We start from the raw sequence: 57,334 nt of genomic DNA on the forward strand, positions 1-57,334 counted from the left end.
AAGGCCCACGCCGGGCACAAAACCTGGATGGACGCCATGGCCGACGCGGCCCGCCAGAACACCTTTATCCAGATCATCTCGGCGGGCAACGACAGCCACGGTGCCAACCCGGACACCAACGCCAACCTGCCATTTTTCAAGCCGGATATCGAAGGCAAGTTCCTCGCGATCACCGGCTATGACGAGACCAGCGCCCAGGTCTACAACCGCTGCGGCACCTCGAAGTGGTGGTGTGTAATGGGCGTATCGGGCATCCCGTCTGCCGGGCCTGAGGGCGAAATCATCCCGAATGCCAATGGTACCTCCGCGGCGGCGCCGAGCGTTTCCGGAGCCTTGGCCTTGGTGATCCAGCGCTTTCCCTACATGACCGCCAGTCAGGCGCGGGATGTGTTGCTCACCACCTCCAGCCTGCAGGCACCGGACGGTGCGGACACGCCCGTGGGCGAGCTGACGGGAGGGCGCACCTACGACAACCTGCAACCGGTGCATGATGCCGCGCCGGGAACGCCGCAAGTGCCGGGTGTGGTCAGCGGATGGGGCCTGCCCAATCTGCAAAAAGCGATGCAGGGGCCGGGGCAGTTCCTTGGCGCCGTGGCGGTGGCCTTGCCTACCGGTACCCGCGATATCTGGGCCAACCCGATTTCCGATGAAGCCATTCGCGCCCGCCGTGTGGAAGACGCTACCGAGCAGGCCACCTGGGCGGCGACCAAGCAGCAGAAGGGCTGGCTCAATGGCCTGCCCACCAATGCCTCGGCCGATGATCAGTTCGAATACGAGATCGGCCATGCCCGGGAACAGGCGACGCTCACTCGTGGCCAGGACTTGCTCACCGGCGCCACTTACGTCGGTAGCCTGGTCAAGTCCGGTGACGGCGAGTTGGTGTTGGAAGGCCAGAACACCTATTCAGGCAGCACCTGGGTGCGCGGTGGCAAATTGTCGGTGGACGGTGCGTTGACCTCTGCCGTGACGGTGGATGGCAGTGCCGTGGGCACGCGTAATGCGGACAATGGCGTGGTGACCACCTTGGGCGGCACCCTGGCCGGCACCGGCACGGTGGGCGCCTTGACCGTCAACAATGGCGGGCGCGTGGCGCCGGGGCATTCGATTGGCACGCTGCGTACCGGCGACGTGACCTTCAACCCTGGCTCGGTGTATGCCGTTGAAGTGGGGGCCAATGGCCGCAGCGACCAGATCCAGAGCAGCGGCGTGGCGACCCTCAATGGCGGTGTGGTGAACGTGTCCCTGGAGAACAGCCCCAACCTGCTGTCCGCCACTGAGGCGCGTAGCTTGCTGGGCCAGCAGTTCAACATCCTCAGCGCCAGCCAGGGTATCAATGGCCAGTTTGCGGCGTTCGCACCCAACTACCTGTTCATCGGCACGCAACTCGCTTACCAACCGAACCAACTGACCCTGGCGATAGCGCGCAACCAGACCACCTTCGCCAGCGTCGCGCAAACCCGCAACGAACGGGCTGTGGCGACGGCGGCCGAGAAGCTGGGCGCCGGCAACCCGGTTTACGAAAGCCTGTTGGCTTCCGACTCCGCTGCCCAGGCTCGGGATGCATTCAAGCAATTGTCGGGGCAGCTGCATTCTGATGTTGCGGCGGCGCAAATGGCCGACAGTCGATACCTTCGCGAAGCGGTCAATGCTCGTCTGCAACAGGCCCAGGCACTGGATTCCAGCGCGCAGATCGATAGCCGTGACAACGGCGGCTGGGTGCAGCTGCTCGGTGGGCGCAATAACGTCAGCGGTGACAACAACGCCAGTGGCTACTCTTCGTCCACCAGTGGGGTGTTGCTGGGGCTGGATACCGAGGTCAGCGACGGCTGGCGCGTGGGGGCGGCGACCGGTTATACCCAGAGCCACCTCAATGGCCAGTCGGCTTCGGCGGACAGCGACAACTATCACCTGTCGGTGTATGGCGGTAAGCGCTTCGAGGCGATCGCCTTACGCCTGGGCGGCGCTACCACCTGGCACCGTCTGGATACTTCGCGGCGGGTTGCTTACGCCAACCAGTCGGACTATGCCAAGGCCGATTACAATGCGCGCACCGACCAAGTGTTTGCCGAGATCGGCTACACCCAATGGAACCCATTCGAACCCTTCGCCAACCTCACGTACCTGAACTACCAGAGCGACTCGTTCAAGGAAAAAGGCGGCGCCGCTGCTTTGCACGCCAGCAAGCAAAGCCAGGACGCGACGCTATCTACGGTGGGCCTGCGTGCGCATACGCAGTTGCCGCTCAGCTCCACCTCGGCAGTGACGTTGCGCGGTGAGCTGGGTTGGGAGCATCAGTTCGGTGATACCGATCGCGAAGCCTCGCTGAAGTTTGCCGGCAGCGACACTGCTTTTGCCGTTAATAGCGTGCCCGTCGCCCGGGACGGCGCGGTGATCAAGGCCAGTGCGGAAATGGCCTTGACCAAAGACACCCTGGTGTCGCTGAACTACAGCGGCTTGCTGTCCAATCGCGGTAACAACAACGGGATCAACGCCGGGTTTACCTTCCGTTTCTAACCCGGCAGCGGTGTCCTGTGGCGAGGGAGCTTGCTCCCGCGCCACAGTCATCTATGGAATAAACAGCCCTGCGCAAATTTGACCCACAGGTTTACAATCGCTGCTCCTGATCAGGAGTATTGCTGTGCTGACTCATCTCGATTCCCAAGGTCGTGCCCATATGGTCGACGTCACCGACAAAGCCGTGACGTTCCGTGAGGCCGTGGCCGAAGCGCGGGTGCGCATGTTGCCCGAAACCCTGACAATGATTGTCGACGGCGCCCACCCCAAGGGCGACGTATTTGCGGTGGCTCGCATTGCCGGGATCCAGGCGGCGAAAAAAACCAGTGACTTGATCCCCCTGTGCCACCCGCTGATGCTCACCGGGGTCAAGGTCGAACTGCGCGCCGATGGCGTGGATGCCGTGCATATCCTGGCGCGCTGCAAACTCTCAGGCCAGACCGGCGTGGAGATGGAGGCATTGACTGCCGCCAGCGTCGCGGCACTGACGATCTACGACATGTGCAAGGCCGTGGACCGTGGCATGACCATCGAAAGCATTCGCCTGCTGGAAAAGCTTGGCGGTAAAAGCGGGCATTTCAAGGCGGACCCGGTATGAGTATCAACGTGCTGTTTTTTGCCCGTTACGCCGAAGCGGTAGGCTTTGACTCTCTGGAGATGGAGGGCGATTTCGCTACCGTCGATGCTGTGCGCCTGGCGCTGGCCGCTGACCCGGAGTTTGCAGTGCTCAACGAGAGCAGCCTGATGTGCGCACGCAATGAAGAACTGTGCGGCCTTGATGAACCGGTGCAAGCGGGTGACGAAGTCGCGTTTTTCCCACCCGTAACCGGAGGCTGAGCATGACCATTCGTGTGCAGGTCGAAGCCTTTGATCCGGGCGCCGAAGTCAACGCCATGCACGCGGCCAATGTGGGCGTAGGCGCGGTGGTGAGTTTTGTCGGTTATGTGCGTGACTTCAATGACGGGCGCGAGGTGTCGGGGATGTTTCTTGAACACTACCCCGGCATGACCGAAAAAGCCCTGACCAAGATCGTCTTGGAAGCCGAGCAGCGTTGGCCGTTGCTCAAGTTGGAGGTGCTGCATCGCATCGGCACGCTGGAGCCGGGAGAGCCGATTGTGTTTGTCGCTGCGGCCAGTGCGCATCGGCAGGCGGCCTTTGATGCGTGTGCGTTTGTGATGGATTACCTGAAGACGCGGGCGCCGTTTTGGAAGAAGGAAAATACCCCGGACGGCCCGCGTTGGGTGGAAGGGCGGCACAGTGATCATGCGGCGGCGGATCGCTGGAAGCCATAGCTTATACAGGGCTGCTAACCGATAGCGATATTAAAAATGGATCTATCGAACTGTCAGATCTGACAGTTGTTTCGCCCCCCCTCTGCAGGTTCTGATGGTATCAGGGCTAACTTAATGAAGGGGTGGGACATGGTCGCGCAACCAAGCAAGTGCCGTTTGTCGAGGTTCAGCATCAGTCGTCCTGCCAATACGGAGGCGGCGAATGGGCTCTATGCCAACGGACGCCATCAGTGTGAAGTCATCATTGACGTTATTAAAGAAGTCAGTGGCGCTGGCGACGAGTGGGTCCGTGTGCGCTTAACTGATGAGGAGCGCGCCAGTGTCACCCTTGTTGAATGCTCAGAACATGGCAATCAAACGCTCGCTCCCGGGTGGAGCTGCGATGTAGAAAAAAATCAATTCACTCTTGGACTTTGGCGGGACAAATCACAGCAGCAGGAACCGATCAACGACTTGGTAGAGCGTGTTGAGCGTTCCTCAGAAGCTCCTATCAAGCGCTACTTGCGTTGCGACCCGGGCGCACCCATCGGGCCAGCAGTATTTATGGCGTGTGTGACGATTGAAAGTTGTATTTACACAACTTACAGCTTCAGAGATGAAGCTGCTCTTGAGTCTTTTGTCACCCTTAGCCCGGTCCGTCCCATGAGCTGGGATGCAGACGATATGGATCTCTATGTAGATTATCTTGCCTACTCCAGTGCACCGCCTTATCGCACGTCGGTGGATGTTTACTACTGGACACCTCCAGGCGGCTTGTGGGTGGTAAAAAACATGGGCTTTGATAGTCCGCTGAGTTTGCCTGGGGAGGGTAAGGATTTTCAGAGCGTTTTATCGTGGCATTCACCTCTTGATAACACTTCTTCGAGTAGGGTGGGAACATTTATAAATAAGGACGAGTTGGACTCGACACTTCATCTGCATGAGATTGATGCAGGGCTTCCTGCGCCATCGCCCAACCCCTTGATACCGTTTAACAAAAGACCGACTGTGCTGCGTGCGATCAGGTTGAAGTCTGCGCTGGTGCCTGCGAGTCGCGACACCAAGAGTTTTTGGCGGGTATTGGATAACTATGGCAATGAGCAAAAGTTTTTAGTGAAACAGATAGATTCAATGAACCTGCCTGGCGTTCCATTTTTTAAATTGACCGGTGAGATCGTTCGGACGCTGAGGGTCACTCATTTTAAAATCATGTTGCCCGGTGGCGGGACTTTTACCGATGAGCTCTATGCCAATAGTCGTCATCAATGCAAGGTGGTTGTTGAGGTTGCTATTGAACAGCGACAAACCGATGGGTATTGGCTGCCTGTCAGGCTTTCGGAAGCGGAGCGTAATGGCTTGACCGTTACGCTCTACTCGCCAAATGTCAATGAGCCGCTTCCAGAAGGTTGGAGCTGTGATAAGGAGAAAAACATTTACGATACGGGTCTCTGGCGTACACGTATCGATGAGGTAAGGCCGGATCAAAAACCAGAAGCCGTGACCGGGCACGCTCAGCGACAAGTCGAGATCGTAGATCGCTATTTACGTGTGGATCCGAGTGTGCCCATCGACGAGCGCAGATTCATGGCGTCTATCGAGATAAGTGGTGTGACTTACACGACTAACTACAGTGATGGTGATGTTGCATTTGACTCGTATGTGGTTGTTCGCCCGGTACGGCTTTATCAGTTGCGCGTAGAGAATCTGACTAGATACCATGATAAGGATGCCTATCATGATGAATATTACGATGTTGATGTTTACTACTGGTCTCCACCAGCAGGATTGCACTTTCTTGTGAACAAAGGCCTTGATGCGCCATTGTCAGTTATTAAGGAAGGTCTGAATTTTCAGACATCATATTTTAATAAGATGGGGGCTGGGTATTATTATAAAGGTGGGGTAGTGATCAATAAAGATATTATTGGTCCGGTGGTTGTGCTCGATGATATTGTTCTAGGTGCGCCTCATGGGAATGAAAAAGTTATTTGGTTTAATATGCGGCCTACCATAATGCGTGCTGTTGTAGCTCGCGTGACGGCGCCATCACCAGGGTCTGGTGATACGGAAAGTCAATGGCGCCTTTTGGATAATTATGGCTGTGAGCATGTTTTTAGATTACGGAAGTTTTGGGACGGGCTTGAACTTGAATTGGTGGACGGTTAGTTGAATGATATTCATGTTTGGTGATGAGGTTCTGTATGGATATTTATTCTCAGGCGTTCAATTTTGATACCCGTTTTGGCGCTGGAGTAGACCCACGCACCGGCCAATACTTTTGTCGAATTCAGTTGGCCACCTTATACCCGCAAGGCCCGCTGGAGGTCAGTAGAACGATCGCGCTGTCATTCTCCATGATGAACATCGAGTCGGGTGTTTATGGGACTGGCTGGCGGATCAGCAATACCGAGTTTGATAGCGCTCGTTCTATGCTCACGCTGCTTACCGGCGAGCAATTCAAAACCCAGAGCCTGCCCTCTGCGGGCGGAACACTGGTGATCAAGGATCGCAAGCTTGCCGACCTGGTGGTCCAGCGGCCCGATGCCACGACGCTTCATGTGATTTACAAGGACGGTACCGTCGAGATATTGAAGCGTACGGGCAGCACCACGCCCTATCGTATTGATGCTATCCAGTTTGAAAACGGTGAGCGTCTGAAATGGGAGTACGCGCCGGGTGGTTCTCTTGAACGTATTCTGGATCATGATCAGCAAGTGCTGCTGTTGTTGACCTATTCCAATGGGCGCTTGGTACGTAGTGATACGCGAGTCGACGGAGGACGTTATGCGCGTATCACCTTCACCCAATCGAACGCTCGGGTGACCGGTTTCACCGCTCCTTATGACAGTCGCGAATCTCCTCCCGGCGCAGGCTATGTATTGGAGTACGGACAAGCCTTTCGCAACGGTATGATTGCTATCCGTCGGGTGCGCTCACCGATGGGTGGTGACGAGTTGATCAACTACGCCGAAAACGGCCATCAGTATGCCAATGGTCAATACATCCCTCGCGTCACCAGTTGGGTCCATACACCCGCTGCCGGTCAGCCCGGCATGTCACGTACCTATAGTTACAGCCCAAGCAGGAATTTCACTGGCTATCCCTTTTCAGGCGGTTTTCGTGAGGGCGAAGACAACCTGTACCTGATAGGCAGTAAGTATGACTATTGGACGGAAGAGACCCGCATCGATAACACAACCCATGAGGCACCGCTGAGCGTTACGCGTACCACCTACAACAAATTCCACCTGCTGGCCGAGGAACAGGTCCTGCGCGAAGGCACCCTGACTACCAGGACCATTGAATATAACGTGAGCCCAGGGCTCTTCCCGGACCAGCCTCCCAACCTCCAGCTGCCAAAAATTCTCACCACGTGTTACGCGTTGGTGGCGGGTGGTGCGGAACGGGTGGTCAAGCTCGAGAGTGAGACTGACGACTACGGTAACGAGCTAAGCCGTACTGAGGCTTCCGGGGTTCGCATTGAATACAGCTATTACCCGATCAAAGGCGAGGCGGGTAAATGCCCGGCCGACCCTCATGATTTGTTTCAGCGTTACGTCAAGCAAGAGCGCCTTATCCCCGCGGAAGGCACGCCTGCCGCCCGACTCACCGAGTACACCCATACCCGTGTGCCACATATGGGTAGCAGCTACTTTGTCGTGCAGGAGTCGGTCACTCAGGCTGGTGTATTCAGCACACAGCAAACCTACTACGACACGCCAGCCGAGCTGGTTGGCCGGTTGAAAAGCACCACGTCTACCATTGATGGCCTGCAATTAGTCAGCAATTACGATTACACCGTCACCGGCGACACGCTGAGCGAAACTCGCCGGCTATTGGGGCGTGAGGGCCACTGGCTGGAGTCAGTGCGCACGCACTCTCTGGTCGACAGGCGCTTACTGTTGATGAGCCGGGACGGAGGGGCAACGCTGGTCACCGCGTACGATGTCGCAGGACGATTGACGGCGCAGACAGCCTCGCCAGGTGAGCCGCAGGAGGCCAGCCGTCGTTTTGTTTATCACTATGCAGCGTCAGGGAAACGCGCTCATTTGGTGATGACTGATGCGCAAGGCCGCAGTACCGTCACTTACTTCGACGGGGCAGGACGGCCAGTTGCCGAGGCATTGTTACTGGAGAATGGCGCAAAGGAGCAGCCCCTCGGGACCTGGCGCTACGATGCCCTTGGGCAAACGGTGGAACGGACTCATATTGATTATCTGCCGGATGGCGAGCGTGTATTGACCACCGGCTACGCTTATAACGCGTGGGGCAACGCCTGCCGTGTAAGCCGTGCCGATGGCAGCGTGGCGATCGATGAATATGACCCAAGGCTGCACCTGCGTGTAACGGGGGTCGAGGGCGGCGAGCTCCTGGAAGCCTATCTGAATGCTCACCATCAGCCGTTCCTGGTAAACCGGGTGGACGCCCTGGGGCAGGTCACTGAAGTGGAGTCATGCCTCTATGACGGCCTGGGGCGCTGCCTGTCACGGGTGGACGTGGACAAGCATCGCACCGTTTACACCTATGACCTGTTCGACCGCGTGTTGACCACCCTCCACACGCCCTCGGATGGCAGCCCTGCGCGGCTGCGCACGGTGGCCTATGCGCATGGAACCAGCGAGTCGCTGCCCAGTTCAATCAGTATCGATGACAAGCAGGTGGGATCGCGCACCTACGACAGCCTGGGGCGTTTGACTGCTCAGTCCAGGGGCACGGCACCCGCCACCACTTGGCACTATGAGACAAACTGGACCGAACCTGTCGCCGTGGTCTCGGGCAGTGGGCACCGTCAGCAATGGACCTACGACAAGCAGTTGAGCACACCAGGCACGGTCAAAATGGCGGGGCACACGGATAGGCAGTACCGGCATGATCCGGTCAGTGGTCAGCCGACCTATTCAGAAAGCGGCGCGCTCAAACATGAGTTATTCCATGATGTGAACGGCTACCCGGAAAAAGAGATACAGACGGTCCTCGGTAGGCCGCAGACCACGCAGTATGGTTATTCAATCGGCGGGCGTATGTTGCAACACACCACGGATGATGGGCAGCGTAGCGACTTTGAATATGACTCCCTGGGCAGGGTTTGCACGATGACTGCTGGGACGGTAGTCATTGAACAGCGCTATGACATGTTTGCGCGACCAGATGTACTGACCACTCGCTACGCCGATACTGAGGTGGTCACACAGGTGAGTTACGACACCTTGGGGCGGGAGGCGCAGCGGCGCTTTTTGCACAATGGCGTGCTGCTACACGTCATGAGCAGCACTTATCATCCCAACAGCCTGCTGGCCAGTCGCATTGTGCGTGACGCAGCCTCTGAATTGGTGATGGGGGAGACCTTTACCTATGACGCCTTCCTGCGGCTCAAGGATTATGGCTGCGAGGGGCGTGAACATCCCCGGGATTGGCTGGGGCGCGACATCGTTGGGCAGCAATTCAGCTTCGACAGCCTGGATAACATCACAGGCGTCGTGACGACTTTCGCTGACGGCACGCAGGACATCAGCGAGCGGTTTTTCACCGACGCAGACCCCACGCGCCTGACCCGTGTGACCCACTCCAACCCTTTGCAGGATGATGCCCTGACCTATGATGCGGCGGGTAACTTGACCGGGGGGCCAGCAGGGCGAACGTACACCTATAACGGCTATGACCATTTGACCTGCGTGCAGGAAGGTTCCCAGCAGTGCAGCTACCAGTACGATGCCGAGTCTCGACAAGTCGTGGCGACACGTGACAACGAAACATCGGTGGCCATGGTCTATGCGGGGGATCATCTGGATAGGTTGGTGCAGGGCAGTAGAAAACTGCGTTACTTCAATGCCGGGGGCCAAGTGCAGGCGCGTACCGGCGGCGTCGAGGGGCCGCAGCTGCATCTGAATGACGGTGCCGGTACCGTGCGCGGCGTGGTGGCGCCTGGGCAAGCGCCTGTACAGCGTCATTACGCTCCGTATGGCGAGGGCCAGGTTGTGCCGCAGGACGGCAATGTGCGATCGATGGCGGATCTGCAACTGCCGGCGTTTAACGGCGAGCGTCTGGATGCGGCGGTCGGCCTTTACCATTTGGGCGCGCGTGCCTATGACCCGCGCTTGATGGTATTTCTTTCGGCTGATCCATTGGCGCCTTTTGATGAGGGTGGGATTAACAGCTACGCCTACTGCGCTGGTAACCCGATCAACCTCATCGACCCGAGTGGGCTTTTTCCAAAGTGGCTGGCTTGGGTGCTGACCGGGGTTGCGCTGGCCTTATCGGTGGTGGCGTTCAAGGTTGCAGTGGTCGGGATGGCGGCGGCGCTCGCTAAAGGGGGGGTAAAGGCGGCAAATATTCTGGGCGTCATCGCTACGGGCTCTAGCTCGGTAGGCGGCACGCTGGGGATTACAGGGCTGAGTATCGAGGCCGTCGACAAGCAAATGGGGTGGGATCGTTCGCAGCACATCAAGAACCTTGGATGGGCGTCTTTCGGGTTCTCCAGTGTTGGCGTTGTTGCCAGTGTCGGCCTTTCTGTCACATTGGGGGCTAAAGCTTTTGCAGCCGCAGCGGGCAGGTCATCTGAAAAGACCATTGGATTCTTCTCCAGCCCCCTCGGCAGCGGGCTCGTTGCGGCAGGCAAAAACGCGACGGGGTTGTCTTACTCGCTCGCTGTCCCCGCCAAGATAACCACTGCCAGTCAACTTTTCGGCGGTGCCCGCTCGGTACTCAGATGGACTAACTTCGGTCGTGGCTTGGATGCGCGAATCAAGAGCATGCAAGCTCAGCCATCGGCCGACGACGAGCAGTCACAGCGCCAGCAGCAGCCACAGCCGCGCCCCATAAGCCTGGGGCTGGCAGACATGCCGGGGAGCAGTTTTCAGTTCTATGGGGAATTTCGAAAAGAGACTATGCGTATTCGTCAGCCTGTCTGGAGTGACCTGGGCGATAGTGACTGATCAGGACAAGACAGTGGGCGCATAAAAAATGCCAGTCAGGCTCGATGACTGGCATTGGTTCCACCTTACGGCCGTTTGCGTTCTACAGCTCGCAGCAAGTGCGTCGGCGGTGTCTCACAGCTGATCTTGCGCCCCAGCAGCGTCTCGATTGACGGCAACTGATACGAGTCATCCTCCCCGGCAAAGCTGATCGACACACCCGCCGCGCCTGCGCGACCGGTACGCCCGATGCGGTGCACATAGTCGTCCGGCACTTCCGGCAAGGTGAAGTTGATCACGTGGCTGATGCCGTCGATGTGAATACCGCGACCGGCTACATCGGTAGCCACCAACACGCGGATCTTGCCTTCGCGGAAGCCTTCCAGGGTCTTGATGCGCTTGTGCTGCGGCACGTCGCCCGACAGTTGCGCAGCATTGACGCCGTCGCGCACAAGGCGTTCTTCGATGCGGCGCACTTCGTCCTTGCGGTTGGCAAAGACCATCACGCGTTCCCAGCCATTGTCGTTGACCAGGTTGTAGAGCAGCTTGTACTTGTCGGCACCGGCCACGGCGTAGATGTGTTGCTCGACGTTTTCGCTGGCGACGTTCAGCGCCTCGATCTCGACGATGGACGGGTCGGTGGTCCACTGCTTGGCGAGGTTCATCACGTCTTCGGTGAAGGTTGCGGAGAACAGCAGGGTCTGGCGCTCGGTTTTCGGCGGAGTCTGGCGAATGATCTGGCGCACTTGCGGGATAAAGCCCATGTCGAGCATCCGGTCGGCTTCGTCCAGCACCATTACTTCGACCATATCCAGATGCACGTCGCCGCGCTGGTTGAAGTCCAGCAGGCGGCCTGGAGTGGCGACCAGGATGTCGCAGTGACGGGCTTCGAGGTGCTTGAGTTGCTTGTCGAAGTCCATGCCGCCGACAAAGGTCATCACGTTGAGACCGGTGTACTTGGTCAGGTCGGCGGCGTCCTTGGCGATCTGCACCACCAGCTCGCGGGTCGGGGCGATGATCAGGGCGCGCGGTTCACCCATGTAGCGTTCCTTGGGCGGCGGCGTCTGCAGCAACTGGGTGATGATCGAGATCAGGAATGCGGCGGTCTTGCCGGTACCGGTCTGGGCGCGGCCGATGGCGTCTTTGCCCGCCAGGGTGAAGCCCAGCACCTGCGCCTGGATCGGCGTGCAGTACGGGAAGCCCAGGTCCTGGATGGCGTGCATCAGTTCTGGGGCCAGCTTGAAGTCGTGGAAGCGGGTTTTGCCTTCCTGGGGTTCGACGACGAAGTCTTCGAGTTTCCACGGTGTCACCGGCGGCTTGGGCGCGCGTTCGCGACGAGGTTTAGCCGCAGGTGCTGGGGCGGCCTCGGCAGGCGTTACCTGTTCAGGCGGCGTCACCGTGGGTTTTTTCGGTGAGGCGGCAGGCGTAGTCCGGCCAGGCTGTGGACCGTCATTGCGGTTGCCGGGCTTCGGGGCAGGAGCACTGGGAGCAGGCGCGAGCGGCTCAGCCTCGCTTTTGCCGAACATCTTCTTGAGTGCTTTGAGCACGGTCATCTCATTAATTGGTTAAGGAATGTACGCCGGCCAGTGTAATGCAAGAATCGGGCGCGGCGTAGTGCGTCTGTCATACGGCTACATAAACGCGGGTTTCAGCGCAGGCGCTCAGCCAGCCAGGTGCCGATATCGCGTATCTCTTCGGGTAACACTTCGTGGCCCATTGGGTATTCCTGCCATGTCACGGTGACACCACGGCTCTTTAAATGCTCGTAGGCGCTACGACCCATGGCGTTCTGCACCACTTCATCGTACTGGCCGTGCAGGCAGAGGGCGGGAATGCGTTGCTGGCTGGCGGACAACTCCAGCTCATCGTCAAAGGTCGGTGCATACGTGGAGAGGGCAATTACGCCACCCAATGGACCTTCCCAGTGTTTGAACGCCGTGTGGAAAACCACTGCGCCACCCTGGGAGAAACCCGCGAGAAAAATTCGCGAAGCGTCTATTCCGGTTCTCTTTTGTGCCTCGATCAAATCCGTGACCATGTTGGCCGAGGTTTCCAGTTCTTCCAGGCTGATCGAACGTGCCGGGCTCATGGCCTTGATGTCGTACCAGCTCGGCATCTCATAACCGCCGTTGATGGTCACCGGGCGCATCGGCGCCTGGGGCAAAACGAAGCGGGTGGTCAGCAAGCTTTCCTGCAGCGCCTCGGCCACCGGCAGGAAGTCGTAGCGATCGGCACCCAGGCCATGCAACCAGATAACGCAGGCGTCTGCGGGCTTGGCGGGCTGAAGAATCAAGGGGTCGGTCATGTCTGCTCCATATATGTGCGCACGCTTGGATTGGGGGCGTCGGGACGGTGCGCGACAGGTTGATCTGTTAAGAGAATGTCGCAAGGTTGAATCTTTTACCACTGAACAGGACGGGCAGCGACTCGGCCAGCACTCTGGTACGCGCCTTGCTATGTGTAGGTGGATGTCAGAACTCTCCTAGGGCGGTAACACTATCAGTGACTGCCGCCGGTGGGAAAGCAACTGGAATTACCGCAAAAACCTCATGCTGCTTGACCCCAAAAAAAGCCAACACGGGTCGATATCGCCTCATAAGGGTGCGCTGAGGTTGGAGCTTGGACACAACAAGAGCAACTGGAGGTATGTAATGAAGGTATTGAAGTCCACCCTGGCCATCGTCACAGCGGCGGCTGTACTGGGTGTCAGTGGTTTAGCCCAGGCGGGTGCCACCCTGGATGCCGTGCAGAAAAAAGGCTTTGTGCAATGCGGCGTAAGTGACGGCTTGCCGGGTTTCTCGGTGCCGGATGCCAGCGGCAAGATCCTCGGGATTGACGCTGACTACTGCCGTGCCGTGGCCGCTGCGGTTTTTGGTGACGCCACCAAGGTCAAGTTCAGCCAGTTGAACGCCAAGGAGCGTTTCACCGCGCTGCAATCGGGCGAAGTCGACATCCTGTCGCGCAACACCACCATGACCAGTTCCCGCGATGCGGGCATGGGCCTGAAATTCCCGGGCTTCATCACCTACTACGACGGCATCGGCTTTCTGGTCAACAACAAGCTCGGCGTGAAAAGTGCCAAGGAACTGGACGGTGCAACCATCTGCATCCAGGCGGGTACTACCACTGAGCTGAACGTTTCCGACTACTTCCGCGCCAACAACCTCAAGTACACCCCGATCACCTTCGACACGTCTGATGAAAGCGCCAAGTCGCTGGAATCCGGGCGTTGCGACGTGCTGACTTCCGACAAGTCGCAACTGTTCGCCCAGCGCAGCAAGCTGGCTGCGCCGAAAGACTATGTGGTGCTGCCGGAAACCATTTCCAAGGAGCCACTGGGTCCGGTGGTGCGTAACGGTGACGACGAGTGGCTGGCCATCGTGCGCTGGGTGGGCTACGCCATGCTCAACGCCGAAGAGGCCGGTGTGACGTCGAAGAACGTTGAAGCTGAGGCCAAGTCCACCAAGAACCCCGACGTTGCGCGTCTGCTCGGTGCCGACGGCGAATACGGCAAAGACCTGAAAGTGAAGAAGGATTGGGTCGTACAGATCGTCAAGCAAGTGGGTAACTACGGCGAAATGTTCGAGCGCAACCTGGGCAAGAGCACCCCGCTGGAAATCGACCGTGGCCTGAACGCGCTGTGGAACAACGGCGGTATCCAGTACGCACCTCCTGTGCGCTGATCGCTGATGGTTCTATCACCCGGTGGGCCAACCGCCGGGTGATGTTCTGTTCCATTCCTTGCGGGGCATTCCATGCAAAATCTCATCGGCGCACCCAAGCAGAAGCTCAGCTTCAGCGATCCCAAAGTGCGCGCGTGGCTCTTCCAGATCATCACCATTGTGGCGGTGGTCTCGCTGGGCTGGTACCTGTTTCACAACACCCAGACCAACCTGCAACACCGGGGCATCACCTCCGGCTTCGACTTTCTTGAGCGCAGTGCCGGCTTTGGCATCGCGCAGCATTTGATCGACTACACCGAATCGGACAGCTACGCCCGGGTGTTTGTGATCGGCTTGCTCAATACCTTGCTGGTGACGGTCATTGGTGTGGTGCTGGCAACCCTGCTCGGTTTCATCATCGGCGTGGCGCGCCTGTCGCCCAACTGGATGATCAACAAGCTGGCGACGGTCTATGTGGAAGTTTTCCGCAACATTCCGCCGCTGCTGCAGATTCTGTTCTGGTATTTCGCGGTGTTCCTGACCATGCCGGGGCCGCGCAACAGCCATAACTTTGGTGACATGTTCTTCGTCAGCAGCCGCGGCCTGAACATGCCGGCGGCGCTGGCGGCCGATGGGTTCTGGCCGTTTGTCGCCAGCGTGGTGGTCGCTATCGTGGCTATCGTGCTGATGACCCGCTGGGCCAACAAGCGCTTTGAAGCGACAGGCGTACCGTTCCATAAATTCTGGGCGGGCCTGGCGCTATTGATTGTGATCCCGACGTTGTGCGGGTTGACCTTCGGCGCACCGCTGCATTGGGAAATGCCCAGGCTTGCCGGCTTCAACTTCGTCGGCGGCTGGGTACTGATTCCGGAACTGCTGGCATTGACCCTGGCCCTGACCGTGTACACGGCGGCCTTCATTGCGGAGATCGTGCGTTCGGGCATCAAGTCCGTCAGCCATGGCCAGACTGAAGCGGCACGCTCGCTGGGCCTGCGCCCGGGGCCTACGCTACGCAAGGTCATCATCCCGCAAGCCTTGCGCGTGATCATTCCCCCGTTGACCAGCCAATACCTGAACCTGGCGAAAAACTCCTCGTTGGCCGCTGGTATCGGTTATCCGGAAATGGTTTCGCTGTTTGCCGGCACGGTGCTCAATCAGACCGGCCAGGCCATCGAAGTCATTGCCATCACCATGAGCGTGTACCTGGCGATCAGCATCAGCATTTCCCTGCTGATGAACTGGTACAACAAGCGCATTGCGCTGATCGAGCGGTGAGGAAACGCCCATGACTACGCATACGTTCAAACCTGATATGCCACCCCCGGACAAAGTCTTCGGGCCGGCGGCCTGGATGCGCGCCAATCTGTTCTCAAGCTGGCTTAACACGCTGCTGACTTTGCTGGCGATCTACCTGGTGTACCTGGTGGTGCCGCCGATCCTGCATTGGGCGATTCTGGACGCCAACTGGGTCGGCACCACGCGCGCCGATTGCACCAAAGAGGGCGCCTGCTGGGTGTTCATCCAGCAGCGCTTCGGGCAGTTCATGTATGGCTATTACCCCATCGACCTGCGCTGGCGCGTGGACATGACGGTATGGCTGGCCATCGTTGGCGTGGCGCCGTTGTTCATCTCGCGTTTTCCACGCAAGGCGATCTACGGCCTGGGCTTTTTGCTGCTGTACCCGATCATTGCCTACTGCTTGCTGCATGGCGGCGTGTTCGGGCTGAGCAACGTGGCGACCAGCCAATGGGGCGGCTTGATGCTGACCCTGGTGATCGCCACGGTGGGCACCGCCGGCGCCTTGCCGTTGGGCATTGTGCTGGCGTTGGGGCGGCGCTCGAACATGCCGGCGATCCGGGTGGTTTGCGTGACCTTCATCGAGTTCTGGCGCGGCGTGCCGTTGATCACGGTGCTGTTCATGTCATCGGTGATGTTGCCGTTGTTTCTGCCCGAGGGCATGAACTTCGACAAGCTGTTGCGTGCCCTGATCGGCGTGATTCTGTTTCAGTCGGCCTATGTGGCTGAAGTGGTGCGCGGTGGCTTGCAGGCGATCCCCAAGGGGCAATACGAAGCGGCTGCGGCGATGGGCCTGGGTTACTGGCGCAGCATGGGCCTGGTGATCTTGCCGCAAGCCTTGAAGATGGTGATACCGGGCATCGTCAATACGTTCATCGCACTGTTCAAGGACACCAGCCTTGTGATCATCATCGGCCTGTTCGACCTGCTCAACAGCGTCAAGCAAGCCGCCGCCGACCCCAAATGGCTGGGCATGGCCACTGAAGGCTACGTGTTTGCCGCCCTGGTGTTCTGGATTTTCTGTTTTGGTATGTCGCGCTATTCCATGCATCTGGAACGCAAGCTCGACACCGGCCACAAGCGTTAGGAGTTGTTTTAATGAGCCAAGCAATCAAACAGCCGGTGAGCCCTGAAGGCATTATTCAGATGCAGGGCGTCAACAAGTGGTACGGCCAGTTCCACGTGTTGAAAGACATCAACCTCAACGTCAAGCAGGGCGAGCGCATTGTGCTGTGCGGGCCGTCGGGCTCGGGCAAGTCCACCACCATTCGCTGCCTCAACCGCCTGGAAGAGCACCAGCAAGGCCGCATCGTGGTCGATGGCGTGGAGTTGACCAACGACCTCAAGCAGATCGAAGCGATCCGCCGTGAAGTGGGCATGGTGTTCCAGCACTTCAATCTGTTCCCACACCTGACCATCCTGCAAAACTGCACGCTGGCGCCGATGTGGGTGCGCAAGATGCCCAAGCGCAAGGCCGAGGAAATTGCCATGCACTACCTTGAACGTGTACGCATTCCAGAGCAGGCCCACAAGTTTCCGGGGCAACTGTCCGGCGGCCAGCAACAGCGTGTGGCCATCGCCCGTGCCTTGTGCATGAAACCGAAAATCATGCTGTTCGACGAGCCGACCTCGGCACTCGACCCGGAAATGGTGAAAGAGGTTCTGGACACCATGATTGGCCTGGCCGAAGACGGCATGACCATGTTGTGCGTGACTCACGAAATGGGCTTTGCGCGCACCGTGGCCAACCGCGTGATCTTCATGGACAAGGGCGAGATTGTGGAGCAGGCGGCGCCGAATGACTTCTTCGACAACCCGCAGAATGACCGGACCAAGTTGTTCTTGAGCCAGATACTGCATTGATCGATGGTTGAACACATAAACCCGGCCTGGTGCCGGGTTTATTGTTTGTCGGCCAGGGAGCCGCGAGCGCCTCTGGCTTCGTGTTGACGATATGAGTGAGACCGCGCAAATACCTTGGCATAGCCACTCTGCTGCTTCTTTTGCTACCCAGGCACTCTGGTGCGTTGCCTTTGCAGGCAACTGCGAATAGCCTCGTCGGCGCCCAGTTACGTCAGGCCCTGAACATCTCACCGCATCGCCAGGCTGTATTCGACCTGCATATCGCCTTGCTCGACGCGGTAGAAAATCAAGACCCCGAACGTGCCAAATCCCTCTGCCGGCAGTTGATCAATGAACCTTGAAGCCAAACGTACGACTGAACTCGAAGAACTGTTGATCGACGCCGAAGCCGATGACGAGGCCGTTCAGCAGGCCCATCCGCGGGTGGTTCGCCCGTGGCTCCTGCTGCTGGGCCTGGTACTGGTGGCGTTGAACCTGCGGCCGGCGCTGTCGAGCATGTCGCCACTGCTGGCTGAAGTCTCCAGCAGCCTTGGGTTATCTGCGGCCAAGGCCGGGTTGCTGACCACTTTGCCGGTCTTGTGCCTGGGCCTGTTCGCGCCCACTGCGCCGATCCTGGCCAGACGTTTTGGCGCCGAGCGCGTGGTGCTGGGCATTCTGCTGACCCTGGCCGCGGGGATTATCCTGCGCAGTTCGTTCGGTGAAGTGGGGCTGTTCGCCGGCAGCCTGATTGCCGGTGCGAGTATCGGCATCATTGGCGTGTTGCTGCCGGGCATCGTCAAGCGCGATTTTGCCAGGCAGGCGGGCGCCATGACCGGCGTCTACACCATGGCGTTGTGTCTAGGGGCTGCGTTGGCTGCGGGAGCCACGGTGCCCCTGAGCCAATATTTCGCAGACAGCTGGGCCATCGGTCTGGGTTTTTGGGTTATTCCGGCGTTGCTGGCGGCCTTGTTCTGGTTGCCGCAAGTGGGGCAAAAGCACGGTGCCCATCAGGTGGCTTACCGGGTCAGAGGCTTGCTGCGTGACCCGCTCGCCTGGCAGGTGACTTTGTACATGGGCCTGCAATCGTCCCTGGCCTACATTGTGTTTGGCTGGTTGCCGTCAATCCTGATCGGACGTGGCCTGAGTGCTACCGAAGCCGGGTTGGCGCTCTCAGGCTCCATCATCGTGCAACTGCTCAGTTCCCTGGCCGCACCGTGGTTGGCCACCCGAGGCAAGGACCAGCGCCTGGCGATTGTGGTGGTGATGCTGCTGACCCTCGGTGGCCTGTTCGGTTGCCTGTATGCGCCGCTGGACGGTTTATGGGGCTGGGCAATTCTGCTCGGCCTGGGGCAGGGCGGCACCTTCAGCCTGGCGCTGACTTTGATCGTGCTGCGCTCGCGTGACGCTCACGTCGCCGCCAACCTGTCGAGCATGGCCCAGGGTATCGGTTACACCCTGGCGTCAATGGGCCCGTTTGCGGTTGGCCTGGTGCATGACTGGACCGGCGGCTGGGCGGCTATCGGCTGGATCTTTGCGGTGATCGGCCTGGGCGCGATTGTCGCGGGTCTGGGCGCCGGTCGTGCGCGCTACGTACAGGTCACCAGCGAGAAGCTCTAGAGGTAAACCACTTCCAGAGTGGCCGAACCATCGAGCGGGGTGTCCACGCTCAGGTCCAGGTTTTGTCGAGCATTGATCACCGTCTGCACGGTGACGGTGCTCAGCATTAAACCGATGGCCGCGGGCCCGCTGACACTGCCCTCCACATCGGTAAAGCCCAGGTAGCTCCTGGAGCCGATGTCGATGGGGTTGAGGTTGGACGTGCGCCACGCCAGTCCCCCGGTAGTGGACTCGGTGCCGTAGATCTGCGCAATGTTGCCGGCCTGGGTCTGTCGTGGGTCGAAGGTCATGGAGTAGACCCCCAGGCGATTGCCGCTGATATCGAACCCCAGGCCGTAGTAAATCTCGCTGTCGACCATGGCCGAGCCGTCGCGGTTGTCGCGCATGCGCAGGGCAAAGCGAACCGTGCCCGTGCAGGCGATGCCGACGGTCAGGGTCTTGACGGGCAGGCGCGTGGCGGTCGCCAGGTGCAAGTCCTGTTGGGCAATCTTGCCGTAGTCAATCAGGGCGCCGCCGGGGAACTGCGGCAAGCAGGCGGAGGGAGTGATCAAGCCTTTGACACTCAGGTCCACCGCCGAAGCGGCTAGCACAGAGGGCGTGCTGGTCAACAGCAACAGACTGGTAAAGAGGCGGGTTTTCACGGGACGAGTTCCTCACAGTGACGGGTCAGGGGTAGACGATTTCGATAGTGCCGGAACCATTGATATGCACCACCTCGCGAAGATCCAGGCTTTGCATGGGGGCAAGGTAAGACTTGAGACGCATCGTGCCGGTCAGGGTCTGGATGGCCACCGGGCCGGTGGTGACGCCCGTCGTGTCGGTAAACCCCAGCAGGCTGTTGGCGGCCATGGGGATTTGCCGCGCGGTGGAACTGCTCCACGCCACGCCGTTGCTGGTGGAGTCGGTGCGGTACAGCGCGGGCAAGGTGTCGGCGCTGAATTCGGCCGGGTCGATAGTCAGGTAAAATCGCCCGATTTTGTTGCGACTGGCATCCAGGTCCAATCCATAAGCGGTTTCATCGGTACCGCCCGTGGCCGAACCGTCGCGGTTGTCTTTCATGCGCAGAGCAAAGCGGATCGGCGCATCGCAGGTCACACTCAGGCGCAGTGTGCGAATGGGCAGCGGTGTTTCAGTGGTGGCATTTAGGTCTTTGGCATACAGGGTGCCGTAGTCCACTACGCCCTGGTCGGATAATGTCGGCAGGCAGGCGATGGGCGCAAAGTGCGCGCGCACGGTCAGTTCCCGGTAGCGTCCGTTTTGTGCGCTGTACAACATCCCGGAAACTTCCCAGGTGGTGTTGTCGCGCACTTGAGTGGCAGCGGGGTCGGCCCAGGCGCGCAGCGTCAGTTGCAACGACAGGGTGTTGCCCCTGAGCACCGCACCGTGTGCGACCGGCGCGATGCCATGGCCGGAACGCCATTCCAGCACCGCGCCATTGGCCACGGGCGCCTGGCCCGCAGCAGGTAGCAGCCCCAACTCTACGGCGCGACCATCGAGCACGGCGTTGCCGGCTTCGATGGCATAGCTGCCATGCGGGGTAAATTGCAGGCGCTGCGGGCTAGCGGCCAGTGCGCGATAGAACAGGCTTAAATCTTGCGCTTGCGGACAGTTGATGGTCACGCTCAGGCGCCGCTCGCCAAGCAAGCGCTCCAGCGCACTGTCGCTTTGTGCCAGGCGGCTCATCAAGCCGAAATCGATCAGGGATTCGCTGACATTCAGTTGGCATTCTTCCAAGGCGTGGGCGGTGCCGGCCCCGCCGATCAATAACCACAGGCACAGTTGGCGCATACACGTTGCGAAGGGCATGACGGGGATCCTCAAGGCGCGTGGCAACGCGCGGGAGCAGTTTCGAAGTACACCGTGGGGTCGGCTTTTTCCGGCAGGGAGTAACGCAATTCGCATCGACCGCCATCGGGTGTGGTTATCCACAGCGTCGATTGGTCCAGCACGTTGGGTAGAAACACCTGGCTGGCGTCCTGCACCAAGGTGACGAACTCGCCGCTGGCGCTGCTGACTGAGGCTCCGGCAGGCAGAGGTGTACCCTGGTCGGTGCTGACGGTGAGCAATATGCGACGGGTCAAGCTGATGCCAAATTCGACTCGGTCAACGGCGCCGCGTCCGGCCGAGATCATCGCCAGGCCATTGTTGATGTCGGCATTGCGCGGCAGTGAACGTGTCTGCACTTCCACTGGGCTGCGCCCGTAGGCGGCGACTTGCGGCACCACGGCCTGGCCTTGCCAGTCGGTCCACACCGCGCCGCTGGGGGTACTTAGCTTGATGCCACTCATATCGCCGACCGACACCAGGGCAAAGGTGTCGCGCGCCGGGTAGGGTGAAAAAGTCACGCCGTCGCCATGTATCACCACACCGCCGCGAGCGCCGCCTTGATAACTGGAGCGTTCGGCATCAGCGCGGCTGTAGCTGAAATCGAGCTGGCTGTAACGCGGCAGTACCGAGACGCCCAGCGTGGTTTCCACTTGATGGTCGCTGCTGTCGTGTTCGGCGCTGACGCGATAGCTGAGTTGGTCGTCGATCTGTTCGGTGAGGCCCAGGCCGGTGCGGTTCTCACCGCCGGAATTGCGCACCCAGCTACGTAGCCGGCGACTTTCGCCCAACGGCACGCTGATATTGAGGTACACCGCGTTGTCCTGTTGCTGGCTACCGCCCATTTGCCACTCGGCACTGGCCGACAGTGACACAGCGCCGATGCTCGTGCCCCAAGAGGCCAGCGCACGGCTGCTGCTGTCGCCAGCGAAGTTGGCCGAGCGCGCAACCCCGGCGCTGAACGCACCCAGCAGCGGATGCGACCAGCCCAGGTTGAGGCTTTGTTGGTCGCGATAACGGGCGTCGCGGTTGCTGTCATCACGCTCATACGTGCTTTCTTCGAGTTCGCGATAGCCGATGCTGCGCCAGGAATTGGCGGCGCTGATCGACCACTGCTCGCCCAGGCGCTGGGACCAGGAAAGGTCGGTCTGTACGCCTGAAACCTTTTCCCACGCCAGGGTGTTGGACAGCTGTGTGGACAGTTGGATCTGGCTGTCCACCCACGGCAACCAGCCCAGGCTGGCGCCCACCGAGCGGTATTCGCTGGCTGCCAGTACACCAGTGCCCAAGGTCAACTGCGGGTGCAGCGCACCGGTCCAGCCGCCACTGACCACCCACGGATCCTCGCCTTTGGCGTCGCCCACATTCCGCACCCGGCCCGCGGCCACGGAGTAACCCGGTGCGGGCAACCCAAGGCCGAGCATGGCCGCCGGTACGGTGAAGCGCCGCTCACCCCCGGCGCTTTCCTTGACCGTGACCTCGACGTCCGAGCGCGTATTCAAGCGACGTACATCTGGCAGGGTAAAGGGGCCTGCGGGCACGACGGTGGAGTGAATCAACGCACCGTTCTGTCGTACCTCCACCTGGGCAGGGCTGTTGGCAATGCCCTGGATCAGCGCACCCTGGCCCTGTTCTTGAAGGGCTTGCTCGGTAAGCACCTGCACCCCGGTAATCTGCGCGCCGGACAGTACCGGGTTATACAGGTTGATTTGCCCAGCCTGCAGCACCGCCTGGTGGCTGGCGAAGGTGCGCTGGGCATAGGCTTGCAAGTGGGTGCTGCGTGACAGGCCATCCTGCCAGGTCTGTACTTGGCGACTGCGCACGATCCAATCGCCGGCATTGAACCCCACCTCGGTGTTGGCCGAGCCAAAGCGGCTGGTGTCATCGCCGAAGCGGTTGTAGAAACCACTGAGGTCGTAGTTGAGCAGCCCGGCAAACCCGCCGGTTTCGTACCCCGAGATATCCTGCTGTATGGGGCGCAGCGCCTCGGTGGGTACCACCAGTGACACCGTCAGCGTCGCCGGGTCCGGTTCAACCAGGGTTTGCGGATATTGCGCAAGAAAATCGTGACAACCTGCCGTTTCATTCGGGATCACCAGGTTGGCGGCGTCCAGCAATTCGCGGTCGAAGCACGGGTTGCCTTGCTGATCGAAGGTCACATCCAGCCGGCCGCGTCGCTGACCATTGACCCGCAGATTGACCGTGTGTTGCCCGGTGGCGAAGCGCGGTGCTGCCAGCAGCAGGCTGGCCAGCTGTGGATCAATGCCGCGTTGATGCAAGGTCTGGGCGTCGAAGCTGGAGGCGCTGGAGTTTTCGGCCCATGCCTTGGCGGGCATCAGCGCGCACAGCAGCAACACCAGCGGCAAGGTCGAGTTGGCAGGGATGTCGGGCACGGCTTCGCCGTCACGGTAACTCAATACTGTTTTCACGCAAGGTACTCGAGTAGTGAACGCGCGGGCCCCGTGTGCCCAGGCGTTCTGGTGACGGTCAATGAGCCGTCACTTCGTTATTCAGGCGGCGGTCAGGGGTGCGACGCCTGCGGTTTTCAGTCAGAGGGTGATCGGTGCGTCGTAGGCTTTCACCGCAAAGCCGTACACAGTGGCCGGCTGCAACCTGACCGTGTTGGCCTGCCCGCCGCTGGCCGGCACGCTCAAGGCTTCGCCGGGCAGCACGTAAGTGCGCGGCAGCATCGCCCTGCCGTTGCCGGGCAACAGCAGCAGTTCCTGCGCCAGGCGCACTACATAGGGCGTGTCGTTACGTACTTGCAACTGGCCGTCGCGCAAGGTCCAGGTCAGGTCGGTCCAAGGCGTGCGGTTGGGGGCAAGGCCTCTGGGATGCACGATCACCGGCAAGTTCTGGCGCACGGTCACGCCCACGCGGGCATGCCCGGCGGCGGTCGCGGCACGGCCTTGGGGCATGCCTTCGAACACTGCGCGTTTAAGCCGTTGGGTGAGCAACGGCTTCCGGTTTTGCAGGATGAAGCGCACCAACTGGGATTTAGACGCCTCGACCCGTGACAGCGGCGGTGTCACCACCAGCAGCGGCTCGGTGTCTTCCGGAATATCCTGCAAGGTCACATGCAGCAGCGCGAGTTGGCTGTCGGTGTTGGTCACCGACACTGCCGCTTCGCCTTCGGCTTCGAACACGATCACCACGGAGGTGTCCGGTACCATCCCGTCGGCTTTGACTTGATTGCCGAGTATCAGCAGCAGGGCGATAAGGCCGACAGCGGTGTTTGAGAATGTCGTCGTCATGACGGGTTTTCCATTAGGCCAAAAGGTATCGGTCAGAGGTAACGCAAATCCAGGACGATGGAGCCGTCGAGGGGGACTTCCTGGTCCAGCGTCAGGTACTGCGAAAAATTGATGGCGGTGACCACCTGAAGCTCCGCGGTCAGTTGGCTGATGAAGTCCGGTTGACGGTCGCCCAGCAGTGCAAAGGCCATATAGGATCTTGGATAGGCGTTGGGGTCCGGTGACCAGGTTTCCCCGTTGTTGGTGGAGGCCAATACCTGCATGGGCTGCGCATCGCCCACTACGTTGCGATAGGACAACGCTACGGAGCCGAGACGCTCCTCGGGGGCGTGGATGTTTCTGCCCAGTCCGTAGAAAAAGTCGGGGGCCAGCGAGGAGTCGGCGCGATTGTCGATGCCTACCAAGGCAAACAGCATGGGCCTGGCGCAGAGCACATGCAGTTCGAGTAGCTGGCTGGGCAGCACGGTGAACTCGTCTACGTTGAGGCTATGTGCGGGGATCTTGTCATGCTCGATGATGCCGTCATTCATCAGCTCGATGTGGCAGGCATCCGGTGTCACCCGGCCGGTCACCGTGAGGTCGACGGTCGAGGCTGCGTGGGTATCGGTCATCGCGGCCAGGCCAAGCACGATGGCCACGTTTCGCCCCCATGCCGTGAGCACGCGCAACGCCAGGCGCAGCCCATGCCTGCCGGCGTTCGAGGGGTGGGCGGCCATGGGTTACAGGTACTTCACTTCAAGGGTGGCGGAGCCGTCGATGGTCACCTCATTGCTGAGGTCCATGCCGGCAGTGCTCATGATGAAGGTCTGCACTTGCAGATCGACCAGCAGGTCTTTGACAGGTAGCGGCTGGCTGTCGTCATCCATTGCGGCGATCGACATGTACAGGCCCGGATCCCAGAACTTTTCTTTGAACCAGGTATTACCTTGGTCGGACGATGCAATGGGTTGCACCACTACACCATCCTCGGCCAGTGGATTGGCAAGCGTGAGGCTGTATCCCCCCAGCTTCTGGGTGTCATTGATAAAGCCCAGGCCGTAACTCGAAGAGATACCTGAGGATGCACGGTTATCGATCGAGTGCAGGGCGAATTGGATCGGCGCATCGCAATTGACGGCCAGGATCAGGGTATGGTTGCCAATGACTGTCGGGTTGTCAGGTTTCAGATCTTTAGCGGAAATCTTGCCATGGTCGATCACACCTCCACCGGACAGGCTGGGTATACAGGCGCTGGGCACGATCAGCCCCTTGACGGTCAGGTCGACGCTGGAGGCAGCGAAGGCAGTGGCTGAGTTGAGCAGAAGTACGCTGGCGGCCAGCGTGGTCAATCGAATATTCATCGGGTCTCCTTATCCTTAGAGGTAATTGACTTGCACGGTGGCGTGACCGTCGATAGGCACATCGTCGGTCAGTGTCAGGTTGCTGGCGGGCGCGATGTGAGTGATCAGGCGGATCTCGGCCTCCAGCTTCTGGATCGCAATCGGTACCACGCCGTCGTTGTTGGCGACCGCTGTCAGCACGGTGTGGCTGAGCATCACGGAGGGCATCCAGGTTGCGCCGCCATCCCTTGAGACGATGGTGCGTACCGGCACGTCGTCGGCCACCGGCTGGTAGAGGCCAAGCCCGGCATCACCGACTTTTTCATCGTTGGGGGTCATGCCCAGGCCGTGCCAGCTGAAGTGGCTGGCGGTGGTGCCGGCGCGGTTGTCGATGGTGTTCAGGGTAAAAAACGTCGGCCCTTCGCAATGCACGCTCAAGAGCATGGTTTCTCGGGGCAGGTCGGTGTAGGTGTCGCTATTGAGATCCTTGACCGACACCTTGCCGAAGTCGACATTGCCACCGCCGGAGACCTCTGGCGCGCAGGCGCTTGGCGTGATGATGCCTTTGACGGTGAGGTCCAGGCTGCTGGCGGCCAGTGTGAGAGGCGAGATGGTCAACAATAGGACGGCCAGGGGCGTGGCTCTTAAGTAAGTCATCGTTTGAACCTTCCTTAGTACGAAGATGATGGGTTACAGGTACAGAACTTCAAAAGTTGCGGAGCCGTCCAGCGCCACTTCGTTGGCCAGGCTCAAGCCGTTGGCGGGTGCAATGGCAGTGCGCACGGTGATGTCCATGAGCGCGTTCTGCACGGGGTGCGGGGCCCAGCCGGAATCGGCACGGCTGCCCAGGGCCACCAACATATCGTCTTGCAGCGGGTCCTCCGGATAGAGCGGCGCCCAGGGGCGCTGTTCGTACTGGTAGAGCAAGGTCGAAGGTGTTTCGGCGACGGGGTTACTGAACATCAGTTGGTACCCGCCGAGCTTTTCTGTGCCGTTGGCTACACCCAGGCCGTAGGCGCCAAACGTTGAGGAGCCGGCTCGGTTGTCGATGGGCTTGATGGCAAACAGCGTCGCCGCCTCGCAATTCACGCTCAGTTGTAATGTCTGGTCCTCAAGCCAGGTATGGCTGTCGAGGTTCAGATCTTTTGCTGCGACTTTTCCATAGTCCACAGCCCCTGGCAGGTTCGGGGTGCAGGCACTCGGTGTGATCAAGCCCTTGACGGTCAGGTCCACGGAGCTGGCAGCGAAAGCGGATGACGTCATGGTGAGCAACAGCGCGCCGCTCAACAGGGGCAGGCGGGGTTTCATCTGGGAAACGTCCATTTACAGGTACTTCACTTCAAAGGTCGCGGAGCCGTCGATTGCCACTTCGCTAGTCAAGGTCAGGTTTCTTGCAGGTGCAATCAAGGTGTGCAGCGTCATATCCATGAGCGCGTCTTTGATCGGGTGGGGGGCCCAACCGTTCTCACCGCGGCTGCCCAGCGCCACCAGATCGTTGGGGGCAATGGCCTCATCCGTAAGGAGGTCTGTCCATCGGCCCTCGGAGTTGTACATTGCAATCAGGGTGGATGGTGTTTCAGTGACGGGGTTGCTGAACGTCAACTGATACAGGCCGAGCTTCTGGGTTTCGTTGATCAAGCCCAGGCCAAAGGCGAAGCCGGACGCGGCGGAACCGGCTCGATTGTCGACGGGATGGATTGCAAACAGCGTCGCCGCGTCGCAATTGACGCTCAGTTGCAGGGTCTTTTTCTCAAGCGGCGTATAGCTGTCTTGATTCAGATCTTTTGCGGCGATTTTTCCAAGATCGACGTCACCCGGCAGGTTGGGTGTGCAGGCGCTGGGCGTGATCAACCCTTTGACAGTCAGGTCGACGCTGCTGGCGGCGAAAGCGGATGACGTTATAGCGAGCAGCAGGGCACTGCTCAGTAGGGATACAGAGGTCTTCATTTCAAATTGTTCCATTACAAGCTGGCAGATTGAGGCACGCCAGGGCAACGCCCGGTCGTGTGTGGGCGGGTGGTTGCCTGGAGGCGATCTCGATTTTTTTGCGCTTGCCGGGGAGTGGCAAGTCGTCCCTCTTTGGGGTGGGCACAATCTAGCGAGGGGGGCGCGCGGGGGAAATACAACTAATACGACATTGGCGGGGGGGGCGAAGGACGTGCCGGGAGAGGGGGGCGGTGGTGCTTTTCGTAGTTGTTGTATCGACTCGGTCTGACTCAAAAGATTATAGATACCCCCCTGAATGGGTATTTGCTACATGAGAGGTCTCGAGGGCTATTGCACCAGTGCCGGAGATTACTGCCGGATCAATAGTCACGATAGAGGTACTGATGGGTTCGCTGGTAGGTTCAACAGCAGGAGCGAACCGCAAATTGAAGCCGCAAGGTGCCCCCCCGCTTCATTGGCAGCAGTTGAGCGTGCTGGTGGTGGAAGACCATTCAGCCTACCGCCTGTTGCTGGGTTGTTTGCTGCAGAAACTGGGGTTGGGATACGAATTGGCCGACGATGGGTACGTCGGGCTGGCGGCCTTTGCCAGCCGGCCCTTCGACTTGGTGATCAGTGATTGCCAGATGCCGTTCATGGACGGCTACAGCATGGCTCGCGCTATTCGCCAGCATGAGTGCGACAACGGGCAGAGGCGAGTGCCGATCATTGCCTTGACCGCCAACCTGCAAAACGACAGCCCCCAGCGTTGCCGCGACGCCGGTATGGATGCCTGGCTGCTCAAGCCATTGACCCTTGAACAGCTGCACGCCGTTTTGGCACGCTGGCTGCCGGGCGTGGATGACGCGTATGTCGTCCAGAAGGCTGTTGCGCCGCTCGCCGGCTGGCCAACCCGTGCCACGTTGGTCGCCATGTTTGGCAGCGAGCGTATCGTCGATCAATTGTTGGAAACCCTGTTGTTCGAGGCTTGGGAAGACCACCGCGTGTTGCGCCATGCCTGCTTGACGTTGAACTCGTCACTGACGGCTGAGCGCCTCCATCGATTGGTGGGCAGCCTGGTGTTTTTGGGCGGTACTGGCCTTGAAGCCAGCGCCGTGAAGCTGATCGAACAGGTCCAGTCCCAGGGTGTTGCTGCGCACAAGGTGCAATTGGAGTTGTTCCTGGCGCGCTTGTTCGTCTATCTCGAGTACCTCTCTGAAGTCTGAGAGGTAGTGTTGGCGCAGAGCGTTTTGCAATCCGTTGATCTTGTCTTTGCTGTAGGTATTTTCTTATTGTTTTGTAGGCAAAAAAGTGTGAGCTACTGAACATTGAGCGTGGCTGCCAGCAGCACTTTGTTAGCGGTTGTTGATGAGCGCCAGCGGGGGTATTTTGCGCGGATTCAGTTTGCCATCATTCGTGGGAATCTATGCTTCGAGTAATTATTGCTGACGATCACCCTATTGTGCGTATCGGGCAGAAAGTCGTGATTGAGGCGCATGGCCGGTGCAAAGTGGTCGCGGAAGCCGACGGCCCCGATCAGTTGCTCGAACTGTTGAGGACAACCCCGTGTGACGTGCTCGTCACAGACTTTGCCATGCCAGGCGGCCAGCAGGCCGACGGCTACGGGCTGTTGAGCCTGTTGCACCGCCAATATCCGCAGTTGCCGGTGATTCTGGTGACCATGTTCGCCAGCGTCGCCACCCTGCGTGCTTCCTTCGCCCATGGTGCCAAGGCCGTGGTGGCCAAAAGTGCTTCGGCCAAGGAGCTGCCCCAGGCGATCAAGGCTGTGTGTGCCGGCCAGACGTTCGCCAGTGAATCCCTGCGGATGCAAATGGTAGAGGCGGGTACGGGCGATCAGTCCCAGGTGCCGCAATTGTCCTGCAAGGAGCGCGAGGTGGTGCGCATGTTGGCCAGCGGCATGACCGTCAGCCAGATTGCGGCACAGGTCAACCGCAGTATCTCTACCATCAGTAAGCAGAAAAGCACGGCTATGCAGCGGCTGAGTATCTCAACCGATGTAGACCTGTTCGCCTACGCTCGCAGCACTGGGATGGTGCCGTAGGCTCCTGCATTTGCCTGGCGAATGTCAGTAGCCAGCGCGGTGTGGGCAGCCTATCGTGCGCTTATTCTTTCGAAACCTGCGGAGCCTGCCCATGAGTGATGCCCATAACGCCCTGATCACCGCGTTCTACAATGCCTTCCAGCGCCTGGATGCCGAAGCCATGGCCGCCTGCTACACCGAAGACGTGGTGTTCAGCGACCCGGCCTTCGGCGAGTTGCGCGGGCGCGACGCGGGGGATATGTGGCGAATGCTCACCACGCGGGCAAAGGATTTCTCCCTGACCTTCGACCACGTGCGCAGTGATGACAGCACAGGCAGCGCGCACTGGGTGGCGACGTACCTGTTCAGTGCCACGGGCAATACGGTGGTTAACGACATCGGTGCGCGCTTTGTGTTTCGCGACGGCAAGATCTGCGAGCACCACGATCACTTCGACCTGTGGCGATGGTCGCGCCAGGCGCTGGGCTTGAAAGGGCTGCTGTTGGGCTGGTCGCCGGCGCTGAAAAATGCGGTGCGGGCCCAGGCGCTTAAAGGCTTGAAGGCATTCCAGGCCGGTCGTTGATAAGATTGGCGCTCCTCTGGTTTGCCGAAATTGCCCTGTGACTGATCCTGTAGAACCCAAACCCTGGTTCGTCTACCTGGTGCGTGCCGCCAATGGCTCGTTGTATTGCGGCATCAGCAATGACCCGGTGCGCCGCTTTGCCTGCCACCAAAGCGGCAAGGGCGCGCGGTTTTTCTTGTCCAGCCCGGCGGTGGCGTTGGTGTACACCGAACAATGCGCGAGCAAGGGTGAGGCGTTGCGCCAGGAGCGGCTGATCAAGAAGCTGAAGAAGAGTGCCAAGGAGTGTCTCGCGACGAGTGGCAAGCAATGATCGAAATTATTTACTGATTCATGTGAGGTAAATCCCCGGCCCATCCGTGTAGTGCATGAAACTGCGATCTATTCGCATTAACAGCGTTTTCTACACGGGTTCTCACAGCATGAAGTCAACGGCGGGTGGTTGGGTAAAACAGTGGCTGGGAGCCTCGGTCTTGGCGGTGTCAGGGCTGGCTTTGCTGCCTTTGAGCGTTGCGCGTGCGCAGGAGCAGCAAAGCGCCCAGTTCAATTTTGCCCTGGCAGCCAAACCACTGCCCCAGGCCCTGAGCGAGTTCAGCCGTGTCACAGGCATCAGTGTGATCTACACCGATGAAGCGCCTTATGGCCTCAATGCCCCGGCGCTCAGTGGGCAGATGAGCGCGACCCAGGCCCTGCAACGTCTGCTGAGCAATACAGGTTTCACCTTCCGCCAGATCGACGCCCGCACCCTGGCCCTGGAGCCGCTGCCCAGCGACGGCGCGGTCAACCTTGGCGCCACCACCATCAGCGCGGCCAACCCGACGCAGGACAGCACCAGCTATCAGCCGCCGCCCACCAGTTCGGTGATGCGCTCCCATGGGTTGCTGCTGGAAACCCCGCAAACCGTCAACGTGGTGCCGGCCCAGGTGCTGCGCGACCAGCAACCGCGCAACCTGGATGACGCCCTGGGCAATATCAGCGGCATCACCCAGTCCAACACCCTCGGCAGTACTCAGGACGCGGTGATGTTGCGTGGTTTTGGCGACAACCGTAACGGCTCGATCATGAAGGACGGTATGCCGGTGGTGCAGGGCCGTGCCATGAACGCTACCGCCGAGCGTATTGAAGTGCTCAAGGGCCCATCCTCGCTGTTGTATGGCATCCAGGACCCGGGCGGCGTGGTCAATATCGTCAGCAAAAAGCCTGAGCTGATGCAGTCCACCTCCCTGACCGCGCGCGGCTCGACCTTCGGCAGCGGCAAGAACGGCAGCGGCGGCAACCTCGACACCACCGGCCCCCTCGGCGACAGCGGCCTGGCTTATCGCCTGATTGTCGATCATGAAGACGAAGATTACTGGCGTAACTACGGCACCCATCGCGAGACCCTGGTGGCGCCGTCCCTGGCCTGGTACGGCGATACCACCCAAGTGGTGCTGGCCTATGAACACCGCGAATTTCTCGCGCCGTTCGACCGTGGCACCGCCATCGATCCCAAGACCAACCACCCGCTGAACATCCCCGCCACCCGGCGTCTGGATGAACCGTTCAACAACATGGAAGGTCGCTCCGATCTGTACCGCCTGACCGTCGATCATGATCTGAACGACGACTGGAAAGCTCACTTCGGCTACAGCTGGAATCGCGAAACCTATGACGCCAGTCAGGTGCGCGTGGTCAAGGTCAACACCAACGGCACCCTGACCCGTAACATGGACGGTACCCAGGGCGCGTTGACCACCGACCGCTTCGCCACCGCCAGCCTCGAAGGCAGGGTCGATGTTGCAGGTATGCAGCACGATCTGGTGTTCGGCCTGGACGATGAGTACCGCAAGATCTACCGTGCCGACCTGATCCGCCAGGCGCCGCGAGGCACCTTCGATTACAACAACCCGGTATACGGCAATGAAGTCGCCGGTTCCAAAGTCAGCGCGCCGGACAGCAACCAGACCGATCTGCTGCGCAGCGATTCGCTGTTCTTCCAGGATGCCATCCACCTCAACGATCAATGGATCCTGGTCGGCGGTGCGCGCTACCAGATGTACGATCAATACGCCGGCAAAGGCGTGCCGTTCACCGCCAACACCGACGGCAATGGCCAGAAGTGGGTACCACGGGCCGGGCTGGTGTATCGCTACACTGATCAATTGTCGTTCTACGGCAGTTATACCGAGTCGTTCAAACCCAACTCCACCATCGCGCCGCTGGCCAATAAAACCGTGTTGAGTGGCAGTTTGCAGCCGGAAGAATCCAAAGCCTGGGAGCTGGGTACCAAGTTCGACCTGCCGGGGCGCATCACCGCCAGTGCCGCGCTGTTCACGATCGATAAACGCAACGTGTTGGTGCAGGTAGGCGAGGGCCTGACCTCGGAGTACAGCGTGGCCGGCAAGGTGCGTTCTCGCGGTCTGGAGCTGGATGCCAGCGGCCAGCTGACGGATAAATGGAGCCTGATTGGCAGCTATGCCTACACCGATGCCGAGGTTACCGAAGACCCTAAGCTCAAAGGCAATCGCCTGCAGAATGTGGCAAAAAGCACCGGCTCGTTGTCGGCGGTGTATGACTTCGGCAGTGTCCTGGGCGGCGATCAACTGCGTGTCGGCGCCGGGGCGCGTTATGTCGGCGAGCGGGCAGGGGACGCGGCCAACAGTTTCGAACTGCCCAGCTACACCGTGGCCGATGTGTTCGCCAGCTATGACACCCGGCTTGAAGGGCAGAAGGTCAAGTTCCAGCTCAATGTGAAGAACCTGTTCGATCGTACTTACTACACCTCATCGGTGAATACGCAGTTTGTGTCCATGGGCGATGCGCGGCAGGTGTCGGTGTCCAGCACCTTGACCTTCTGATTCATTTATCTGTGGGAGCTGGCTTGCCTGCGATGGCATCGACTGGGTTTGCCTGATACACCGAGTTGTCTGCATCGCAGGCAAGCCAGCTCCCACAGGAAAGCGGTCGCCACATTGATAGCGAGCTGTTAGCGTTGCCGCCATTGCATGCTTATGGAAAACGCAACGATGCACTTTGTAAAATGGTTACGCACCGGCACCCTGCTGGTCGGTTTGAGTTTTTTACTGGGCGGCTGCGCCAGCGTCTCCCAAACTTCCACGCCGGCAACCCTGGATAAACTGTTGAGCGATCCGGCGCTGCAAGGCGCTACGGTCTCGCTGATGGTACGTGACGCCCGCACGGGCTCCACGCTGTATCAGCAAAACCCGCGCACCCGGTTGGTGCCCGCGTCCAACCTCAAGCTGTTGACCACAGCGGCGGCCATGGACGTGCTGGGGCCGCAATACCGCTTCGCCACCCAACTGCTGAGCAATGGCATACGCCAGGGCGACCGTTTGACCGGCAACCTGTACCTGCGTGGCCTCGGCGACCCGACCGTTCAGTTTGCCGATTACCAGGCCCTGGCCGCGCAATTGGCCAGCCAGGGCGTGCGCCAGGTGCAGGGCGACCTGGTGTTCGACGACACCTGGTTTGATGCCGAGCGGCTGGGTGTCGACTGGTCTCACGATGACGAAACCACCTACTACGGCGCGCAGATTTCAGCGCTGACCGTGTCGCCTGATTCGGATTTCGATGCAGGCAGCGTACTGGTCACCGCGAAGGCTGCGCTGCGGGCCGGCTCGCCGGTAAGTGTCGAGATTTTTCCGCCCACCGATTACCTGCAACTGAGCAACCGCGCCATCAGTGGGCCGGGCAACAGCTATGGGATCAACCGTCGCCATGGCACCAACCTGTTGCAGCTCAGCGGCGCAGTGGCGCCGGGGCGGCAGAGCCAGCAATTGGTCAGCGTCTGGGAGCCGACGCAACTGGTGGCCAATCTGTTCGAACAGGCCTTGGCGCAACAGGGCATCACCGTATTGGGGCGTCGAGTGATGGGTGGGGCAAGCCCGGCTGCAGTGACGGTGCTGGCCGAGCACCAATCGGCACCGTTACAGGAGTTGATCACGCCGTTGCTCAAGCTCTCGAACAACAACATGTCCGAAGCCTTGCTCAAGGCCATGGGGCGCCAGACCGCCAATAGCGGCACGGCAGCGGCGGGCGCCGTGGCGGTGGCCGGGTTTCTCAAGCGTCAGGGGCTGGACACCAGCACGTTCAGTCAGGTCGACGGCTCCGGCCTCTCGCGGCGCAATCTGGTGTCGTCGCAAACCCTCACCGACCTGCTCCTGGCCGCCAGCAAACAGCCGTGGTTCGACACCTGGTACAACGCGCTGCCGATTGCCGGCAACACCGACCGCATGACCGGCGGCAGCCTGCGCTACCGTCTGCGCGACACGCAGGCGCAGAACAACCTGCACGCCAAGACCGGCTCCATGGGCGGCGTGTCGTCATTGAGTGGTTACATCACCGACGCCGGCGGGCGCAAGCTGGTGTTCGCGATGCTGACCAACAACTACGTGGTGGCCGGCGCGCAGGTCAAGGCGCTGGAGGACCGCGTGGCAGTGGCGCTGTCGCGCAACGACGATTGATTCAGGGCTGATAGCCCATACGCCAACTCACGGCCCGGGTCGCCGCCAGCAGGTGCTGCGCCGCCGGGCCATCTTCATCGGCATGGAACAGTGAGGTCGGGCCGACCACGGTCATCACTGCCGCCACTTGCCCGACCGCATTGAACACCGGCGCCGACAACGCATCCACGCCGGGCATCAGCAGGCCATGCACAAAGTGCAGGCCACGGCTGCGGATTTGTTCGCACACGCTGGCATAGGCCTGATCGTCTGCCAAGGTATGAGCGGTGCCGGCTTGAACCTCGCGTTCGCGCAGCTCCACCGTTTCCCGTGACGGCAGGTAAGCGCTGAACACCAGCCCGGTGGACGAACTGAGCAGCGGCAGCACTGAGCCCAACTGCGTCACAACGGTAACGGCGCGCACTGCCGGCTCGATCTGCACCACGGTCGCGCCCTGGTTGCCCCACACCGCCAGAAAGCAGGTTTCATTCAATTCATCGCGTAGCTCGGCCAGGGGCATGGCGCCGACTTTCAACACATCCATGCTGCCCAGCGCCGCCAGCCCCACGCGCAACGCCTCCCGGCCCAGGCCGTAATGGTTGGTGGCGGTGTTCTGCTCGGCAAATCCGGAGGCAATCAGCGCCTGCAAATAGCGGTGGACCTTGCTCGCCGGCATCTGCACATGTTCGGCCAGACGTGACAGCGAGGTGGCCGGGGACAATTCGGCCAGAGCCTTGAGAATATCGGTGCCGACTTCCGCCGAACGGACTTTCTGTTTACCGGTGTCGCGGGGCTTTTCCATGGAAGGGCGAGAATCCGAAAGATGAATGGGCGTCTTTATAGCTTGACGGTCAACAGTGATCAAATTACGTTATGCGTAACTGGATTACGATAAATACAACTGACCCACAGAGGATGATCCATGACCCTCGAATACCTTTCGGGTTTCGGCAACGAATTCGCCAGCGAAGCCTTGCCTGGTGCATTGCCCGTCGGCCAGAACTCGCCGCAGAAGGCCCCCTACGGGCTGTATACCGAACTGTTTTCCGGCACGGCCTTCACCATGTCGCGCAGCGAAGCCCGGCGCACCTGGCTGTACCGCATCCAGCCGTCGGCCAATCACCCGGCGTTCATCAAGCTTGCGCAGCAATTGGCCGGTGGACCCTTGGGCGCAGTGACGCCCAATCGTCTGCGCTGGAACCCGCTGGATATTCCGAGTGAGCCGACGGACTTTATCGATGGACTGGTCGGCATGGTGGCCAACTCGGGGTCGGAAAAACCTTCGGGCATCAGCATCTACACCTACCGCGCCAATCGTTCCATGGAGCGTGTGTTCTTCAATGCCGACGGCGAACTGCTGATCGTGCCGGAGCAGGGCCGCCTGCGCATCGCCACCGAACTGGGCGCGCTGGACGTCGAGCCGCTGGAAATTGTCGTGCTGCCCCGTGGCCTCAAATTCCGTATCGAACTGCTGGATGCACACGCACGCGGTTATGTTGCCGAGAACCACGGCGCCCCGCTGCGCCTGCCCGACCTGGGCCCCATCGGCAGTAATGGCCTGGCCAACCCGCGTGACTTCCTCACGCCAGTGGCCCGCTACGAAGACCTCAAGCAACCGACCACGCTGGTACAGAAATTCCTTGGTGAACTGTGGGCCTGCGAGTTGGACCATTCACCACTCAACGTGGTCGCCTGGCACGGCAACAACGTACCGTACAAATACGACCTGCGTCGTTTCAACACTATCGGCACGGTGAGTTTCGATCATCCGGATCCGTCGATCTTCACCGTGCTGACCTCACCTACCAGCGTGCATGGCCTGGCCAACCTCGACTTCGTGATCTTCCCGCCGCGCTGGATGGTGGCCGAGAATACCTTCCGTCCGCCATGGTTCCATCGCAACCTGATGAACGAATACATGGGCCTGATCCAGGGCGCCTACGATGCCAAGGCCGAAGGCTTCCTGCCCGGCGGCGCGTCGCTGCACAGCTGCATGAGCGCCCATGGCCCGGATGGCGAGACCTGCACCAAGGCCATCAATGCGGACCTGGCGCCGCACAAGATCGATAACACCATGGCCTTCATGTTCGAGACCAGCCAAGTGCTGCGCCCGACCCAGTTCGCTCTGGAGTGCCCGCAGCTGCAACCTGCTTACGACGCGTGCTGGGCCTCACTGCCCGCCACCTTCAACCCGAATCGGAGATAGCCCATGACGCAACCAACGCAGACCCGCAGCTGGGTGGCCTCGGCCAACGGTCACGTGGATTTCCCCCTGCAGAACCTGCCCCTGGGCGTGTTCAGTATCAACGCCTCGGCCCCGCGCTGTGGCGTGGCGATCGGCGATATGGTCCTCGACCTGCACGCCGCGCTGGATGAGTTTGACGGTGATGCCCGGCGTGCCGTTGAGGCAGCAGCGGGTGGCCAATTGAACGCTTTTTTTGAACTTGGCCGTGGGCCACGCGTGGCGTTACGCGAGCGCCTGCTGGAGCTGCTGGCCGAAGGCAGCCAGCTGCAACAGCGCGAAGCGCAGGTGCTGCACCACGCCGCCGATTGCCAGATGCACTTGCCGGCGAAGATCAATGACTACACCGACTTCTACGTCGGCATCGAGCACGCGCAGAACGTCGGCAAACTGTTTCGCCCGGATAACCCCCTGTTGCTCAACTACAAGTACGTGCCGATTGGTTACCACGGCCGTGCGTCGACCATTCGCCCGTCGGGCACGCAGGTCCGGCGCCCCAAAGGCCAGACACTGCCGGCCGGCCAGTCCGAACCGACGTTCGGCCCCTGCGCACGCCTGGACTACGAACTGGAGCTGGGCATCTGGATCGGCCAGGGCAATGCCATGGGCGAAGCGATTGCCATCGGCGATGCGGCCGAGCATATCGCCGGTTTCTGCCTGCTCAATGACTGGTCGGCGCGAGATATCCAGGCCTGGGAATACCAGCCGCTGGGCCCGTTCCTGTCGAAAAGCTTTATCACCAGTATTTCGCCATGGGTGGTGACCGCCGAAGCGCTGGAGCCCTTTCGCAAAGCGCAACCGGCGCGGCCCGAGGGCGACCCGCAACCGCTGCCGTATCTGCTGGATAAACGTGATCAGAACGCGGGCGCCTTTGATATCGAGCTGGAAGTGCTGCTCACCACCGCCTCAATGCGCGAGCAGAACCTGCCCGCCCATCGCCTGACCTTGAGCAATACCGAGCATATGTACTGGACAGTGGCGCAAATGGTTGCGCACCACAGCGTCAACGGTTGCCAGTTGCAGGCCGGCGACCTGTTTGGTTCAGGCACCTTGTCCGGGCCGCAGCCGGGGCAGTTTGGCAGCCTGTTGGAGATTACCGAAGGCGGTAAAAAGCCGATTGAATTGGCTTCCGGCGAGGTACGTAAATTCCTTGAAGACGGCGACGAAATCATCCTGCGTGGCCGTTGCCGCCGCGAAGGTTTTGCCAGCATCGGCTTTGGTGAATGCCGCGGTACTGTGGTTGCGGCACGTTAAGAGGGCAGGGTCATGGAACTCTATACTTACTACCGTTCCACCGCGTCGTATCGGGTACGTATTGCCCTGGCGCTCAAGGGCCTGGATTTCACCGCGCTGCCAGTCAACCTGCTGGTCCCGGCAGGCGGCGCCAATCACCAGCCCGAGTATCTGGCGATCAACCCTCAAGGACGTGTGCCGGCGTTGCGTACTGATCAAGGGGAGACGTTGATCCAGTCGCAGGCGATCATCGAATACCTGGAGGAGCGTTATCCACAGGTGCCGTTGCTCTCCAAAGACCCGGTAGCGCGCGCCCATGAGCGGGCGGTAGCGTCGATCATCGCCTGCGATATCCACCCGTTGCACAACTCCAGCACGCAGAACCTGTTGCGTAAGTGGGGGCACGATGAAGCGCAGTTGCTTGAATGGATCGCCCATTGGGTCAGCCAGGGGCTGGGTGCGGTGGAGCAGTTGATTGGAGATAAGGGCTTCTGCTTTGGCGAGCAGCCAGGCATGGCGGATGCATTTCTGATTCCACAGCTGTATGCGGCCGAACGTTTCAAGGTGCCGCTGGTGGCTTACCCGCGCATTGGGCGAGTGGCAGCGTTGGCGGCGCAGCATCCGGCCTTCGTACAGGCCCACCCCGCCAATCAACCTGACACACCGCCCCTCCCACCTTTGATCGTGCCAACCTAATAAAAAATAAAGGTACCTTGCGATGCACAATCAGATTGCCAGCTTTCGCGCGGCACTCGACGCCCGTCCGGTGTCGCGCTACCAGTGGTTGATTCTCGTGTTGCTGGCGTTGCTGCTGGTCACCGATGGCTACGACGCCCAGGTGCTGGGCTATGTAGTGCCGGCGCTGGCTCAGGATTGGGGCCTGGAAAAAGCTGCGTTCGGGCCGGTGTTCAGCGCCAACCTGCTCGGGTTGACCCTCGGCTCGCTGCTGGTGACACCGCTGGCGGATCGTTTCGGCGTGCGGCGCATCCTGTTGGGCTGTGTGCTGATCTACGCCAGCCTGACCGTACTGATGGTGTTTGCCAATTCCCTCACCACACTGATGGCGGCGCGGTTTATCTGTGGCATCGGCATGGGGGGCGCAATGCCCAGTGCCATGGCATTGATGTCTGAATATTCGCCGCCGCGCATGCGCACCTTGATGGTGACCCTGGCGGCCTGCGGCTTTTCGTTCGGCGGCGCGGCAGGCGGCTTTGTGGCGGCCGGTTTTATCGACAGCTTTGGTTGGCAGGCGGTGTTCCTGGCCGGTGGGGTAACGCCGTTGCTGCTGTTCCCGTTCCTGGTGTGGCTGTTGCCCGAATCCTTGCCACGCCTGTTGCGCGATGCACCGCCGTATCTGCGTTTGCGCAAAGTCACGGCGCGGATGCTGCCCGACTGGCAACCGCCGCCCGCGACCGAAGCTGAAAACCTGCAGGAACAAGGCAGCAAACTGACGGTGGTGGAGCTGTTTCGCAACGGCTACGCGCGCCCGACGCTGCTGATCTGGGCGACCTTTTTTGTCAGCCTGATTTTGCTGTATTTCATGATCAGCTGGTTGCCATCGCTGTTGCTCGAAAGCGGCCTGGCGCTAAACGAAGCCAACCTGGTCACGTCCATGTTCCTGTTTGCCGGCACCTTGGGCGCCATCCTCATGGCCTGGTTTGCCGACCGCCTGAAAAGCAAGGTGCGACTGTTGTCCGGGGTGCTGGCGGCGGCTGCGTTGTGCACTATCCTGCTGGGCTTGAACCACGACAATCCCCGTTACCTGGTGGCCTGCGTGTTCGCCGCCGGGTTCTGCATCATCGGCGGGCAACTGACCCTCAATGCCTTTGCGAGCAATTTCTACCCGGCGCAGGTGCGCGCCACCGGCACAGGCTGGGCGTTGGGGGTAGGGCGTTTTGGATCAATCCTGGGGCCGCTGTTCGGCAGTATGTTGCTGGCGATGCATATACCGGTGGAGCAGATTTTCTTCTTCTGTGCGATTCCGGCGGTGATTGCGGCGCTGTTGATTATTCAGGTGCGGGCGCCGGGCTCCACTACGCTAAAAACGCCAGTGCCTGGCGATATTCTCAATCGCACCTAGGTCAATGCACCACTGAATTGGGCGGCAGGTGCCCCAGCCGCTCGGTCAGGCGCAGGCGCTGGATTGGGTCATCACTGAGCATCAATGCGTGTTCCAGGTCAAAGCGCTCGGCGCTCGGGCAATCCAGGCGCTGGTACAGGCTGGCGCGGGCAAGGTAGTCGGCGGCGCTGGCATTGCCCAGTTCCAGTACGCGCTCGGCGTCCACCAGGGCAGCCAGGGGATCGTCGTTGGCGAGGTGCAGTTGGCGCAGGTTACGTGACAGCCGCTGCAGGATCGCCCTAGGCTCGGCGGTGTGCAGGTGGTCGGCGTGCAAGTTGAGTTTTGGCCCGTATTGGCGGTGCAGCAGTTCGCGACAGTCGTTGGGGTACAGGCGTCGACCGCCGCACGGGTCCAGCAGGTGGTCGGCACCGGGTACGCGTAGCAGGAAGTGGCCGGGGAAATTTACCCCGGCCATGGGGATATCCAGGCGCCGTGCCATTTCCAGTGCGATCAGGCCCATGGCCAAGGGTTGCCCGCGTTTTCGCAGCAGCACTTTGTCCAGCAGCGCGGCGGCGGGGCGCAACGGGGTGTGATCATCCTGGGCAAACCCCAGGTCATTCAGGCGCCGCAGCAGCGGCTGGCCGAGTTCATCGGCCGGCAACAGGGGCATGCCCAGGCTGACCTGCTGTTGCAGCACACGCAGCTCTTGCAGGATCAGCAACGGCTGTACGCTGGCATCGTGTTCGGCAGCCATCCACAGCGCGGCTTCAAACAGCGCAGGGGGTGAACGGTCCAGGCAGGCGAAAAAGGCTGTGCGGGGATTCATCGCGTTCTCCGGCGGATGCCCCGTTTTAGCCTTGCCAGGAAATTTCGTCCAGTCTCTTGAAAAATATCCTGCGTGCTTATGTCCTGGATCTTACGAAACAGCGCGGCTTATTCCAGTGCAATCCAGCAGTTTTCTGCCGCGAGCCTATACTTTGTCCACAACCAAAAGTGATTCGGGAGCTCATTGATGTTTGCGCTCATGCACAGCACCCGCCTTGAATCGCTGCACCTGAGCGTCGACCCGGTGACCGGGCTGAAAGCGATCATCGCCATCCACAACAGTCGCCTGGGGCCTGCCTTGGGCGGCTGTCGCTACCTGGCTTACCCCAACGATGACAGTGCCGTGGCCGATGCCGCGCGCCTGGCCCAAGGCATGAGCTACAAGGGTGCATTGGCCGGGCTGGCGGTGGGCGGCGGCACGGCGGTCATCATCCGCCCTGTGCACGTGGAGAGCCGCGCCGCGCTATTCGAGGCGTTTGGCCGCTGTATCGAAAAACTCGATGGCCGTTTCATTACCTCGATCGACAGCGGCACCTCGGTCGCCGACATGGATTGCATCGCCCAACACACCCGCTTCGTCACCAGCACCACCGCCGCCGGCGACCCTGCGCCCCATGCCGCCATGGGTGTATTTACCGGCATCCGCACCACCGCCATGGCGCGCCTGGGCAGCGACAACCTTGAGGGCCTGCGCGTAGCGGTGCAGGGCCTGGGCAACGTCGGTTATGCCCTGGCCGAGCAACTGCACGCCGCGGGTGCAGAACTGCTGGTCAGCGACATCGACCACGGCAAGGTGCAACTGGCCATGGAACAACTGGGCGCCCACCCGATTGCCAACGACGCCTTGCTCAGCACCCCCTGCGACATCCTCGCGCCCTGCGGCGTCGGCGCCGTATTCAACCGTAACAGCGTCGGCCAGTTGCGGTGCGCTGCCGTGGCAGGTTCGGCCAGCGCACAATTGACCAACCTGGACATCGCCGACCAGTTGGAAGGCCGCGGCATCCTCTACGCCCCAGACTACGTGATCAACTCCGGCGGCCTGATCTACGTCGCCCTCAAACACGCCGGCACCGACCTGCCCGGCATCACCGCGCACCTGTCGAACATTGGCACGCGCCTGACCGAAATCTTCGCCCACGCCCAAGCCGAAAAGCGCTCCCCTGCAAGGGTCGCCGATGAGCTGGCCGAACGCTTGCTGTACAAATAGGCCGGGCATTAAAAAGGCCCTGAATCCATGATTCAGGGCCTATTCAATTCGGGCTTTACTCTGCCGCCGGGTTCAACAGCTCGGACAGCGCGTCCGGTTGGCTCTTGAACGCCTTGGCAAATACATCGCGGTTCTTCGCCATGTAGATCCCGGCTTCTTCCACCTGCTGCTCGCTCAACGACGGCACGGCTTTTTGCAACACCTCTGCCAGCAACTCAGCGAGTTCAAGCATCTTGTCATGACGGTCAGCTTCGGCTTTATCCATGAACAAACGCTCCAGATCTCGGCTGCTGCGGTATACCACTTCGACGGCCATTCACCACCTCACATGCCTTCACGATAGTTGTCTTTTGCGACCACTGTATTTATATACAGCGAAAAGGATAAGCCAAACGTTGGGGTTTGGATAGTAGGTTTTTAATGTAGTTGGGAAATGGGGGCGCTGCGCACCCCAGCGGGAGCAAGCTCCCTCGCCACAAGGATTGATTAAGTGCCTAATGTCAGCCCGCCACCATCTCACTATCCTGCCTATGGCCTTGTTTCTGCATACAGAACAACCGTCACGTCCAACCCGCATTATCCGGTCGAACCGACCTAAGGAAGCATCATCGTGAAAATCAACTGGGCCGAAAGGCTGCGCCAGCAAGTCCACGGGCTGGCCGAGTCCCTGGGCAATCTGTTTGTCGAGTCGTTTCACTACCTGGCGTTGTTTGCCATTGGTGCGGTGACCGCCTGGGCAGCGGTGATGGAGTTTTTGGGGATGCTGGAAAATGGGCACATCAAGATCGATGACATCTTGCTGCTGTTCATCTACCTGGAACTGGGCGCGATGGTCGGGATTTACTTCAAGACCAACCATATGCCGGTACGCTTCCTGATCTATGTGGCAATCACCGCGCTCACGCGTTTGCTGATCTCCAACGTGTCGCACCACAACCCGCCGGATGTAGGCATCATCTACCTGTGCGGCGGAATTCTGTTGTTGGCGTTCGCGATCCTGGTGGTGCGCTATGCGTCGTCGGCGTTCCCTTCGGTGAAGGTCGAGAGCCCGCGCCGCAAGGGCGAAGCGAGCCTTGAGACCGAGAAGGGCGAGCTTTAAAGCCCCACGCTGAAGGGCAGGGTACGGGCGGGCGGTCGCTGCAGGAGTTTGTGGCTGTCGCCGTCCGTCATCAGCTCCAGGATTTCCACGGCGCTATGACCCTGTTCGATGGCGATGCCGAACTGGATGCTTTGCACCAGGCGCTTGAGGCGCTGCGGGTCGTTGCGCTGTTCGGCGCTGATCATGCGCTTGGCCACCACGCCGGTCTCGTCCGAGAGGGTGAGCATGATGCTGCCGTCCAACCGTTGGATGCTCAGATTGACGCGGTATTGGGGGGTGAAGGTGTCGGTGATGATCTGAAAAGGATTGTCCATGGTGCGTTACCGCCTGATAAGAACATGCAGTCATTGACGGCCGGTGTCAGGATTAGTTCGCATTGCCTGACCATCGGCCAAATTCCGTTTTCCTCAATAGCTCTACAGCAAGGGCCGTGCCGTACAGGCGCTGGAAGCTCAAAGTGGGAGGGGGCTTGCCCCCGATAGCAGTCTTTGAGCCGAGTATTTATTGGCTGATACACCGCTATCGGGGGCAAGCCCCCTCCCACATTTGATCTGCGTTGTGCTTGAGGTCAGTGAGCTATTTCAGGGCATCACGGAAAAAACGATCGCAGACAGCGCAATCAGCCCGATGACCACCACAAACACATTCGATACCTGACCTGAATACTGGCGCAAAGATGGCACGCGGCGAATCGCGTACATCGGCATCAGGAACAGCAGGCACGCGATGATCGGCCCGCCCATGGTTTCGATCATGCCCAGGATGCTTGGGTTGAAGGTGGCCACGGCCCAGCAGGTCAGCACCATGAACAGCGCGGTGGAGCGTTCCAGCCATTTCGCCGACATCGAGCGGTTGCGCCCGCGCAGGGATTTGACGATCAAGCCCTGGAAGCCTTCGCTGGCGCCGATGTAGTGGCCCAGGAACGATTTGGTAATCGCCACCAGCGCGATCAGCGGCGCGGCGTAGGCGATTACTGGGGTCTGGAAGTGGTTGGCCAGGTACGACAGGATCGAGATGTTCTGCGCCTTGGCGGCGGCCAGGTCAGCAGGTGACAGCGCCAGTACGCAACTGAAGCAGAAGAACATCACCGTCAATACCATCATGGCGTGGGCGGTGGCGAGGATGCCGCTGCTTTTGCGCTCGGCCTGGGCGCCGTAGACGCGCTTCTGGTCCACGGCGAAAGCGGAGATGATCGGTGAGTGGTTGAACGAGAACACCATCACCGGGATCGCCAGCCACAGCGTCTTGAAGAACAGCGGCAGCGGCATGCCTTCGCTGGCGGAGGCGAAGAACGCGCCATTCCAGTTGGGGATCAGGCTGACAGCCAGCAGCAACAGCGCAGCAACGAAAGGGTACACCAGCACACTCATGGCCTTGACGATCACACCCTGGCCACAACGCACGATGGCCATCAGGCCGAGGATCAGCACCAGGGACAAGATCGCACGGGGCGGTGGGGTCATGTGCAGTTGGTGCTCCATGAAACTGCCCAGGGTGTTGGTCAGCGCGACGCTGTACACCAGCAGGATCGGGAAGATCGCAAAGAAGTAGAGCAGGGTGATCAGCTTGCCGGCGCCGACACCAAAGTGTTCCTCGACCACTTCGGTGATGTCGCCGGATTTTCCCGACAACACAAAGCGCGTCAGCCCACGGTGGGCGAAGAAAGTCATCGGAAAAGCCAGCAGCGCCAGCACGATCAGCGGCCAGAACCCGCCGACGCCGGCGTTGATCGGCAGGAACAGGGTACCGGCGCCGATGGCGGTGCCGTAGAGGCCGAGCATCCAGGTGGTGTCGTGTTTGGTCCAGCCGGTGGTAACGGTGTTGTCCAGAGCGGGATTTTCGGCAGCAGGTGTACGTACATCAGTCATCGGTATTGCCTCGTTATTATTTTTGCGCGGGCTCACGTTGGGGCGGGTAGCAGTGCTCCGATCAGCACTCCACCCAGCTGACCGCCAGGCCGCCCCGTGAAGTTTCTTTGTATTTGTCATGCATATCGGCGCCGGTATCGCGCATGGTGCGGATTACCCGGTCGAGGGAAATGAAGTGCTTGCCGTCACCGCGCAGGGCCATTTGCGTGGCGTTGATCGCCTTGACCGCGGCAATGGCATTACGCTCGATGCACGGCACCTGCACTAGGCCGCCGACCGGGTCGCAGGTCAGGCCGAGGTTATGTTCCAGGCCGATTTCGGCGGCGTTTTCCAGTTGCTCGGGGGTGGCGCCGAGAATATCGGCCAGGCCGGCAGCGGCCATGGCGCAGGCCGAGCCCACTTCGCCCTGGCAGCCGACTTCGGCGCCGGAGATCGAGGCGTTTTTCTTGCAGAGGATGCCGACGGCGGCGGCGGCCAGGAAGAAATTGACCACATCATCGTCAGACGCGTCGACGTTGAATTTCATGTAGTAATGCAGCACCGCCGGGATGATGCCGGCCGCGCCATTGGTCGGGGCAGTGACCATGCGCCCGCCGGCGGCGTTTTCTTCGTTGACGGCGAGGGCGAACAGGTTGACCCATTCCATCGCCGACAAGGTTGAAGTGATCACATTGGGTTTGCCGATTTCCAGCAGGCTGCGGTGCAGTTTCGCCGCCCTGCGCGGTACGTCCAGGCCGCCGGGCAGGATGCCTTCATCGCGCAAGCCCTGTTCCACGCATTCGCGCATCACCGACCAGATGTGCAGCAGGCCACTACGGATCTCTTCGTCGCTGCGCCACGCACGTTCGTTGGCCATCATCAGTTCGGAAACCCGCAAGCCATGCTTGTTGCACAACGCCAGCAGTTCCACGGCACTGGAAAAGTCGTAGGGCAATTGCACGTCGCTGGTCGGCGCAATGCCCGAGGCGGCCTCCGCGGCTTCGATGATGAAACCACCGCCTACCGAGTAATAGGTCTGCTCGCTCAGAGGGCCGTTGTCGCCATAGGCGTGCAGGGACATGGCGTTGGGGTGGTAAGGCAGGCTTTCATCCAGCAGCAACAGGTCGGTGTGCCAGTTGAAAGCGATTGCCTGGGAGCCGGCCAATAGCAATTGACCCGACTCGCGCAGTTGCTGGATACGCGCATTGATCGAGGTGGGGTCGACGCGGTCCGGCCATTCGCCCATCAAGCCCATCACACAGGCGCGATCAGTGGCATGGCCTACGCCGGTGGCGGACAGCGAGCCGTACAGACGCACTTCAACGCGGCGGGTTTGGCTGAGCAAATGCTGATCGGTCAGGGCCTGGGCGAACGTCGCGGCAGCGCGCATCGGGCCGACGGTATGGGAGCTGGAGGGGCCAATGCCCACCTTGAATAAATCGAAAACACTGATAGCCATGCTAAAGCCTTACAAGCAATGGAGTAGAAATCGCTGCCATGTTTTGTAGAGCAGGCGGAATTGGCGCGATACTGAGCCTCTGGATCGGCACTGACCAACGAATTATCCTAAGACACCCTTTAGCAGGACTAAACGCTATGACCCGCCCCCTTCACGGCCAGACCTATGTGTGGCTGCATGTGTTTTCTTGCGCTGCACGGCATCTGTCGTTCACCCGCTGCGCCGAAGAACTGCACATCACACCGGGGGCGGTGAGCCAGCAGATTCGCCAGTTGGAGGAGCGCCTGGGCTTTCGTCTGTTTCATCGGCGCGCCCGTGGCGTTGAACTCAGCGCCGAGGGGCAGCGCCTGGCGGCGGTGGTCGGCGAGGCTTATGGCAGCATTGATGCGGAATTGCAGCGCTTGGATGCCGGGATGATCAGCGGCACCCTGCGCCTGCGCTCGATCCCCTCGTTTCTCGGCAAATGGCTGACCCCGCGCCTGCCACGTTTGCAGCAGCGCTTTCCCGACATCCAACTGCGCATGGTCGCCGAAGACAGCAGCATCGCCCTGCATGAAGGCGACTTCGACCTGGCCATCGACCTCAACGATGGCAGCTACCCCGGCTTGTTATCCACAGCCCTGCTGGACGAGCAGATATTCCCGGTGTGCGCCCCCAGCCTTCTACGTGGACGGCCGCCGTTGCATGGCCCGGCCGATCTGGCGCATTTTCCGCTGCTGCACGACATCACTGCCTGGCGTGGGAGTTATGAATATGCCGAGTGGGAGTTCTACCTGAATGCCATCGGCTACCACGGTGCCGACGTGCGGCGCGGGCATACCTTCAACCGCAACCACCTGACCATCGAGGCCGCCATTGCCGGCATGGGGGTAGCGATTGCGCGGCGCACGTTGCTCAATGATGAACTGGAGCGCGGCACCTTGATTGTGCCGTTTGGCCTGGCCGTGCCCAACCATAAGCGCTATGTGCTGCTGTATGCGCCAGGTGCATTGAGCCACCCCGGCGTGCGCGCGGTGCACGACTGGCTGGTGGAGGAAGCAGGGATTTTTCGCGGTTTGCACCCGTTGGGAGAGGGGCAATTGTGAGGAAAACAGAACGTAAGAAGTTGTAACTAACTCCCCACCCTACCAGCGTTTTTGCCCGTCGTCAGGGTTAATTTGTAATGTAGGATTTATCTTTGCAAAGGGGTTGAATTGTTTTAGCAGGTGCTCAATTGTGTAATCAGGAGGTCATGGTTTCACCACCCTGGTGTTGCAGTTTGTGACCTCTGGCGAGCTAGCTGAAATAAGGGAAGAACTATGCAAATCCAAGTCAATAGCGATAACCATATTGAAAGCAGCATCCGACTGGAGGAGTGGGTACGTACTACCATTGAGAGCACGCTCGAACGTTACGAAGAAGACCTGACCCGCGTTGAGGTCTACCTGCGGGATGAGAACGGCGACAAGCCCGGTCCCCACGATTTAAGTTGCCGCCTGGAAGCACGGCCAAAGGGCCATCAACCGGTTTCCGTGTGCCATAAAGCCGATACGCTGGAACAAGCGATCGATGGCGCCGCCACCAAGTTGGACCATGCGTTGGAACACCTGTTTGGCAAACTGCAAGGCAAGCCCCGCGCTGCCGCGAAAACCCAGCCAATCAACAAAGTGAATGAAGACGCGCTTGAAGAGGAATTCCTGGAAAACGAAAACGCTGCAATCAACGGCTGACCGTTTTTTAAACCCCCACTGAAAACGGGCCTGCATATGCAGGCCCGTTTTCGTTCAACGCCGTCGCTGGAAGAAATACCGGCTCAGAGCGGCCAGTCCGCAAGCGCCCAAGCCCGCAAACAGCATGGCCCAACCAGCACCGCTACGCAGGGCCGTCTGTGCCTCCAGGCTTGTGAGGCCAGGCGCGTTCAGCTTGCCCGCCGCAATATGCTGGCTGAGGGTTGCCCAATCCGCCGCCGTGCTGGTCGGCAATACATTGGCCAGGTGATGGCTGATTCCGAGCAACAGCACCAGCCCCATCAATGCGATGTTGAGCGCCAGGGTGATCAGCCGTGCGCTGAAGTCGATGCCCGAGGCCATGCCTGCGCGGTCAGTCGAGACGGCGCCGGTAGTGGTATTGGTGGTCGGCGAATTGGTCAGCGCCAGCCCAATGCCGGCGATCGCGCAACTGAGCAGCACCAGTGCTGTGCTGGGCTGTTCGGCGTAATTAACCGCGGCCATGCCCAAAAAACCTGCGCCCATCGTCCCCAGGCCCAGGGGGATGATGCGTTCGGCGCCAAAGCGCAGGGCCAGGCGTTCGGCCAATGGCGGTACCAACAAAGTGGGCAAGGTATACGCGAGCAGTGCGGCGCCGGTGGTCAGCGTGTCGTAACCCAGGCCCGCCTGGAAATACAGTGGCAAGTAGATCATGAACGGCCAGAAGCTGAAGTTCATGCCGATTGAGCCCATCAAGGCGCCGTTGAAACGTTGGATGCGGAACACCGAGAAGTCGAACATCGGATGGGCGCTGCGCCGTTCGATCAAGATAAACAGCAGCAGTCCGAAGACCGACAGGCCGGCCCAGCCGAGCATCGCCGGGGTGCCGAAGCCGTTCTCGCTGCCCTGGGTGATGAAGTAGACCAGCGCAAACACCGCCAGCGTCATGGTCAACATGCCGGCAATGTCGAGGCGATGGCTGGCCGGGTCACGGGATTCCTGCACGCTGATGTGCAGCAGCGCCAAGGTAAACAGGGTCAGTGGTACATGCACCAGGAACACCCAGCGCCAGTCCGCGACGGCCAGTATCACTGCCCCGATCATCGGCCCGAAACCCAGGCCCACGCCAGCAATTACGCCCCATATCGCGAACGCTCGCGCCCGCGCCGCCGGTTCGCGGAACTGGTGGGACAAGATGGCAAACTGGCAAATCATCATCGCGCCGGCGCCAATGCCCTGGATGAACCGCGCCACGATCAGTGTCGGCGCATCGTTGGCCAGGCCACACGCCAGCGAGGCCAGGGCGAACACCCACAGACACAGCACCAGCACGCGCCGCCTACCGAAACGATCCGCCAGCGTGCCTGCCGCCATCAGCACGCTGGTGCAGGCCAGGGTGTAGGCATTCATGATCCATTGGGCGTCTTGAAAGCCGGTGCCCAATTCCTGTTCCAGCGTCGGCAGGATCACCGGCACGCTGGAGATTTCCAGGCCGAACATGAGGGCCACCAGGCAAACGGCGGTGAGGGCCAGGGCATTTCTGGCGGTGCTCGGCGGGTTGAGGGCCGATGCAGCTGCGGCGGACGGCATGACGAGTTCCTTTCAAATAGGGGAGGGCTCTATTCTCTCGGGAACCGGATTCGTTATTCGTGATAAGTTTTCCATTGATATGGGAATCAAAGGCGACAATTGACGCATGGCTACCCCGCGTTTTGATGGCGTTGAGCTGTTTTTGCAAATCGTCGAGAGCGGCAACCTGACCGACGCCGCCGAGCGCCTGAACCTTACACGCTCGGCCGTCGGTAAAGGCTTGGCGCGTCTGGAGGCGCGGCTGGGCACGTGCCTGTTGCAGCGTTCTACGCGCCGCCAGCGGTTGACCGAGGATGGGCAGGCGTACTACGAACATTGCCTGCGCGCATTGGCCGAACTGGAAGCGGCCGAATCGGTGCTCGAAAGTGGCCGGCAACAACCACGGGGACGGCTGAGGGTCAGTGTGCCGCTGGCGTTCGGGCACCACTATGCGGCACCGGCCTTGTGGGGCTTGATGGAGAGTTACCCTGAACTTGAAATCGAGATTTGCTTCTCCGACCGCATGATCGATTTGGCGCAAGAAGGCTTCGACATGGCCGTACGCATCGGCCCGTTGCCGGACACCGACCGCCTGAGTGCCCGTCGCCTGGGCCAGCAGGCCATGGGGCTGGCAGCCTCGCCGGCGTATCTGCAGCGCAAGGGCGCCATTGAACGTATCGAAGACCTGGCCGCTCATCGCGGCATTGCGTATCGCAGCAACACCACGCATCGCTCGCGTCTGGCTTCGCCCCTGATAGTGGACGACCTCCAGGCGCTAGCCGATGCCGCCATCGCGGGCGTGGGCCTGGCCTGGTTGCCGAGTTGGTTGATAGCTCACTATGCGCTGCGGGGGCAATTGGAAGCGGTGCTGCCCAGCTATCGCGAACAGCCTGCGCCGATCCATGTGGTCTGGCCGACGGCGGTGCATATGCCGGCCAAGACGCGGTGTGCCATCGATGCGTTGGTGGCGGCCACGCCCAGTTGCCTGGCGGGCAGTTGAAGTCGGTTAGGTCCAATGTGGGAGGGGGCTTGCTCCCGATGGCGGTGTATCAGTGGCAAATGTACCGACTGACACACCGCCATCGGGAGCAAGCCCCCTCCCACAGTAGGTTCTGTGTTGTTCTGCAGATTTGGGTCAGAACGCGATAGAGGTTTGCACATACACCGTACGCGGCTCACCCACATACTTGCCCTTGTTGTTGTCGTCAAACGAGCGGGTGTAGTACTGCTTGTTGAAGATGTTCTTCACCCCCACCGCCACATTCAAATCCGACAATTGCGGGCCGAAGTCATAGGCCGCGCGGCTGCTGAACAGCATGTAGCCGGGGATGCGCCCATTGGCACCGTCGGCGCTTTCGGCCTGGGTGTTGGCATTGTCGGCGAATTGGCTGCTCTGGTAGCTGCTGTCCACATTCAGCTTCCACGGGCCTTCGGGGTAACCCACGCCGAGGGTGCCTTTGTGCTTGGACGAGAAGGGCACGCGGTTGCCTTTGTTCGGGCCGTCTTCGCGAATGGTCGCGTCGACATAGGCATAAGTGGCATACACATCGAAACCCGCCAGCGCCGGGCTCAGGCCGTCGAGCGCATAGTTGATGCTCGACTCAATGCCCTGGTGACGGGTTTCACCGCGGGCGATCACCGTGTCGTTGGTCTGGTTGCTGTCGTACTGGTTGTCGAAGTTGATCAGGAACGCGCCGATTTCTGCGCGCAGGCTGCCATTGTCGTAGCGCGTGCCGAGTTCCCAGGTGCGGGCTTTTTCCGGTTTTACTTCGCCGCTGTTCACGCGGTTGGGCATCTGGCTGTACTGCACGCTGCCGAACGAGCCTTCGGTGTTGGCGTAGAGGTTCCAGTCGTCGGTGAGGTGATAGAGCACGTTCAGTGCCGGCAGTGCGGTGTTGTAGTCGCCTTTGTATTTGACGTTGCTGAGATTGTTGGTCTGTTGGGACTCGATCATCTCGTAGCGCACGCCCGGTGTGATGGTCCACTTGCCGATATCAATGCGGTCGTCGATAAAGAACGCGTTGGCTTCAGTGCCGCCACGGGTGTCGCGGTCGTTGCGACTGTTGGTGGTGGGGATTTGCTGGTTCGCGGCAATCGGCGTGCGGTAGCGCAACTCGTGACCCGCTTCATTGATATAGCGATAGCCGACACCCACTTCATGGCTAGTCGGGCCAAGGTCGAAGCCCTGGGCGAAGCGGGTTTCCAGGCCGCGTACCCAGTATTCGCGTGGCGACAGCGACAGGAAGCTGCCCTGGTCCAGGTAACCGCTGCGCAGGGTCTTGGTGAAGAAACTGTTGACCGTGAATTCGCGGCGATCCTGCTCGTAGCGATAGCCGACGTTGAACATCGTACGGCGGCCCCAGAATTTGTCGTACGGGCGGGTGGACTGATACGGGTCGGCCTTGTAATCCTTGACGTTCAAGCCTCCGGGCATGTCGGCCTGGCCTTCGTAGTACTGCGCCATGGCGTTGAAGCTGTTGGCGTCGTCCAGTTGGTATTTGCCCTTGAGGATCAGGTCGTCGATGCGCGTGTTGCTGTTTTCGCGCCAGTCGCCACCCCGGGTGCCGGAGTACAGGATCGCGCCGCCCAAGCCGTTGTCAGCAGTGCCGCCGGCCAGCAGGTTGCCGGTGGTCTTGAAGCCGTCGTGGCTGGAAGACGGGCTGGTCTCGGTCTGCAAGCCGCCCTTGACCGTGGGCGCATCCGGGATGGCGCGGGTCACGAAGTTGACGATGCCGCCGACGTTTTGCGGGCCATAACGCACCGCACCGCCGCCACGGACCACGTCTACCGCGTCCATGTTGCCCATGCTGATCGGCGCAAAGGACAACTGCGGCTGGCCATAGGGCGCGAAGGGCACCGGGATGCCATCCATCAGCACCGTGGAGCGCGATGCCAGGCGCGGGTTGAGCCCGCGAATGCCGAAGTTCAGCGCCATGTCATGGCTGCCGGTGCCGTTGTTTTCCGGGGCGTTGACGCCGGGAATGCGGTTGAGCACGTCGCGGGCTTGGGTTGCACCTTGGCGTTCGAACTCCTCGCGGCGGATCACATCACGGGCGCCGGGGTGTTCGAACACGTTGGTTTGCGCCGCGTCACCGAGCCAGTCGCCGACCACGTTGGAGGTTTGCAGTTCGAGGGTGGCGGGGGCGCCAGCCGGTTGCAGGCTGAAGGCGTTGTCGCCCTCGGCCCGGGCTTGCAGGCCGGTGCCCTCCAGCAGTTTGCTCAGGCCCTCGGCCGCCCTGTAATTGCCCGACAGGCCGTGGCTTTGCATACCAGCCGTCACATCAGAACCGAACGACACCAGCACACCGGCTTGGCGACCAAATTGGTTCAGGGCCGCCTCCAGGGTGGTCGGCGCGATGTGGTACGCCTTGGCGTCGGCGGCCATCACCGCAGGCAGCACGGTCAGGCTGAGGCTGGCGCCCAGTAGGAGTTGGCGCAAGGTGCGGGCAAGAAGCGTCGGTTGCTGGGGCATGAAGGTGGTCCTGAGAAGGAAGGATCAAGGTGGCTTTCCTTCTCTGTCACGCCAGGTGCGGAAAACAGCTCACACAAATGCAAAATAAATTCAGGCTCGGGCCTGCACGGTCACCCAATAGCGGGTAAAGCGCCGAACTTTCACCGGCAGGCTGATTTCCAGCAGGTCCAGGATGCGTTCGCTGTTATCCAGCGGGTAGCTGCCGGACAGCAAAAGGTTTGCCACCTGCGGGTCACAATTGAGCTGGCCGCGACGATAGCGCCCCAGTTCATTCAAGAAGTCTTCAAGGCGCATGTGTGCAGCCACCAACATACCGTCGGCCCAGGCGCCGCAGTTGGCGTCGGTGGCGCGTGGGGTGTCCCAGCCTTTGCGGGTGAAATTGACCTGGCGTGCGGCATCGACGCTCAGCGGCAAGCCGCTGTAGTTGTTGGGCATCACCTCGACCTGGCCGGCCAGCACCGCCAATTGGGTGTGGTCGTTGAACTGGCGCACATTCAAGCGCGCCGCCTGGCTGCTGAGCAGGCCCTGGCCGGTCAGCACGCGCAACGGCGTATCACCGGCACGGGAGGTGAGCAGGATTTCCCCTTCGAGCAGGCGTACCAGGCGCTGCCGACCGTCGAAATGTACATCCACCGCGCTGCCGGTGTTGAGCTGCAACTGGCTGCCGTCGGCCAATTGCACCGTACGGCGCTGGCCAACCGGGCTGCGATAGTCGGCGCTCAGCGGCGGCAGAATATGTTGCTGACGCAGGCTCCAGGCCGCTGCCGAGCCAGCGCCCAGGATCAACAGCAACTTCAGCGCCTGGCGTCGGCTGCTGGTGCGCGGTGCATTCAACGCAGCGTGCGCCAGGGGCGAGGGCATCCCGCGCAAGCGTTGATTGACCTGTTGAATCTGCTCCCACGCACGCTGGTGCTCGCTGTGGGCGTTCAGCCATTGTTGCCAGGCCGCTTGCTGGCGAGGGTTGAGCGCGCCTTGCTGCATTTCCAGCAGCCAGTGCACGGCTTGTTCGGCGACTTGGCTGGACACGTTCATAGGGCGAAGTAGCAGCGCATGGCGGCTTTGGTCAGGTGGCGTTTGACCGTGGCGATGGAGATGCCCAGTTCTGCGCTGATTTGCGCGTAGGTCAGGCCGTCGAGCTGGGCCAGCAGGAACGCACGTTTAACCAGCCTGGGCAGGCCGTCGAGCAGTTGGTCCAGCTCCAGCAGGGTTTGCAGAATGATTGCGCGGTCTTCTTCCGATGGCGCCACCTGCTCGGGCATTTGCGCCAAGGCATCGAGGTAGGCGCGCTCCAGGTCCTGGCGGCGATAGAAGTTGCACAGCACGCGCTTGGCCACGGTGGTGAGGAAGGCGCGGGGCTCGATCAGTGTCGGGGTATCCCGTGCGCTGAGCACGCGAATAAAGGTGTCCTGGGCCAGGTCGGCCGCGTTTTCCGGGCAGCCGAGCTTGCGTCGCAACCAGCCGGTGAGCCAGTGGTGATGGTCGTTATACAAAACTTCGACGGTGTTGGACGGCTGCAACGCGATCACTCCACAAGCATTGATATGCCTTAGAGAACAAGAATTGTTCGCATTGTAGGGCGGGTAACGAGCTTCGGCAATCGGCCAGGGCAGGTGATTCATCCGTTCTCTTTTGCTTATGAGAATATTTATCATTAATATTGCGCGTTGATGAACTTGGCGCCTGCCGCATGAAAAGCAAAACCGCATTGCCCATTTCCTATCGCCTCGCCGTCACCTCGCGCGTGCTGGCGGCTGTGATCGGTGGTTACTTGATGGCCTCCCTGGCCGCCATCTGCCTGGCGCTCTGGTTGCCCACTTCCCGCGCCGATGCGGTGGTCACCGGCATGATGAGTTCGTTTGTGTTCTACCTGTTGGCGGTGCTCTGGTGTTTTGCTTGCCGCACGGCCTGGCGCGCCTGGGCCGGGGTGATGGTGCCAAGTGCGCTGTTCGCCACGTTGGCCGGCGTTGGTTTCTGGGTGGCGCGCACATGAAAGAGGGCTTTCGCCAGGCCATGGCCTGGCTGCATACCTGGGCCGGATTGATCTTCGGCTGGCTGCTGTTTGCGATTTTCCTGACCGGCACCCTGGCCTATTTCAAAGACGAAATTACCCACTGGATGCAGCCCGAAGTGCAGGCCCATCCCATGGACGACGGGCGTAGCCTTGCCGTAGCCCAGAATTACCTGCAACAACAGGCGCCCACGGCCGCACGCTGGTTCATTACCTTGCCTACCCATCGTGATCCCGGCCTGTCCGTGATGTGGCAAGACAAGGTCGAGCCCGGCAAGCGCGGCACCTTCATCCAGAAAACCCTCGACCCGGTCAGCGGCCAACCCGTCCAGGCCCGCGACAGCAAGGGCGGCGAGTTCTTCTATCGGTTCCACTTCCAGCTGCAGATGCCTTACCCGTGGGGCCGCTGGCTGTCGACCATCGCCGCCATGGTGATGTTGGTCGCGCTGATCACCGGCATCATCACCCACAAGAAAATCTTCAAGGACTTCTTCACTTTCCGTCCGCGCAAAGGTCAGCGCTCCTGGCTCGACGGGCACAACGCGGTGGGCGTGCTGGTGCTGCCGTTTCACCTGATGATCACCTACAGCAGCCTGGTGATTTTCATGAACATGGTCATGCCCGCGCCCATCATGGCGTCCTATGGCGACGACAGCCGGGCGTTCTTCGATGAGTTGTTCCCCGCTACCAACAATGCGCCGGCCCTCGGCCAGCCCGGTCAGTTGCTGCCGTTACTGCCGATGTACCAGCAGGCGCGCGAGCAGTGGGCGGGCGGCCATGTGGGGCGGCTGGCGGTCAATAACCCTGGCGATGTCAACGCCTCGGTGAATGTGTTTCGCGCTGGCTCCGACAGCGTGGTGCACGCCTTTGGCAATACCCTGTCGTTCAACGGCACCACTGGCGAGCTGTTGCGGGCCAGTGGCGAGCCGTCTTTGCCTGCGGTGATTGGTGGCAGTTTCTATGGTTTGCACATGGGCCATTTTGCCGGTCCCGTGCTGCGTTGGTTGTACTTTATCTGCGGCCTGGCGGGCACCGCGATGATTGGCACGGGGCTGGTGATCTGGCTCGGCAAGCGCCAGCTCAAGCATGCCAAAACTTCGGTGATGCCGTTTGAACTGCGGTTGGTGGAAGTGTTGAACATTGCCAGCATGTCCGGGCTGATGATCGCCATCGCTACGTTTTTCTGGGCCAACCGACTGTTGCCGGTGAGTTTCGCCGAGCGTTCCGACTGGGAAGTACAAGCCTTCTTTACCGCCTGGGGCCTGAGCCTGCTGCACGCCATGTTGCGTCGCGGTCGCCAGGGTTGGGTCGAGCAACTGAGCTTCGGCGCGTTGCTGTTTGCGGCGGTCCCACTGCTTAACGCCAGCACCACCTCGCAGCATTTGGGCGTTTCTCTGGTCAATGGCGACTGGGCCATGGCCGGCTTCGATCTGACCTGCCTGGCCAGTGGTGCGTTTCTCGCCTGGGCGGCCTGGAAGATGCACCATCGCACCGCGCCGCAACTCAAGGCCGAACGTGCACGTGGCCTGACGCTCAAGCAGGAGGCCAGCTGATGCTGCTCGCGCTGCTGATGTGCTACGCCGGGTTTACTGCGCTATGCCTGTCCACAGACCGTCACCACGGCGAGCTGCTGCACAGCAAACCCACGCCCACTCGGCGCCTGGGGCTGCGCGTGGGCGGTTGGTTGCTGCTGATTGTCGCGATCTGGCCCGCGGTGCTTGCCGCCGGTTGGAGCCAGGGCCTGGTGCAGTGGTGCGCGGTGTTGATGCTCAGCGCCTTGCTGCTGGTGTTGCTGCTGCCTTATCGCCCAAGGCTGGCCTTGATCCTGGCGGGCCTGAGCCTGCTGGCCAGCCCTGTTACGGCATTCGCCCTGTCCTGAGCCTGCCATGATGATCAGTCCACCGCCGGAACCCCAGGACAGCCCGCACACAGATGCGGCCGGTGGGCGAGCGCATTTCCTGCAGGTATTTTTGTCCCAGCGCTCGCAGATGGAGGCACTGGTCAGCCGCCGCGTCGGTTGCCGCGCCACCGCGGCCGACCTGGTGCAGGATTTGTTCCTGCGTTTCTGGCGCCGCCCCCTGGTGCAGGTCGAAGAGCTCAGTACCTACTTGCTGCGCTGCGCGGGCAATATCG

Annotated in this window: 51 protein-coding genes and 1 pseudogene (2 of these 52 only partly in view); 31 read left to right on the forward strand and 21 right to left on the reverse strand. The window is 60.6% G+C overall.

Annotated features, from left to right (window positions below; translation table 11 throughout):
• The 6 genes from J1G33_RS01640 to J1G33_RS01665 all read left to right on the forward strand — a co-directional run.
• Positions 1-2,514, forward strand: partial view of an autotransporter serine protease gene (locus J1G33_RS01640; protein WP_223017606.1) — the 3' portion only. It extends 1,215 nt beyond the left edge of the window; the window shows 2,514 of its 3,729 coding nt (coding positions 1,216-3,729); its start codon lies off the left edge, out of view; it ends in the stop codon at positions 2,512-2,514.
• Between the two features lie 124 nt (positions 2,515-2,638).
• Positions 2,639-3,112 carry a cyclic pyranopterin monophosphate synthase MoaC gene (gene moaC, locus J1G33_RS01645; protein ID WP_032877677.1) on the forward strand — a complete coding sequence of 158 codons (474 nt, stop codon included), beginning with the start codon at positions 2,639-2,641 and terminating at the stop codon, positions 3,110-3,112.
• A complete protein-coding gene (gene moaD / locus J1G33_RS01650) occupies positions 3,109-3,351 on the forward strand; it encodes a molybdopterin converting factor subunit 1 (RefSeq protein ID WP_032877676.1) in 243 nt (80 codons plus the stop codon). The genes moaC and moaD overlap by 4 nt, the downstream gene beginning before the upstream one ends.
• 2 nt (positions 3,352-3,353) lie before the next feature.
• On the forward strand, positions 3,354-3,806 hold the full coding sequence (gene moaE / locus J1G33_RS01655) for a molybdopterin synthase catalytic subunit MoaE (protein WP_032877675.1): 453 nt from the start codon (positions 3,354-3,356) through the stop codon (positions 3,804-3,806).
• A 129-nt stretch (positions 3,807-3,935) separates the two neighbouring features.
• Positions 3,936-5,951 (forward strand): hypothetical protein, encoded by a 2,016-nt coding sequence (locus tag J1G33_RS01660; RefSeq protein ID WP_223017607.1) that lies wholly within the window; start codon positions 3,936-3,938, stop codon positions 5,949-5,951.
• 35 nt (positions 5,952-5,986) lie between these two features.
• Positions 5,987-10,717 (forward strand): RHS repeat-associated core domain-containing protein, encoded by a 4,731-nt coding sequence (locus J1G33_RS01665; RefSeq protein WP_223017608.1) that lies wholly within the window; start codon positions 5,987-5,989, stop codon positions 10,715-10,717.
• A gap of 65 nt (positions 10,718-10,782) precedes the next feature.
• Here J1G33_RS01665 and rhlB read toward each other — a convergent pair whose 3' ends face one another.
• Together rhlB and J1G33_RS01675 are read right to left on the reverse strand one after the other, a co-directional pair.
• Positions 10,783-12,249, reverse strand: a complete 1,467-nt coding sequence (gene rhlB / locus J1G33_RS01670) for an ATP-dependent RNA helicase RhlB (RefSeq protein ID WP_078820335.1) — start codon at positions 12,247-12,249, stop codon at positions 10,783-10,785.
• 95 nt (positions 12,250-12,344) lie between these two features.
• Positions 12,345-13,001 carry an alpha/beta hydrolase gene (locus J1G33_RS01675; RefSeq protein WP_032877671.1) on the reverse strand — a complete coding sequence of 219 codons (657 nt, stop codon included), beginning with the start codon at positions 12,999-13,001 and terminating at the stop codon, positions 12,345-12,347.
• A 346-nt stretch (positions 13,002-13,347) separates the two neighbouring features.
• Between J1G33_RS01675 and J1G33_RS01680 the strand changes: the two genes are divergently transcribed.
• From J1G33_RS01680 to J1G33_RS01705, 6 genes and pseudogenes are all read left to right on the forward strand, one after another.
• Positions 13,348-14,379: an amino acid ABC transporter substrate-binding protein gene (locus J1G33_RS01680; protein ID WP_032877669.1), complete on the forward strand. Its 1,032-nt coding sequence runs from the start codon at positions 13,348-13,350 to the stop codon at positions 14,377-14,379.
• Between the two features lie 72 nt (positions 14,380-14,451).
• Positions 14,452-15,633 (forward strand): amino acid ABC transporter permease, encoded by a 1,182-nt coding sequence (locus tag J1G33_RS01685; protein ID WP_032877668.1) that lies wholly within the window; start codon positions 14,452-14,454, stop codon positions 15,631-15,633.
• A gap of 10 nt (positions 15,634-15,643) precedes the next feature.
• Positions 15,644-16,741 (forward strand): amino acid ABC transporter permease, encoded by a 1,098-nt coding sequence (locus J1G33_RS01690; RefSeq protein ID WP_223017609.1) that lies wholly within the window; start codon positions 15,644-15,646, stop codon positions 16,739-16,741.
• 11 nt (positions 16,742-16,752) lie between these two features.
• Positions 16,753-17,517 (forward strand): amino acid ABC transporter ATP-binding protein, encoded by a 765-nt coding sequence (locus tag J1G33_RS01695; RefSeq protein ID WP_005785051.1) that lies wholly within the window; start codon positions 16,753-16,755, stop codon positions 17,515-17,517.
• Positions 17,518-17,702: 185 nt separating this feature from the next.
• Positions 17,703-17,858 (forward strand): annotated as a pseudogene (locus J1G33_RS01700) (GntR family transcriptional regulator); the annotation flags it as partial.
• Positions 17,848-19,113: a CynX/NimT family MFS transporter gene (locus J1G33_RS01705; protein WP_148853487.1), complete on the forward strand. Its 1,266-nt coding sequence runs from the start codon at positions 17,848-17,850 to the stop codon at positions 19,111-19,113. The pseudogene J1G33_RS01700 and the gene J1G33_RS01705, both read left to right, overlap by 11 nt.
• On the opposite strand, the gene J1G33_RS01710 is transcribed toward J1G33_RS01705, so the two are convergent.
• From J1G33_RS01710 to J1G33_RS01750, 9 genes are all read right to left on the reverse strand, one after another.
• Positions 19,110-19,754, reverse strand: coding sequence for a DUF1120 domain-containing protein (locus tag J1G33_RS01710; protein ID WP_223017610.1), 645 nt, complete (start codon positions 19,752-19,754; stop codon positions 19,110-19,112). The two genes, J1G33_RS01705 and J1G33_RS01710, sit on opposite strands and share 4 nt — an antisense overlap.
• 25 nt (positions 19,755-19,779) lie before the next feature.
• A complete protein-coding gene (locus J1G33_RS01715; protein WP_177327400.1) occupies positions 19,780-20,919 on the reverse strand; it encodes a DUF1120 domain-containing protein in 1,140 nt (379 codons plus the stop codon).
• An 11-nt stretch (positions 20,920-20,930) separates the two neighbouring features.
• Entirely contained in the window at positions 20,931-23,366 is a 2,436-nt protein-coding gene (locus tag J1G33_RS01720; RefSeq protein ID WP_223017611.1) for a fimbria/pilus outer membrane usher protein, read from the reverse strand.
• Positions 23,367-23,486: 120 nt separating this feature from the next.
• Positions 23,487-24,191 carry a fimbria/pilus chaperone family protein gene (locus J1G33_RS01725; RefSeq protein ID WP_032877660.1) on the reverse strand — a complete coding sequence of 235 codons (705 nt, stop codon included), beginning with the start codon at positions 24,189-24,191 and terminating at the stop codon, positions 23,487-23,489.
• 32 nt (positions 24,192-24,223) lie between these two features.
• Positions 24,224-24,907, reverse strand: a complete 684-nt coding sequence (locus J1G33_RS01730) for a DUF1120 domain-containing protein (RefSeq protein ID WP_223017612.1) — start codon at positions 24,905-24,907, stop codon at positions 24,224-24,226.
• Positions 24,908-24,910: 3 nt separating this feature from the next.
• Entirely contained in the window at positions 24,911-25,531 is a 621-nt protein-coding gene (locus J1G33_RS01735; RefSeq protein WP_032877658.1) for a DUF1120 domain-containing protein, read from the reverse strand.
• Between the two features lie 15 nt (positions 25,532-25,546).
• Positions 25,547-26,167: a DUF1120 domain-containing protein gene (locus tag J1G33_RS01740; RefSeq protein WP_032877657.1), complete on the reverse strand. Its 621-nt coding sequence runs from the start codon at positions 26,165-26,167 to the stop codon at positions 25,547-25,549.
• Between the two features lie 33 nt (positions 26,168-26,200).
• Positions 26,201-26,818, reverse strand: coding sequence for a DUF1120 domain-containing protein (locus tag J1G33_RS01745; RefSeq protein ID WP_032877656.1), 618 nt, complete (start codon positions 26,816-26,818; stop codon positions 26,201-26,203).
• 15 nt (positions 26,819-26,833) lie between these two features.
• A complete protein-coding gene (locus tag J1G33_RS01750) occupies positions 26,834-27,457 on the reverse strand; it encodes a DUF1120 domain-containing protein (protein ID WP_032877655.1) in 624 nt (207 codons plus the stop codon).
• 383 nt (positions 27,458-27,840) lie between these two features.
• Between J1G33_RS01750 and J1G33_RS01755 the strand changes: the two genes are divergently transcribed.
• The 6 genes from J1G33_RS01755 (at position 27,841) to dacB (ending at position 34,517) form a co-directional block, all read left to right on the forward strand.
• The gene (locus J1G33_RS01755; protein ID WP_103733365.1) at positions 27,841-28,659 is read left to right on the forward strand and encodes a response regulator; all 819 of its coding nucleotides are present in this window, start codon (positions 27,841-27,843) and stop codon (positions 28,657-28,659) included.
• Between the two features lie 200 nt (positions 28,660-28,859).
• The gene (locus tag J1G33_RS01760) at positions 28,860-29,495 is read left to right on the forward strand and encodes a response regulator transcription factor (RefSeq protein ID WP_032877653.1); all 636 of its coding nucleotides are present in this window, start codon (positions 28,860-28,862) and stop codon (positions 29,493-29,495) included.
• 91 nt (positions 29,496-29,586) lie between these two features.
• Complete coding sequence (locus tag J1G33_RS01765) at positions 29,587-30,057, forward strand: nuclear transport factor 2 family protein (protein WP_148853401.1); 471 nt, start codon at positions 29,587-29,589, stop codon at positions 30,055-30,057.
• Between the two features lie 37 nt (positions 30,058-30,094).
• Positions 30,095-30,367: a GIY-YIG nuclease family protein gene (locus J1G33_RS01770; RefSeq protein WP_032877650.1), complete on the forward strand. Its 273-nt coding sequence runs from the start codon at positions 30,095-30,097 to the stop codon at positions 30,365-30,367.
• A gap of 109 nt (positions 30,368-30,476) precedes the next feature.
• Positions 30,477-32,891 carry a TonB-dependent receptor gene (locus tag J1G33_RS01775; protein WP_032877649.1) on the forward strand — a complete coding sequence of 805 codons (2,415 nt, stop codon included), beginning with the start codon at positions 30,477-30,479 and terminating at the stop codon, positions 32,889-32,891.
• A gap of 168 nt (positions 32,892-33,059) precedes the next feature.
• The gene (gene dacB / locus J1G33_RS01780; RefSeq protein WP_223017613.1) at positions 33,060-34,517 is read left to right on the forward strand and encodes a D-alanyl-D-alanine carboxypeptidase/D-alanyl-D-alanine-endopeptidase; all 1,458 of its coding nucleotides are present in this window, start codon (positions 33,060-33,062) and stop codon (positions 34,515-34,517) included.
• A gap of 1 nt (position 34,518) precedes the next feature.
• Here dacB and J1G33_RS01785 read toward each other — a convergent pair whose 3' ends face one another.
• Entirely contained in the window at positions 34,519-35,298 is a 780-nt protein-coding gene (locus tag J1G33_RS01785) for an IclR family transcriptional regulator (RefSeq protein ID WP_032877646.1), read from the reverse strand.
• 120 nt (positions 35,299-35,418) lie between these two features.
• Here J1G33_RS01785 and hmgA point away from each other — a divergent pair, with 120 nt between their 5' ends.
• The 4 genes from hmgA to J1G33_RS01805 are packed head-to-tail and all read left to right on the forward strand — an operon-like array spanning position 35,419 to position 40,051.
• On the forward strand, positions 35,419-36,702 hold the full coding sequence (hmgA, locus tag J1G33_RS01790) for a homogentisate 1,2-dioxygenase (protein ID WP_103733368.1): 1,284 nt from the start codon (positions 35,419-35,421) through the stop codon (positions 36,700-36,702).
• Between the two features lie 3 nt (positions 36,703-36,705).
• Positions 36,706-37,992: a fumarylacetoacetase gene (gene fahA / locus J1G33_RS01795; RefSeq protein WP_223017614.1), complete on the forward strand. Its 1,287-nt coding sequence runs from the start codon at positions 36,706-36,708 to the stop codon at positions 37,990-37,992.
• A 12-nt stretch (positions 37,993-38,004) separates the two neighbouring features.
• On the forward strand, positions 38,005-38,667 hold the full coding sequence (gene maiA / locus J1G33_RS01800) for a maleylacetoacetate isomerase (RefSeq protein WP_223017615.1): 663 nt from the start codon (positions 38,005-38,007) through the stop codon (positions 38,665-38,667).
• 22 nt (positions 38,668-38,689) lie between these two features.
• Positions 38,690-40,051 carry an aromatic acid/H+ symport family MFS transporter gene (locus tag J1G33_RS01805; protein ID WP_223017616.1) on the forward strand — a complete coding sequence of 454 codons (1,362 nt, stop codon included), beginning with the start codon at positions 38,690-38,692 and terminating at the stop codon, positions 40,049-40,051.
• Position 40,052: 1 nt separating this feature from the next.
• Here the strand turns inward: J1G33_RS01805 and J1G33_RS01810 are convergent, their stop codons facing one another.
• Positions 40,053-40,856 (reverse strand): transglutaminase family protein, encoded by an 804-nt coding sequence (locus J1G33_RS01810; RefSeq protein WP_223017617.1) that lies wholly within the window; start codon positions 40,854-40,856, stop codon positions 40,053-40,055.
• 186 nt (positions 40,857-41,042) lie between these two features.
• On the opposite strand from J1G33_RS01810, the gene J1G33_RS01815 reads away from it, so the two are divergent.
• On the forward strand, positions 41,043-42,062 hold the full coding sequence (locus tag J1G33_RS01815) for a Glu/Leu/Phe/Val dehydrogenase dimerization domain-containing protein (protein WP_223017618.1): 1,020 nt from the start codon (positions 41,043-41,045) through the stop codon (positions 42,060-42,062).
• 55 nt (positions 42,063-42,117) lie between these two features.
• Here the strand turns inward: J1G33_RS01815 and J1G33_RS01820 are convergent, their stop codons facing one another.
• The gene (locus J1G33_RS01820) at positions 42,118-42,378 is read right to left on the reverse strand and encodes a YebG family protein (protein ID WP_003188807.1); all 261 of its coding nucleotides are present in this window, start codon (positions 42,376-42,378) and stop codon (positions 42,118-42,120) included.
• Positions 42,379-42,672: 294 nt separating this feature from the next.
• Here J1G33_RS01820 and J1G33_RS01825 point away from each other — a divergent pair, with 294 nt between their 5' ends.
• The gene (locus tag J1G33_RS01825; RefSeq protein WP_003188808.1) at positions 42,673-43,161 is read left to right on the forward strand and encodes a phosphate-starvation-inducible PsiE family protein; all 489 of its coding nucleotides are present in this window, start codon (positions 42,673-42,675) and stop codon (positions 43,159-43,161) included.
• On the opposite strand, the gene J1G33_RS01830 is transcribed toward J1G33_RS01825, so the two are convergent.
• The 3 genes from J1G33_RS01830 to J1G33_RS01840 all read right to left on the reverse strand — a co-directional run bounded on the left by J1G33_RS01830 (position 43,158) and on the right by J1G33_RS01840 (position 46,467).
• Positions 43,158-43,475, reverse strand: coding sequence for a DUF3509 domain-containing protein (locus tag J1G33_RS01830; RefSeq protein WP_032877639.1), 318 nt, complete (start codon positions 43,473-43,475; stop codon positions 43,158-43,160). The two genes, J1G33_RS01825 and J1G33_RS01830, sit on opposite strands and share 4 nt — an antisense overlap.
• Positions 43,476-43,742: 267 nt before the next feature.
• On the reverse strand, positions 43,743-45,029 hold the full coding sequence (locus J1G33_RS01835; protein WP_148853394.1) for a serine/threonine transporter: 1,287 nt from the start codon (positions 45,027-45,029) through the stop codon (positions 43,743-43,745).
• Positions 45,030-45,090: 61 nt separating this feature from the next.
• The gene (locus tag J1G33_RS01840) at positions 45,091-46,467 is read right to left on the reverse strand and encodes an L-serine ammonia-lyase (protein WP_223017619.1); all 1,377 of its coding nucleotides are present in this window, start codon (positions 46,465-46,467) and stop codon (positions 45,091-45,093) included.
• Positions 46,468-46,604: 137 nt separating this feature from the next.
• Here J1G33_RS01840 and J1G33_RS01845 point away from each other — a divergent pair, with 137 nt between their 5' ends.
• Positions 46,605-47,552 carry a LysR substrate-binding domain-containing protein gene (locus J1G33_RS01845; protein ID WP_223017620.1) on the forward strand — a complete coding sequence of 316 codons (948 nt, stop codon included), beginning with the start codon at positions 46,605-46,607 and terminating at the stop codon, positions 47,550-47,552.
• A gap of 213 nt (positions 47,553-47,765) precedes the next feature.
• Positions 47,766-48,176: an HPF/RaiA family ribosome-associated protein gene (locus J1G33_RS01850; RefSeq protein ID WP_032877636.1), complete on the forward strand. Its 411-nt coding sequence runs from the start codon at positions 47,766-47,768 to the stop codon at positions 48,174-48,176.
• Positions 48,177-48,230: 54 nt separating this feature from the next.
• On the opposite strand, the gene J1G33_RS01855 is transcribed toward J1G33_RS01850, so the two are convergent.
• Positions 48,231-49,742 (reverse strand): MFS transporter, encoded by a 1,512-nt coding sequence (locus tag J1G33_RS01855; RefSeq protein WP_032877635.1) that lies wholly within the window; start codon positions 49,740-49,742, stop codon positions 48,231-48,233.
• Between the two features lie 106 nt (positions 49,743-49,848).
• On the opposite strand from J1G33_RS01855, the gene J1G33_RS01860 reads away from it, so the two are divergent.
• On the forward strand, positions 49,849-50,721 hold the full coding sequence (locus tag J1G33_RS01860; RefSeq protein ID WP_032877634.1) for a LysR family transcriptional regulator: 873 nt from the start codon (positions 49,849-49,851) through the stop codon (positions 50,719-50,721).
• Between the two features lie 135 nt (positions 50,722-50,856).
• Here J1G33_RS01860 and fecA read toward each other — a convergent pair whose 3' ends face one another.
• From fecA to J1G33_RS01875, 3 genes are all read right to left on the reverse strand, one after another.
• Positions 50,857-53,193, reverse strand: coding sequence for a TonB-dependent Fe(3+) dicitrate receptor FecA (fecA, locus tag J1G33_RS01865; protein WP_223017621.1), 2,337 nt, complete (start codon positions 53,191-53,193; stop codon positions 50,857-50,859).
• 90 nt (positions 53,194-53,283) lie between these two features.
• The gene (locus tag J1G33_RS01870) at positions 53,284-54,225 is read right to left on the reverse strand and encodes a FecR domain-containing protein (protein WP_223017622.1); all 942 of its coding nucleotides are present in this window, start codon (positions 54,223-54,225) and stop codon (positions 53,284-53,286) included.
• Entirely contained in the window at positions 54,222-54,710 is a 489-nt protein-coding gene (locus J1G33_RS01875; protein WP_005785119.1) for a sigma-70 family RNA polymerase sigma factor, read from the reverse strand. Before J1G33_RS01875 ends, J1G33_RS01870 begins: the two co-directional genes overlap by 4 nt.
• A 170-nt stretch (positions 54,711-54,880) precedes the next feature.
• Between J1G33_RS01875 and J1G33_RS01880 the strand changes: the two genes are divergently transcribed.
• The 4 genes in view from J1G33_RS01880 to J1G33_RS01895 are tightly spaced (at most 7 nt apart) and all read left to right on the forward strand, a layout consistent with a single transcriptional unit that may run on beyond the window.
• Complete coding sequence (locus tag J1G33_RS01880) at positions 54,881-55,183, forward strand: DUF3649 domain-containing protein (RefSeq protein ID WP_032877631.1); 303 nt, start codon at positions 54,881-54,883, stop codon at positions 55,181-55,183.
• On the forward strand, positions 55,180-56,754 hold the full coding sequence (locus J1G33_RS01885; RefSeq protein ID WP_223017623.1) for a PepSY-associated TM helix domain-containing protein: 1,575 nt from the start codon (positions 55,180-55,182) through the stop codon (positions 56,752-56,754). The genes J1G33_RS01880 and J1G33_RS01885 overlap by 4 nt, the downstream gene beginning before the upstream one ends.
• The gene (locus J1G33_RS01890; protein ID WP_032877629.1) at positions 56,754-57,080 is read left to right on the forward strand and encodes a DUF3325 domain-containing protein; all 327 of its coding nucleotides are present in this window, start codon (positions 56,754-56,756) and stop codon (positions 57,078-57,080) included. The genes J1G33_RS01885 and J1G33_RS01890 overlap by 1 nt, the downstream gene beginning before the upstream one ends.
• Before the next feature lie 7 nt (positions 57,081-57,087).
• Positions 57,088-57,334, forward strand: the beginning of a protein-coding gene (locus tag J1G33_RS01895; protein ID WP_032877628.1) for an RNA polymerase sigma factor. 332 nt of this gene lie beyond the right edge of the window; 247 of the gene's 579 nt are visible here — the first part of the coding sequence; its start codon is at positions 57,088-57,090; the stop codon falls past the right edge of the window.

This window comes from Pseudomonas sp. P867 (assembly GCF_019891455.1).
Taxonomy (GTDB): Bacteria; Pseudomonadota; Gammaproteobacteria; order Pseudomonadales; family Pseudomonadaceae; genus Aquipseudomonas; species Aquipseudomonas synxantha_A.

Coding starts and splice junctions, on each gene's coding strand:
- J1G33_RS01755 (WP_103733365.1), top strand. CDS start 27,841: ATGGGTTCGCTGGTAGGTTCAACAGCAGGAGCGAACCGCAAATTGAAG.
- J1G33_RS01745 (WP_032877656.1), bottom strand. CDS start 26,818: ATGAAACCCCGCCTGCCCCTGTTGAGCGGCGCGCTGTTGCTCACCATG.
- J1G33_RS01750 (WP_032877655.1), bottom strand. CDS start 27,457: ATGAAGACCTCTGTATCCCTACTGAGCAGTGCCCTGCTGCTCGCTATA.
- J1G33_RS01705 (WP_148853487.1), top strand. CDS start 17,848: ATGAACCTTGAAGCCAAACGTACGACTGAACTCGAAGAACTGTTGATC.
- fahA (WP_223017614.1), top strand. CDS start 36,706: ATGACGCAACCAACGCAGACCCGCAGCTGGGTGGCCTCGGCCAACGGT.
- J1G33_RS01735 (WP_032877658.1), bottom strand. CDS start 25,531: ATGAATATTCGATTGACCACGCTGGCCGCCAGCGTACTTCTGCTCAAC.
- J1G33_RS01805 (WP_223017616.1), top strand. CDS start 38,690: ATGCACAATCAGATTGCCAGCTTTCGCGCGGCACTCGACGCCCGTCCG.
- dacB (WP_223017613.1), top strand. CDS start 33,060: ATGCACTTTGTAAAATGGTTACGCACCGGCACCCTGCTGGTCGGTTTG.
- J1G33_RS01815 (WP_223017618.1), top strand. CDS start 41,043: ATGTTTGCGCTCATGCACAGCACCCGCCTTGAATCGCTGCACCTGAGC.
- J1G33_RS01740 (WP_032877657.1), bottom strand. CDS start 26,167: ATGACTTACTTAAGAGCCACGCCCCTGGCCGTCCTATTGTTGACCATC.
- J1G33_RS01840 (WP_223017619.1), bottom strand. CDS start 46,467: ATGGCTATCAGTGTTTTCGATTTATTCAAGGTGGGCATTGGCCCCTCC.
- J1G33_RS01680 (WP_032877669.1), top strand. CDS start 13,348: ATGAAGGTATTGAAGTCCACCCTGGCCATCGTCACAGCGGCGGCTGTA.
- J1G33_RS01685 (WP_032877668.1), top strand. CDS start 14,452: ATGCAAAATCTCATCGGCGCACCCAAGCAGAAGCTCAGCTTCAGCGAT.
- J1G33_RS01890 (WP_032877629.1), top strand. CDS start 56,754: ATGCTGCTCGCGCTGCTGATGTGCTACGCCGGGTTTACTGCGCTATGC.
- J1G33_RS01820 (WP_003188807.1), bottom strand. CDS start 42,378: ATGGCCGTCGAAGTGGTATACCGCAGCAGCCGAGATCTGGAGCGTTTG.
- rhlB (WP_078820335.1), bottom strand. CDS start 12,249: ATGACCGTGCTCAAAGCACTCAAGAAGATGTTCGGCAAAAGCGAGGCT.
- J1G33_RS01860 (WP_032877634.1), top strand. CDS start 49,849: ATGGCTACCCCGCGTTTTGATGGCGTTGAGCTGTTTTTGCAAATCGTC.
- J1G33_RS01725 (WP_032877660.1), bottom strand. CDS start 24,191: ATGACGACGACATTCTCAAACACCGCTGTCGGCCTTATCGCCCTGCTG.
- J1G33_RS01855 (WP_032877635.1), bottom strand. CDS start 49,742: ATGCCGTCCGCCGCAGCTGCATCGGCCCTCAACCCGCCGAGCACCGCC.
- maiA (WP_223017615.1), top strand. CDS start 38,005: ATGGAACTCTATACTTACTACCGTTCCACCGCGTCGTATCGGGTACGT.
- J1G33_RS01870 (WP_223017622.1), bottom strand. CDS start 54,225: ATGAACGTGTCCAGCCAAGTCGCCGAACAAGCCGTGCACTGGCTGCTG.
- J1G33_RS01765 (WP_148853401.1), top strand. CDS start 29,587: ATGAGTGATGCCCATAACGCCCTGATCACCGCGTTCTACAATGCCTTC.
- J1G33_RS01850 (WP_032877636.1), top strand. CDS start 47,766: ATGCAAATCCAAGTCAATAGCGATAACCATATTGAAAGCAGCATCCGA.
- J1G33_RS01730 (WP_223017612.1), bottom strand. CDS start 24,907: ATGGCCGCCCACCCCTCGAACGCCGGCAGGCATGGGCTGCGCCTGGCG.
- J1G33_RS01810 (WP_223017617.1), bottom strand. CDS start 40,856: ATGAATCCCCGCACAGCCTTTTTCGCCTGCCTGGACCGTTCACCCCCT.
- fecA (WP_223017621.1), bottom strand. CDS start 53,193: ATGCCCCAGCAACCGACGCTTCTTGCCCGCACCTTGCGCCAACTCCTA.
- moaD (WP_032877676.1), top strand. CDS start 3,109: ATGAGTATCAACGTGCTGTTTTTTGCCCGTTACGCCGAAGCGGTAGGC.
- J1G33_RS01675 (WP_032877671.1), bottom strand. CDS start 13,001: ATGACCGACCCCTTGATTCTTCAGCCCGCCAAGCCCGCAGACGCCTGC.
- J1G33_RS01880 (WP_032877631.1), top strand. CDS start 54,881: ATGAAAAGCAAAACCGCATTGCCCATTTCCTATCGCCTCGCCGTCACC.
- J1G33_RS01885 (WP_223017623.1), top strand. CDS start 55,180: ATGAAAGAGGGCTTTCGCCAGGCCATGGCCTGGCTGCATACCTGGGCC.
- J1G33_RS01660 (WP_223017607.1), top strand. CDS start 3,936: ATGGTCGCGCAACCAAGCAAGTGCCGTTTGTCGAGGTTCAGCATCAGT.
- J1G33_RS01690 (WP_223017609.1), top strand. CDS start 15,644: ATGACTACGCATACGTTCAAACCTGATATGCCACCCCCGGACAAAGTC.
- J1G33_RS01835 (WP_148853394.1), bottom strand. CDS start 45,029: ATGACTGATGTACGTACACCTGCTGCCGAAAATCCCGCTCTGGACAAC.
- J1G33_RS01785 (WP_032877646.1), bottom strand. CDS start 35,298: ATGGAAAAGCCCCGCGACACCGGTAAACAGAAAGTCCGTTCGGCGGAA.
- hmgA (WP_103733368.1), top strand. CDS start 35,419: ATGACCCTCGAATACCTTTCGGGTTTCGGCAACGAATTCGCCAGCGAA.
- J1G33_RS01695 (WP_005785051.1), top strand. CDS start 16,753: ATGAGCCAAGCAATCAAACAGCCGGTGAGCCCTGAAGGCATTATTCAG.
- J1G33_RS01830 (WP_032877639.1), bottom strand. CDS start 43,475: ATGGACAATCCTTTTCAGATCATCACCGACACCTTCACCCCCCAATAC.
- J1G33_RS01845 (WP_223017620.1), top strand. CDS start 46,605: ATGACCCGCCCCCTTCACGGCCAGACCTATGTGTGGCTGCATGTGTTT.
- J1G33_RS01775 (WP_032877649.1), top strand. CDS start 30,477: ATGAAGTCAACGGCGGGTGGTTGGGTAAAACAGTGGCTGGGAGCCTCG.
- J1G33_RS01760 (WP_032877653.1), top strand. CDS start 28,860: ATGCTTCGAGTAATTATTGCTGACGATCACCCTATTGTGCGTATCGGG.
- moaE (WP_032877675.1), top strand. CDS start 3,354: ATGACCATTCGTGTGCAGGTCGAAGCCTTTGATCCGGGCGCCGAAGTC.
- J1G33_RS01665 (WP_223017608.1), top strand. CDS start 5,987: ATGGATATTTATTCTCAGGCGTTCAATTTTGATACCCGTTTTGGCGCT.
- J1G33_RS01715 (WP_177327400.1), bottom strand. CDS start 20,919: ATGCCCTTCGCAACGTGTATGCGCCAACTGTGCCTGTGGTTATTGATC.